The following is a 41,735-nucleotide window of genomic DNA, read 5'->3' on the forward strand; positions in this document are numbered from 1 at the left end:
CCTTACATGTCTGTTTTTAAGCTCTCGTCGCATCTCTCGAAGCGACTTTATTAATTTACCTTATTTTCTCCGCTTTGGCAAGTCTTGCTCTTCGTTCGCAATCTTTTAGAAACGCTTGGACGCGTTGTAATTATTCCTTTGTTTCTATTTCAATCTACCTTTTTCTTTTTGCTTACTTTATTTTTATCCTTACGCTTATTATTCGAGTTTTACTGTTTTTTCTCTTAATTTTAGTACAAAATTTTTCGAATTTTTTTCAAAATAATTCAAAAAAAACAGTGTTTTGCCTAATTTTTCACTCAAAAATGCAAAAAAAGACGTTTATCAAATATAATCATTCGATAAACGTCTCATTTTATATCTTTAGTGTCTATTCGTCTTTTTTCTTACGTTTTTCAACGCCAAGTAAACTAATCCAACCTAAACCAGCGAGTAATGTACCAATCAAACCTAGTGTGTGTTTGTGTTCACTACCAGTTTGAGGCAATAAGTCTTGCACGGACTTCGGTTTTGCATTTAATTTGTTAGCTAATTGCTTTCTTTCTGCTTTCCCTATTGTCCTCTTGCCAGATTCAGCGTCTGCTGCCTTAACTGGGCCGTTAGCGCGTTTATTTCGACCTGTAGGCATACCTTCATACTTAGGATTGTTATTAGAGTCATAGCCCTTCTTATTTGCTTTAGAATGATTATGCTTCTTTTCACTTTCCTTATTAGACTTTGCCGGTTTATCTGGCTTAGCAAGCTTGTTTGGCTTATCCGGTTTATTTGGTTTGTCAGGTTTATCTGGCTTCGGCTCTGGAGTTGGTACTTCATCTTGCTTGTAAGTAATTTCAATATTACTGTCAGCCGTATCTACTGAAACCTTTTCCGCTGCCACCTTACTTTGTGAAGCAGTGTAGCCACTAAATGTTGGAGCAGTATATGCATCCCACTGAGTATTACCATCTACCTTCCACTCACTGTATGTAACTTTGCCAGTAACTTTATCAAACGTTGCAGTTCTAGTAAACGTTACTTTTTGAGTGATAATCAGCTTAGCACCTGAAGGCGTAATGACTGTAATTATTCTAGTTGGAATCTTAGTCAAAGTACCCAAGTGATCATAGTTCTTACTTGGATCACCTGGCACTGGGCCTGTTGGAACATCCCTTGGTGGAGTTTCTGGAGTAACAATAATGGTGTCGTGTTCACCCCTTACAGTTACAGTTGGAATGCCATCAGCAGTTGCAACTACTGTCTTAGGAATATCCTGTCCTGAAACAATCTTCCATCCTGCTGGAACTTGTGGATTTACATCTACTGTTTCACCGGTCTTGCCACTAAGCGGAGTTTGCCCTACTTCTTTGCCATCACTATCAACGTAAGAAATCTTCCCCGTTTGAGTGTTGACAGTATAAGTAACAGTGACTTCACTATCCTTATCATTGCCAGTTACTTTCACTTGTTCAACCTTGTTAGGATTTGTGGTATAGCCAGCAAATTCCTTCGGCGTAAATCCAGCAAATGTATCCTTACCATCTACCGCAGCCCATTGGCCTTCACTATTGGCAACCAGCTTTCCAGTAACCAAGTCATATACGGCAGTCCGCATAAATTCAACGGTCTATTTCTTTTGATCTTCTGAAATCTGAGCTAGTTGTTCTTCACTCAAACCTTCGTAATTAATGGTTCGGGTGACATCCTTAACTAGGTCATTTTTCTTGAACCAGCTTTCATCCTTAGTAGGATTGGTTGCTGAATCAGTTGGATCAACGATTGCTGTTTTGTGAACTAATTTAATGTACAAGTTCTGACTTAATGCCTTGCCAAAAGTATAGCTAGTTGGCAATTCTTGATCTGGTGCTAACTCGTAGTTCTCTGGAAGCTTCAAATCAAGGTTATCAACAGTTGAACCAGCAACGCCAGACTTAGTAATTGTCTGACCAACTTGCTTGTTACCTTCTTGAGTATCTTCAAATTCAATCGTTAAGGTTGCATCCAAAGTAAACTTAGCCTTTGAAGAAATATTCAGCTTGTAGTTTGGATTTGCTTTTTGCAATGCAACGAGCGTGTTGGCATTCAAGTGGGCTTGGTAAGTTCCTGCATCCGTTGGAACTCCGTCAAGTTTCTTACCAGCCGCATCGTACCACGTAAAGTCACTAGCAGTGATTCCTGGGTTTACTAATGGTGTGTTCGTAACCGTACCATTTGCCGTGATCTTCAAGCCATTAACATCGAGATCAGCTGATTTGCCATTATAAGTCTTGCTTTGATCACTACCAGAAATAGTGATATCAGTAATTGCCTTTGGCGTAATTGTGAAGCTTGCCTGGCCTCCTAAATCGTCAGCGGAAATAGTTACATTAGCGTTAACTTGCTTCTTCAAGGCATCTTGCAAGTGAGCCAATATTGACTGCTTGTTCAACGTAATGGTGTAAGTACCAGCATTAACTGGTGCGCTGCCAGCATTCCAAATATAATCACCGTCTTGCAGAGCATACGTACTTTCGGTAGTTGAACCTGGAAAAGTAAAGTGAACTAAAATTTGACCATTGCTGTTAACTTGTGCAGTTGTTACAGCTGTACCATCAAATGTCTTTTGGTTAGAGCCATTAAGTTTTGCGTCAGCAGTGGCTGCAGTAACTATGTAGTTAGCTGTTGTCTTAAATGTCCACTTGTAGTTAGCACCATTATTACCAGTTAGTTGCTTAAGCTTTTCTTGACCAGCCTGTGATAATTTAACTTGGTAAGTACCGACATTCGTTGCATTACCAACAATTTGCAAATCGTCAGCAGTTAACTTAAGTGTCTGAGCTTCACCATCAGCGGAGTAAACCGTCGCATCGTAGGTTACGTTGTACTTATTCAAGTTAAGTCCACTTGGTAAGGTTTGCTTAGCATCATAAGTCTTGCTGTCACCACTATTCAGGGTAACAGTAGCTTCGCCCTGGTTAATGGTTAATGTACCCTTAGTAGTTACATCATCTGCTACTTGTGGGTATGCGTAGTTAGTACCCAAAGCTTTTTCAATGTTAGCCAACCCTTGCGTAGATAATTCCACGTGGTATTCACCGACATTGCCTGGAGTTTGATCAAAGATCAAGTCACCATCTTTAGCAGTGTAGCTTAAATTAGTACTATTAGTACTATTTTTACCATACGTATATTTACAACAACATAATCCTTGCCTGGATCAGGAACATTAACTTGCCAAGTTTGTCCAGCTTCTTTAGGTAGGCTCCATGAACCATAAATCACTTTAAATCCTGGCGTTGTTGAATCACCTGCTGTTTGATCCCATTGCCAATTACCATAAGTAATCGTGTTATTAGCAACATTTAAACTACCAGTCTGGGCATAGAATACCTGTATTTGTGAATCAGGTGCAAATTGTTGACCATTTTTGTCACCACCAGCAATTACATATTTAGCCGTTACTGTTCTCGCTTGCTGTTTTACTGGAATATACAAAACAGTGTGAACTGGACGGGCTTCATAAACTGATGCGTTAGGAAGATTTGCGTAAAAGCAGGCAAAGTGCATTGTTCTGGAATTGACGCACCGTTTGCTAATTCGTAACCATAACCTTCTGGATCAGTTGGAATGGTCATATTAAAGTTGAGGTTAGTTTGAACACCAGGGATAAATTCTTGTGAATAAGTTTGACCGACAACCGCATTATTGTTGTACTGGTCTACAAATTCAAACGTCACCTTTTGCGCAACATTAACATTAGCATTCAATTCGTAGTAGTAATACTTACCATCTGCATCATATTGAGCACCAAGCGTACCATTTGGAACAGTAACGCGAATAGTAGCATTTTGCTTGCCACTCACTAAGCCATCAGCATTTGTTTGCAAGCGGGAAATAATATAGTTTGGCTGATAACTGTCGGTGCCTTGAGTGAAAGTAGTTTGCTGACCTGGATCGCCGCTCTTATTGTAAGCACTATAAGAAACTTCCTTATTATTTTGAGTAGAAACATCTTTAGTATCTTCTGGACTAGTAGCTTTTTTATCTTCTGCCTGTTTAGTTGAATTCTGCTCGGTTGAATTTTTGCTAGTCAAAGGATCGGTACCGCTAACTTCTTTTTGAGCAGTAGTATCGTTATCATTCTTACCAGCTGTCGTAGTCTGATCATTTCCAGTATCTGTGGTAGTCTTCTTAGCCGACTCAACCTCTTCTGTTTCTACTGGATCCGTAGTATCCGCATGAACCGTTTGACTTGTATTCATCGTCCAAAGCAAAGTTGAAAGCAAAACGGAACAAACTCCAATGTTCAATTTTCTAATACTAAAGCGCTGCTTGCCTTCAAAGTCATTTTTATTTAGTCTTTCTATTACGCGGTTTTATTCTATTCATCTATTTTAATAACACCTAACATAAATCACAACAAAAAGCAGGCTTAAATTATATGCAAAAAAATCGTTATTTTAAGTTGTCAGTCACAACAACTAAAATAACGATTTTATTGTGCTCATTTTTTAATTAAATTTAGGAATTAAATTAAACCTGATTCTTTAGTAATCTTCTTCATACCATTCATGTAAGGAACAAGTACATCAGGAACAGTTACTGAACCATCTTCGTTTTGGTAATTTTCCAAAATAGCAGCTACACAACGACCAACAGCCAAACCTGAGCCATTTAAAGTGTGTGCCAAGTGAAGCTTGCCGTCTTCATCACGGTAACGAATTTGTGCACGACGAGCTTGGAAGTCAGTACAGTTTGAACAACTTGAGATTTCACGGTACTTGTCTTGTGCAGGCATCCAAACTTCAAGGTCGTAAGTCTTAGCACTAGTAAAACTTGCATCCCCAGTTGAAAGAGCAACTACGTGATATGGCAGGCCCAACTTTTGCAATAAGTGTTCCGCATTATGAGTTAACTTCTCGAGTTCATCCCATGATTCGTCAGGCTTACATACCTTAACCATCTCAACCTTACGGAATTCGTGCATTCTAATCAAACCACGAGTGTCCCGTCCTGCTGACCCTGCTTCACTTCTGAATGCTGGTGACAATGCAGTAACATTGATTGGCAACTTGTTTTCATGAATAATTTCATTTCTGAAGTAGTTTACCAATGGAACTTCAGCAGTTGGAATCAAAGTTAAGTCACGTGGCTTATCTGGATCGTCATTATCAACGATGGTATAAACATCTTCGTGGAACTTAGGGAATTGACCAGTTCCTTGCATTGATGCATCGTTTACCAAGTATGGTGGGATAATTTCGGTATAACCTTCCTTAGTGTTTTCATCAAGGAAGAAGTTGAAGACAGCACGTTCCAAAAGCGCACCAGCACCGATGTAGTAAACAAAACGTGCACCTGAAACCTTTGAAGCACGGTCCCAGTCTAAGATGCCAAGGTCAGTACCAATATCCCAGTGAGCCTTTGGCTTAAAGTTAAATTCAGTAGTTGGGTGCCACTTACGAACTTCTTCGTTGTAGCTATCGTCCGGACCAATTGGGTCTGAATCAGCTGGGAAGTTAGGCAATCTAAGCAAGATGTAGTTTTGCTTTTCAGTTAATTCCGCAACTTCCTTATCTAAGTCTTTGATTTCCTTACCTACTTCACGCATAGCAGCAATTGCATCGCTAGCATCTTCTTTGTTACGCTTTTTTTCTGCAATTTGCTTAGAAACGTCGTTACGCTTAGCCTTTAATTGTTCACTCTTAGTCAAATCCTTACGACGCTTAGCGTCAATTTCAACTAATTCATCTAATTCTTCTGGCTTAATGCCACGTGTAGCCAATTTCTTCTTTGACCAGTCAAGATTCTCACGAATCACTTTAATATCAAGCATATAAAACCTCCATGATATGCATAAAAAAAGAGCCGACTTATCCCTACACTTGGGACGAATCGGCTCTTACACGGTTTCGCGGTACCACCCAGCTTCAGTCTATCTAGACTGCACCTCTTTACCAGACGAGTAACGACGTCAAACCGTGCAACTATTAATTGCCCACATTATTGAAATCTGGAAGCGACTATGCATTCACTCGCACCAACCGTGAACTCTCTGAAGCAGTCTTAGGATTTCGTGTTTGCATTTATTTTAAGCCATTCTTCTTTTTTGAGCAAATAATATTTTTCTTTAAACGAAAAAAGTGCACTAACTTGTGTGTAATCGACAGTATAAACATACTGAAATCCTAGTGTTTTAAGCAATTTCTGTGATTTTTCATTATCGGCAAAAGTTCCAGCCCAGACTTCTACTTGCTTTTTCTTTTTAAAAGCATAGGTCAAAATCAATCGTAAAGCTTCAGTCATATAGCCGTGACCTTCAAACGACTGATCTAGCAAAAAGCCAACTTCTTTAGTCTTTAATAGGCCACTCTTTTCATCTAAGCCGCGTTCATACAATTCAACCAGACCGATCACTTCATTGTTCTTGCGCAAGCAAACGACATAACTTTCAGGACGCGACATATATTGCTTCACGCCATTAACCGCCTCAGTCAGATTGCGGTATTCCTCAAAGCCAGCCATCTTGTGGTAGCGGGAATTGCCACCCCACTTCAGTAATTGCTGCGCGTCCCTTTCTTCAAAAGGTCTCAAATATATTCTCTTAGATTCAAGCATTAGTTACCCATCAGCTTCAAGAGCCACTTCGCACCAAACTGTAGGCCTATACTATAGGCGGCAATTGTCCATGGCTTACACAAAATAATAATCCAAAAATAAGTCCAAAACTTCATTTTAGTCAATCCTGCTAGCAGGCAAAGCACGTCATCGGGAGCTGCTGGGGCGAGAATACATAATGCAAAGAACCAATTAAATTTATTCTGATTCTCTGTCCACTTCATATATTTATCAAGCGTTTCTTCCGAAACAATATGCAAAATAAAGGGCCGGCCGTAGTGTCTAGCTAAAAAGAAGTTGATAATTGAGCCAATACAAATCCCCACGTAGTTATAAATAAACCCAGCAACTGGGCCAAAGAAGACCACGCCTCCTAATAAAGACACGCCCCCAGGAATAATTGGAATAACTACCTGAACAATTTGAATCAACACGAAAATAATCGGACCAACAATTTGTTTATTAGCCAGATAAGCCCGCATTTTAGCTTGATCGGTAAAGATCCCCAAGCGGTACCAATAAATCACCAGCAACACGATTGCGACTCCACAAACTATAGTTGCAATATTGATTAATTTACGACTAGCCTTAGTCGATAGATGCATTTTCTCGCCTTCCTTCATCGCCTAGTAGTTCAATTTTAACAAAAATCCAGCCCAGATACCGTAAACATGCAAATCTAAAAAAAGTTTTATTATTTTAGCTACTTTGGGCAGATACTATATAATAAAGTTAATAAGTTATTAGAAAGGTAGGCATCTTATGGTTGTAATTAAGAATGATATTGTTTATGACAAGACTAAAGAATTAAAAACGGATATTTACTATCCTAATGATACATCTTCTAATACCAAGATTTTAATCTTCTGGCATGGCGGTGGCTGGTTTAGAGGTAATAAAGAAAGCGTAAAAAATCTAGGTATTCGCTTTGCTAATGCGGGCTTTATGACCTTCATCCCCGACTACTCCTTAGCACCTAAATACCACTTTCCTGCTGCTCATGAAGATGCATTGCACTTTGTCGACTGGCTGTTGAATTCTGAATACACTGATCAAGACGATGTCAAAAACATTGTTCAAATTGGAGCCAGCGTTGGCGGTGAAATGGCAATTGAGGTTGCTGGGAAATATGGTTTCCCTACTGTCACCTGGTCTGCTCCAGTTGAATATTCAAACTGGATTAAAGATCATCAAGATACTAAAGCATCCCCAGATGCCGCTAACGATTTTGGCATTACCGATCCTGAAAAGATCAGACAATCTTTCTACAAGTACTTCACATTAACCTACACAGGTACTGAAGATGAGGCTGTATTACAAAAATTAGACGCTAAGTCATTTGACTATAGCCATCTCAAGCAATTAATGATGATTAATTCCGCAGATGAGTTGACACCACTAGCTACAGTATTGGATTTTGTTAAGTTCTTAGCTGACAAAAACTTAGGCGTACAGCTCCTCGTAATTCCTGGTCACGGTCACGCCATGGCTTATGGTCCCGATTATGTAGACGAATCGCTCGATTTTTTATATCAAACTATTAAGAGACAAGATTAAGTATGATCAACATAGAAAAATTTGTTCAAGCCAGAAAAAAATTAAGGCTATCGCAAACTGAACTTTGCCGCGGCATTTGCACGCAGTCAACCTTAAGTAAGTTTGAAAACAACGGACAGGTACCTTCATTTAAAATTCTTAAGCAGCTTTGTGAACGGATGGATATTGATGTTAGCGATATTATGGACAGCAGTGAGCACAAATATATCGCGCATATCCTGTTTGAAGCGGATTTTGCTTTTATCAATTTTGATTACAGTAAAATTTTTACTTTACTTTCACAAATCAACCCCGAAGTAGATCTAAAACGCCAAACAAATCGGATTCATTATCACTATTTGCGCGGACAATATGCTCTAAGAAGTGATCGCAATCAAATGAGTGCGCTCTTTTATTTCAACAATATCTTGACCACCCAGGAATTGCCTGAAAATGATATTTACCGCTTGTTGGCATTAAATGGTTGTAGTCAAATCTATGCTAAACAAGGTGAAACAGAGAAAGCCGAGCACTATTATAGTCAAGTATTAAAGAACATTATGGACGTCAAGATCGATAATATTTTGACTACAATGCATGCCTTAAGTATTTTATGTGATGCCGGTGAATTCTATGGCGAACGAAAAATGTATCGTGAGTCTAATGCATTGTTGCGCTATGCCTATAAGATTGGCGCTGAGAAGCACGTGATTTTTTACATGGCACGCATCCTACTGCGGCAAGGCATGAATGATATTGATCAGTCAAAAAAGAAAGCAATTGCTATCCAACATTTGCATGATGCCTGTGCTTTTGCCCGAATCAACCGCAACACGATTACGCTAAATCAGGCTAAAAAATTACTAAAAAAATTAAATGACTAACAAAAAATCCCCAAAATGGGGATTTTTTTAGATAATCTTGTAACCAGTAACTGGCTTAGCAGGTACTGTATTGAAATCAAAGTTAGCAAGTTTGTCCAGTTCAGTATTACCATCAATAATTGTAGTAACACCTTGAGCAATCATCAGGTTCATCACTTTATCCTTGTCTGGATCCTTAGTGAAGGTTACCAAGACTACAGGCTTATGCAAAGCACGCATGAAACCAATTTCAAAAGCACTACCATCATCTACATTGTCCATGTCATACAAGAAGACGCCACATGTAGAGTTAACTAGACCTTCCAGGTCATTGTTATAAGTGGCAAGGCGCCAAGTCATGCTGCGAATGCCACCAATTTCAGGATTCTTTTCATCCGGATCAACAAAATTTTGATCAAATGGAAAATGCACTCTGACCACTGTCGGATTTTCTTCTAACAAGGCACGAGCCTTATCAACTCTAGCACGTTGATCATCATTGTAAAATGGAGTGCCTAAATAAATCTTAGCAGTTGAAACTTGTTTGTTCATGCTTTTGTCCCTTCAATGTTTAAAACTTACAAAATAAAATTATTTTTCATTTTAGCATGACTTTTTTACAACTAAAAGCACAAATAGCTGTGTTTTCATTGTAAACGCTTTATAATAGAAACATAACTTATTAAAGCTAAACATAAAACTTATTGGAGGAATTATTTTGTCTAGATATCAATCAATTAATCCATATACTAACGAAGAATTTGCAAGCTATGACAATTCTACTGCCGCACAAATTGACGATGCCATTAACTTAGCACACGCTTTATATAAAAAATGGCGTCATGAAAATCCTGAGACCCGCAGTCGTCAATTACACAAGATAGCAGATGCTTTGCGCGAGCATGAAGATGACTTAGCCAAAATGATGACCCTGGAAATGGGAAAGCTTTTGCGCGAATCAAGAGAAGAAGTTGAATTATGTGCTTCAATTTGTGATTACTATGCCAAAAACGGGGTCAAAATGTTGGCTCCTACTCCAATCGAATCAGACTTAGGCAATGCATATTATTTGAAGCAATCAACTGGCGTTATTATGGCTTGTGAACCATGGAATTTCCCACTTTATCAAGTTATTCGGGTCTTCGCTCCTAACTTTATCGTGGGCAACCCAATCTTACTGAAACACGCCCACAATGTTCCAGGTTCTGCTGCTTTAACCGCTAAAATCATTAGACGTGCTGGTGCTCCTGAAGGCAGCTTAATTAACCTTTATCCAACCTATGATCAATTAAGCGATATTATTGCCGATCCTAGAGTTCAAGGCGTTGCATTAACTGGTTCAGAACGTGGCGGTTCAGCTGTTGCCGAAGCTGCTGGTAAAAATTTAAAGAAATCAACCATGGAGCTTGGCGGCAATGACGCATTTATCGTTTTAGATGATGCAGATCCGCAAGTATTGCGTAACGTTTTAGGCGATGCTAGAACTTATAACGATGGCCAGGTATGTACTTCATCCAAGAGAATTATTGTTGAAAAATCTCATTATGAGGAAGTGCTACATACGCTTAAAAACGTCTTTTCTAATCTTAAAGCGGGTGACCCACTTGAAGCCGATACTACCTTGCCACCAATGAATTCCGAACGTGCTAAGGAAAAATTAGAAGCCCAGGTTAAAAAGGCCGTTGACGCAGGAGCCGAGATTTTTTACCAATATCCAGAGATTGATTCTAAAGGTGCCTTCTTCAGACCTGTAATTTTGACTAACATCGACAAAGAAAATCCTATTTATGATGAAGAATTATTTGGCCCTGTAGCAGAAGTCTTTGTAGTTGACGATGATGACGATGCCATTCAGCTTGCAAATGATTCTAGCTATGGCTTAGGTTCATCTGTTATCTCTAACGATATCAAACGTGCTCAAAACGTGGCCGCTCAAATTGAAACTGGTATGACTGTCATCAATGGCCGCTGGATTACCTCTGGTGAATTGCCATTTGGTGGCGTGAAGAAGTCTGGCTACGGTCGTGAATTAAGTGACTTAGGCATGATGGCCTTTGTTAACGAACACTTAGTAATTGATGTTACTAAGAATAATCAATAGTAATTTTTCGATAAAAGAAATACGCTGGCAACTTAACCAGCGTATTTCTTTTTCTTTTACTTATTATTAATTCTATTTCTTTTTAAAAAGATTATATCCAGCCAAAATCGTGGTCAACACGCTAGCCAAAATCATAAAGTAAGCTGAAGCCCCAAGAGAAACTGCATATGACATAAGCTGACTCGTCAATTGAGCCAGCACCCCAGTTGAAGCATGTGCTGCGCTTGATATTTGAAAAATCATATAAATCAAAAAGATTGATTCAATCAAAGAAAGGAAGAAGGCCAAAGTCTGACTAGCCTTAGTATTTTTCAAAATATTATAAATAATGAAAATTGGGAACAAGAATAGTAGCAACCAGACAATGTAAAGAATAAGTGCATACCATGATGTCACGTCGGATGAAAGCAAGCGCCCTGCTAAACCGAACAGTACATTGGAAATAGACATTCTCTGCGTGTAAGCCGAAGCACCCGAGTCGGTAAAGAGAACGATTAGACTAACTAAAGCCGTAAAAATAACTGAAATCTGCACATAATTAAAGTGATGTTTGCGAACATTTTTTATTTCACGTACATGATTTTCAACCCGAGGATATTTTTGCACAAATTCTCGGTTTTTCGCTTTGACTTTACTTTCACGTGCATCCAACCGATTAAAGACATCGGAACCAATTCGGTCAATCTTTTGCGTTAATCGCTTATCAACCGTATACTGCTCGATCTTATCTTTACGATCACACACAATATAAAGCCAAACCATTAGGGCTAAAAAGCCAGTCCACCCTGCCGCTCTAGAGAAACTCATTAGGATTAAAAGTAAGACTCCCAATAAGAAGACTAAGGTCGCATTTTTCCTAACCCACGCAATCATTCTTTGGACAGTGGTGTTTTGCTTTTCAGGAATAAATTCTTCCCGATAGGCTGCACGGCTGATAATCTTTTCGCCTTCATCTGGTTCTTCAAACTTTGCTTTTTGGTGCTGATCTGTGAAAAAGTCGTCTCGATATTTTTTTAGATTGAAGCCACAGTTTGGACAAATATCATCTGTTTCACTAATTTTATGGCCACAATTTGGACAAGTAGTCATATAAGAATTCCCTTCTTTTTCAATCTGTTAGTCATTATTATAACATGTATCAGAATTTGAAGATCAAAACAAAAAAAGACCGAATCATTGCGATTCGGTCGAAAAAATTATTTACTAACTATTTTTCAACATCAATTGGTAAAACATTATCAATATAAGGTGAATGTCCATCAGCAATCAAATCTGATATCTTTCTCAACATTGGAAATTGTATGTTCCTAGTATCATTTCCAAACTTTTGATATGCTTCTGGAGTTGCATCTTTATGTAATAATTCATATCCTAATCTTTTGTAGAAATTAACACTTTCGTCCACAGATTCAAGATAAATCAGCTGAACACCTGTATACAATGCAATCACCATGCACATGGAAAAGAATTCCATCATTAGTGCTCTACCAATTCCTGTTCCTTGGTATTCCTTGTCAATTGCAAAATAAGCAAGGTTTATATATGGTGTATCAACTTTATAAGTACCATCATCCTTCTTAACATTCTGTGTTAATAACCCTACTGTTGACGAGAAAAAACCAACTATCTGATTTTTGATAGGATCCATTAATACAAAAGTCTTTAATTTCTGTGTACTTTCGAACTTCGGACATTCCTTACGAAAAAAATTATCTATACCACGATTAGTGGAATCAAAATGTAGGGCTAACTCTTCAAAATGTGGACACGTACTTAACGGGCATAATTTAAATGCTCTACTTTGATTCATGCTTTTCCTTCCCACGTTGAATTACTATCCCATCAGCTTCAACTTCTTTTTGCAACTTTTTTATAGACACACGTGGTACTGGATTGGCTATTTTGTTTTTGAATTCTTTAAATGCTTTTTCATTTTTAAATGTTATCTCAGCATTTCTAACAATACCTACCATAATTACCAACTCCTTTTAGTGTACCTATTAATATTATACAATCATAATCTGTTTTACTATTAGTTTCAAGATTTATTTTAACAAAAAAAGACCGAATCATTGCGATTCGGTCGAAAAACTATTTATTAATTATTTTTCTTATTTCTTCTTTTGGCGAACTTATTAAGGTCAATTCCCTCATATGTCAACTTAGTAGCTGCTGACATAGTAATTGGCAAAATGAAGACCAAGATGAGCAAACCAATATCCACGGCTAAGGCAACTTCAATCAAAGTTGGAATACCTGATGGAATCAAGGCTGCAAAAGTACCACCCAAGATAATTGCGGCTGATATAACAACCGTACCAATGATAGCACATGCCTTCAAGATTCTTGAACTTGGAGTAGTGTAGCCTTCAGACTCAAGTTCACGATAACGAGTCATCAGGAAGATACTGTAGTCAACACCCAAAGCGATCAACATAATGAAGCTGAAGAATGGTGTGTTCCAAGTAAGCATTGACTTACCAAGAACTGCTTTAACAATCCATTGATTGATTGAAAGTGAGCAGAGGTAAGCAATAAGCAAAGTCCCAAGAATGTAGATTGGTTGCAAAAGTGAACGAGTTACAAACATCAAGGCAATGCCGATACCGATTAACATGATGGCAGCAGTTCTAAGGAAGTCGCCACTGGCAACTGTCTTAGTATCTTCAATCTTGGAACTTTGACCACCCATAGCTACCTTAGCATTCTTCAAAGCAGTACCTTGGAATGACTTCTTAGCCATAGCACTTAATTCTTGTGACTTCTTAGTAGCTTCGGTTGCACTTGGGTTTGAATCAAAGACAACAATAATTTGAGCTGACTTCTTGTCTGGGCTGAGGTAAACATCCATTGACTTCTTGAACATATCGTTCTTCAAGAATTCCTTAGGGATGTAGAAAGTATCAGCGGCAGCTGATGAACCTAAACCTCTGAGGTAGGTTTCACCTTGACCTAAACCACTATTAACAGTGTCAATACCTGAAGTCAATTGTGGAACTTTGCTTGCCAACTTACCAGCGCCAGCACTGAGTTGTCCAGCACCTGTGTTAAGTTGACTGATACCTGAAATAAGTTGTGGAGCTTGACCAGCTAATTGGCCGATACCACTATTAAGCTGACCGGCACCAGTGGCAAGAGTACCTAAGCCATTATTCAAAGTTCCAGCACCATTTGCAAGAGTGCCAAGACCATTGTTCAACGTACCTGCACCGCTTGCAAGAGTACCAAGACCATTATTTAATCGGCCGGCACCATTATTAACTTGGTTTACACCTGCACCAAGGCGACTAGCACCTGATGAAAGTGAACCAAGGCCGTTACTCAATTGACCAGCACCGTTATTAAGCTTTTGTGCACCAGCTACACCTTGTGAAGCAGCAGATTGAACTTGAGTTAAGCCTGAACTTAATTGGTTCAAAGCTGTTGCTGCACCTGGAAGAGCCTTGTTTGAAGCTTGAGCTAAAGCATTAACCTGAGCCTTTAAAGTTTGAAGCTGAGTCATCAAGTTACTTTGTTGCATTGCAGCCATTGAGCTTTGCAAGCCCTGAGCTGCTGAAGTAGCATTTGCCATTGCTGACTTCATCTTATCAGTATTAGCACCTGATTGAGCCTTTTGAACAACAGATTCAACCGCTTGAGTGGCAGCCTTAGTTGCTGCTGCTTGAGCCGCTTGTCTTTGATCAGCTGGTACTGATTGCACAGCTGATGAAACAGCCGATGAAATTGCTGATTGAATTTCAGATTGATTTACTGAACTTGAGCCAGCATTACCTGCTGCACTTTGCAATTCTTTCAAGCTATTTTCAAGATCTGCAGCTTGTTTTTGAACTGTAGCTAAACTATTAGTTAACGATGAAGTATCAACCCCACCACCAATAGCTTGATTCAACTGTTGAATACCGCTATTGATTTGTGGCAAAGCAGTTTGAAGTTGAGCAAGTTGTTGCTTGTTAGAGCCACTCAATTGAGTTGAAAGTTGTGAACTCAATTGTTGCAATTGGTTAACCATTTGTTGGGTACCACTTTGCAAACTGTTAGCACCATTCTTCAAACGATTTGCACCGCTAACTAAGCTGGTTGCACCACTTTGCAATGCATGAGTACCACTTTCTAAACGACCTGCACCAGTTTGTAAACGAACAGCGCCGCTTTGTAATTGACCAGCACCACTACGTAAACGATCAGCACCACTAACTAGTTGGCCTGAACCACTTTGCAGGCGAGTTGCACCACTTTGTAATTGACTAGCACCGTTTTGTAAACGACTAGTACCACTAACTAATTGGCTAGCGCCACTTTGAAGACGACTAGTACCATTTTGAAGTTGATCAGCGCCATCCTTTAAGCTGTTAGCACCGTTAGCAACCTTGTTTGAGCCTTTGCTCAATTTACCCAAACCTGAACGAGCTTGATCAACACCGTCGTTAACCGTGTTTAATTGATTGTTGACATAAAGCATATCAATTGGTTCGCCGTAAGGTTCTGTAACAGATGTCGCAAATGAAACGTCTTTTGAAGCTTGAAGTTGCTTAGTCACTTGATCAATTAACTTCAAATTTTCTTCATTGTCTAATCTATGCTTGCTTTGAATGTACAAGTATGATGGTTCAGCCATCCCTTTAGAGAAGTGCTTTTGTACTATCAACAAACCTTGCTTAGATGGAACTGAATCTGCAATTTCATCAGTGTCATCGTAGTTCAAGTGACCTGAGTACATTAACATGAATGGCACAACAACAACTGCTAACACAACCAAGTAAATAATTGGATGCTTCAATGTGGCAGATGAAATACCATGCCATAACTTGTCATCACTTTCACCAGTAAATTTCTTAACTGGCCAGAACATTTTCTTACCAAGCGTAGCCATAAAGAATGGGTTGAGTGTCAAAAGCACTATCAATAAAACAGCAACGCCGACCGCAACACCAACAGCTGATTGGTAAACGGAGAATTTAGCTAAACTTAAAGCAGTAAAACCAATTAAGATGGATGAACCTGAGTAAAGAATTGTTTTACCAGCATTGCGCAAAGCGTCATGCATGGCTTTATACTTGTCCATCCCTTTTCCTAGATTTTCTTTAAACTTGTCATACAGCAAAATGTTGTAGTCGGTACCGATACCAAAGAGCACGATAACCATAAACACTTGCGTAAAGTTTGAAAATGGGAAATTGGCGCTTTTAACTAAATTAGTAACAATTGAGAAGGAAGTAAGGAATGAAACACCAACTGTCAACAATGAAATAAGTGGAACAATTGGTGACTTAAATACGATAACCAAAACAATAAAGATAAAGACAACTGTAATGGCTTCAGTCTTCTTAATTCCCTCTTGAATTGAAGCGGAGAAGGCGTGCTGCAAGACATCCGCACCCGTTACATAAGTACGAAGCCCTTGCGTTTTCGCGGCCTTGTTCATTTCGTTATAAACTTTTTCAATCGTGCCATGACTCTTAGCCACATTAAATTGTGCTACCCAAGTCGTGCCATCTTTTGATTGAAGTTTCTTTCTTGTAGCAATATTGGAATCTGGAAGTAATGAATCCTTGATTCCGTACTTGCCTTTATCATTAGTGAACTTATCAAGCGTATTATTAATAGCCTGTTTATCGGCATCAGTTAGCTTGCCACTCTTTTTGTTAAAAACAAGTGCTACTGCATAAGTGTTTTTCTTTTTCGAGCCCCAATTGTTCTCTATTGACTGTGCCACATTGCTTTGCACATTACTTGGCAACGTAATGTTAGAGTGATCATTAGTCAGCTGCGTAATGTTAGGCAAAGCAACAACGGAAATAATCAATATTAAAATCCACGCAATCAGTTCGAAAACATGGTTCTTCAGAAATTTCTGCACTTTCCTATTTCCTCCCTATTTGTTGTAAATCAGGTACTGGTTCTACAAGTCGTAAAATCATTTCATGATAATTACGATTAGATTCATCTTCTGTTTCATCTCCAAAAGACTTCGATTTATCCAGAAAAACGTACCCTAATACGGCGCCAATTAAAGCATGAAATGAAATGACACTTTCTTTTTTAAAATTAAGTCTTTCACCCATTTTAATTAAATCCAAGATTTCTTGATTGATGGCCGCATCCTTTGGATATTCGTTCAAATGATACAGAATACTTGATAAAGCCGGATCGCTTAATAAAAAGTCGCGCACAACATCCGCAAACTTAAGCAATGCATCCCTACCTGACATACCAATTAGATCATTCATCAACTCATGACGTAAGATCTTAATCCGTCTTGCACCAACTAGTGATAGCAATTGTTTGCGTCCGGAAACGTAATGATAAAGCGACTGTGAGCGGACATCGAGCGCCTTAGCCAATGCTGGCAAAGTTGTAGCTGTCAGTCCTTTTTTAGAAATTAATTCAGTAGCTTGATCAATTATTTTATCCAGATCAAGATTTCTTTTCTGTGCCATTTTCATCCCTCCTTTGTCTTAGCATAGTAAATAATATACACCTACAGTGTGAAGATTACAATCTACATAGTGTAAATAATTTATTTTTTCTATAAAAAAATAATGAAGCCTTCTCGGACTTCATCATTTCCGTTACTTATGCTTTTTTATAAACCAAGCATTAACCGTTTTGCCCAATTTATTAAAATTCTTGTGTTGCGTGCTCCAAACAGACATACAGTAAGCACGTCCGTTAGTCTGAACAATTGCGACAGCAAAATCATCATCACCAATTGCATAAATGCCGCCACTTAAGCCAGAAACTAAACTTGGTCGCTCTTTAGCTAGGGTTGCTAAAACTCGACTAGCATATTGCCGATTTAATACCCGACCTTGATACAAGCCAATCATTGTCTTAGCTAAATCATTAGCTGTTGTCTGACCAGTCATATTTGAATTGACCTTAGTTTGAGTGGCACCCATTTTTTTAGCAACTTGGTCAATATTATTAACTCCAATTTTTCTAGTTAAGGCACTAGCTGCAGTTTTGTTACCTTTAAGCATTGCGCTGCGCAAATAACTTACACCATAGGTAATACCAACTTGAAACATCTTATCACCCTTGGCTTTGTCTTTTTTTGCTAATCTTAATCGCAGTTCGCGACCCCATCTTGCCTTTTTGTTCTTGCTCATACAAGGCGATCAGTAAAAATAACCGCATTGTTTTTCCTGCGTCATGAGCCTTATTAGTATTAGAAACTACGGCAAAGTGACTAGAGTTAGTTAAATCCTGTGCTACTACCTGGAAGCTATCATCAATGCCCATAACTTTTTTGATTTGCTTGACTAGCTTCTGATTACTGCCTTTTTGAGCTTTAACATGGTTAGAATATTCAATCGAATTAACCTTGGGCTCCTTAGGCTTTCCTAATTTTTTAACCTTTGGCTCCTTGGTCTTCTTTTTATTCTTAGCGACCTTGCTGTTATTTGGTTCAACAATCTTTAACTGCGCGTTTTCCACCCGCTTTATGTTTGATGTATACAAAATGAATGCAAATAAAGTCACAATTAAAGAACCAATTAATATTTTATGTTTCATTAAAACGCCTCAATTTTAGAAGAAATGATGCCTTTTCATCAAAATGACTAACCAAACCATTAAAACAACCATCAAAATAATGATTAAAACCCAGTCAAATGAATTTTTTAAAATTGGTAGACTAACATTCATACCATAAAAACCGGTTAAAATAGTTGGAATAGTTAATACCAATGACCACACAGTTAAGAATTGCATGGTGTCATTCAAATTATTGTTCATCATATTATTACTGGTAGCTGATAAAGTCTTAGTTACCTGCTGGGAAATCTGCACCATTTCTGCAGACTGGCTTGATTCAATCAAGACGTCATCCAAGCGTTCACTGGCTTCTTTAGTGAAGTCTAATTTGCTGTGATTCAGGCCATGCAACATGATTAAATCCGTCTGAATTGAACTTGATAAATAAACTAAACTTTTTTCAATATTCGAAAGTTCCACCAAATCTTTATTGTTAATGTCATCAGACAACTTCTGATCTAGGCTGTTACGTTCAACGTCAAGTTGCGTTACGGCACGCTGGAAATATTGTGATGAATATAGGAAAAAGAGCATCAACAACTCAGTAACATCTTTAGCTTCAGACAAACGCTCCCGCATATGTTCATCGTTGAATTCATCAAACACATAGCTGGTTGATTCTGTATGGAAAGTAAAGATATTTTCACCCACTACTAAAAAAGTGATTGGGTGTGAGGTAAAGTGCTTAATCGTGTTGGTCGGCCAAATTGGCACATCGTAAACAAGCAAGTGGCTCTTAGTATGGACGTCATAGTCATAGTGAGGACGTTCGTGACGGTCAGAAATATAAGAGATAATGTCAGGCGTAAAATTAAAATCCTGCTGCAATCTCTCACTGTCTTCTTCACTTAAATTATTGATGTCATACCACTTATACTTTGTTCTTACCGGGAAATTTTGTTGTCTAATCAACCAGCTCACCTCAACTTTTATTTTATTACCTAGTAAATGGTACCATTTTTCTCAATTCTTTTTCCACAAAAAAACAGACCTTACGGTCTGCTCTTTGAAATCTAATTGCTATTTAATTTTATTGCTTCCAAGCAGCATCAAATTTTTGCTTACCAGTATTAATTTGGCTGTTAGTATTTTGACCCTTTTGGGCTGCAGCAAAGATATTTTGCAAAATGCTGTTCAATTGGTTGTATGCAGCATTTGAATTCTTAGCAACAGGAACACTGTACAAGTTCTTCATAGCATCTTCAAGTTTAGCAGGAAGCTTGATGCTCTTGTTATTCTTGTATTCACTAGATTCGATTGCACTATTGTTTACAGGAATGTAACCAGTAGCATTAGCCCACTTAATTTGGCTTGACTTAGATACTAAGAACTTAATGTACTTAAATGCAGCAGCTTTTTGTTCAGCGCTAGCGTGGTTAAACATGTAAATATCAGTACCTTGTTGCATGGTGTATTTGCCAGGACGTGGAGCAACATCATAAGTAAACTTGTTACCTACACCTTGCTTAACAAAGCCTTCACCTGCAGAAGTACCAACAAACATTGCAACCTTTTCGTTAGCAAATGGACCTGAAAGGTAGTGTTCTGAACCAGCTACTCTGAAGTAACCCTTCTTAATACCATCTGCATAGAAGTTGAGAACTTTCTTTGAAGTTGAACCACTGAAGTTAATCTTATCAGTAAAGTTCACGCCTTCGTCCTTCATACCAAGAGTGTAGTAGTTGGATAGTGAATCAAAACCAGCACCTACAACTTTGTGGTTACTCTTCTTGTAGATAGTTTCTGAAACATCCTTAAGTTCTTCCATAGTAGTTGGAACTTTCTTGATGCCATATTTCTTAAACATGGTCTTGTTGTAAGTCAAAGTTTCAATTGACTTGTTAAATGGGATACCGTATTGAGTTCCCTTAATTTTTGCACCATCAAGAAGTTCAGTTCTAATGTCAGATGCCTTTGCACTGCCCCAACCAACATTCTTGTTGTTGATATATGGGGTCATGTTTACAAGCATCTTGTTTTGAGCTGCGTTCCAAAGCCAACCTGGATAAGCTTGAGTAATAGTAGGTAAGTTATTTGGTGATTGCAAAGTTGAGTTGATCTTAGCTTGCAAATCATTGTATGCACCTTGGTTTTCAAGCTTAACAGTAATTTTAGGGTTCTTCTTTTCAAATTCATTAGTTAATTGCTTTAAAGTAGAACCTTGTACTCCCGGCATAGCGTTCCAGAAGACAACTGTAGTCTTCTTAGTAATCTTTGATGGAATCTTCTCTGAGCTTGATGAAGAAGAATTGCCGCTCTTTGAACAAGCAGCAGTGCCAACTAGGGCCAAAGTAGCAACGGCAGCCATAGTAAGTTTCTTACTAAACTTCATTTGGATAAATCCTCCCAAAAAATAAAACTAAACAACAATATATTTTTGATTCACTAAAGCGTGATTGTTTGACCACGTTTAGGTAAAATCCGTTCTCCATATGGGTTCTCTTCCAGCTCCGGATGCAATGTGTGCACCGGTACTAAAACAGCTGGTTGAACCCCAGCAATGATTTCCTTGAGTTCTTTTTCATCGGCATGGCCTGAACAGCGCAACGCCTTATACTCAATATCATTGTTAGCTAAAGCCTCTACAAATGGTTTGTAGGCAGGATCAAAATCCCCTAATGGCTCAGCATTTGAGTGGATATACAAACCACCCTTTTGCAGCTTATCATAATCGGTGACAACTTGCCACATGTATTTATGATTATCTGCTAAAAGCTCATCATAGCTAACTTCTAGCTCTGGCTTAAGGTCAGCATAGTGCTCCTCATTAGGCATGTAATAGTAAGGATAGTCTTCATCCAAACTTTCCTTAATCAAATGGGCACGCTGAGCATGTAAAACGACCTTTCTTGGTGAATCGGCAATGATTCGCAATAATCGTTCAACATTAGTAGGATAAGTATTAAAAGTGATTTGGCGTTCAGGGTTAGCCTTTTGCAGGCGCACGATTTCTTCAGTTAGTTCTACTTCATTCTTAGGGCCAGTAAACTCTTCACTGTTTTCATCATGCTTTTCTTCTGGCCAAGAAACGCCAGTGCCTTCAATGATTAGCATATCGCTATTTTTAGCTGCCTGCATAAAGTCCCGCACCCAATCTGGATGATAACCATGCAAGCGAATGTCGCCAGTATAGGCGATTTGCTTATCCGGTGTCTTAACTAATAGACCAGTAGCACCGTAAGCGTCATGATCACTAGGATATATTTCCAGGATAATATCGCCCACCTTAATTGGTTTCTTGTATTCTGCCGCGATGATTGGACGAGTATAAGTCCGATCATGACCTGCAGCAGGAAGCAAGAAGTCGCCCTTTTCATTCAAGGCTGGCAATAAATGAGCTGTAATTGGACCTGCATAAAGTGGAATTTCTGGGGCCAAAAAGTTCATTGCCTTACTGTGATCCAAATGTAGGTGTGAAATATAGGCCGCCGCATGCTCCCAGCGGTCAGTATCAATTGGCTTACCCGTCAATTTAGGATCGTAAAAATTAGGCACATCCCCGATTAATTTATTTTTAATCAGAGTTTGATAACTTTCATCTGGCAATTTTAACTCTGGCCGATAAACTTCCCCCAAGTCAAACAATACATGCGACTTGTTATAGGCCACTTCAATCATCGGTCCACCAATTGTGGTTAAACCATTATAAAAAGTTACTGTCGTTTTATCCTTTAAGGTCATTGCGCACTACTCCTCGAATAATTTGCTTTCTAAAGATGAAGTACAAAATCAAGATTGGCAAAACAGTCAATGTGGCAGCAGCAAGTTGAAGTTGAGTTTCACTACCTGCATCAGATGCAAATGAAGTTAAACCATTGTTCAACAATCTCATGCTGTCTTCGTTAGTTACCAATAATGGCCAGAGGAATGAATTCCAACCAGAAATGAAACTTAATAAAGCAACGGTGAACAAGCCACCTTTAGACATTGGCACCAAAATTTTCCAAATATATTCCCAATCACTCGCTCCGTCAATCATCGCAGCTTTATAAATTGTCTGTGAGATTGAACCGAAGTAGCTTTGCAAGTAGTACATGTAGAAAATTGAAGTTAAAAATGGCAATACCAAACCAATATAAGTGTTCAACAAGCCCATTCTGGCAATGGTATTGTAGTTAGTAAAGATAATTGCTTCACCAGGCACCATCAATAATGATAAAAGTACCATTTGAACAACACCTTTACCCTTGAACTTCAAGTTAACCATGGCAAAAGCACCAAGCAAGGCGTTAAACAAACTCACAATTGTCGTTACACTAGCTGTGATAAAAGTGTTTAGGAAGTAACGAGCAAATGGAGCTTGGGCGAATACTTTGGCATAATTTGACCATTCAAAATGCTTAGGAATGATTGTTGGTGGAATAGTGGTTGTTTCTCTAAAACTCATTAATCCACCCAAAATCATGTAGATGAATGGAAAGACAGTAATGATTGCGAAAATCGCTAAAATAATATAAGCAATCAAAGTGCCCCAACGAATCTTCTTCATCCTTTACCGTCCTCCAATCTTCTTCATCATCTTGCGTTGCAAGAATGTGACAAACATAATGATGATAAATAAGACAACCGTTGCGGCCATCGCTACACCTGGAGTACCAACAATTTGGAACTTGTTATAGATGTAGAACACTGCAGTTGTAGCTGAGTTACCAACACCTGCTTGTCCATTGAATAAGGCATAAACAGATGTATAAATCTTAAATGCAGCAATGATATTCATTGTTAATAAGAAGGCGATCGTTGGCACAAGCTGCGGCATTGTAATACGCCAGAACTTTTCAGTACCAGTTGCGCCATACATATCCGCAATTGTGTAGTAATTAGGGTCGATGTTTCTCAAAGCCCCCATCAAGATAACGATGTTAAAAGCTAAAGAAGTCCACACACCAAAGATGATAATTGTCGTCAATGACATCGCTGGATCATCAATCCAGTTCGGTGTTGGTAAGTGAACCGCCTTGAGCAAGAAGTTAAGCAAACCATAGTCACCGTTAAAAATATAACGGAATACGATACCAATAGCGATAGTTGACGTAACATATGGCATAAAGAAAGTCGTTTCAAAGAATGACTTATGCTTTATCCTGCTGAAAATAAACCAGGCCAACATGATTGAAATAGCCAAAGCAACTGGCACAGAAATTAGGGCATACAAAATAGTATTCTTGATTGCCCGCCAAAATTCTGGATCACTAAAGATATATTGATAATTGCTGAAGCCGCTCCAATTCAGATTAATTAACGAGCCGCTTTGAAAACTCATTACAAAGGCCCGCAAAATTGGATAAATACTAAAGAAAGTAACAAAGATAATTGTTGGCGCTAAAAAGAGCCACGCCTTTTTCTGATTGCTCTTCATTAGTAGACACGCTCTCCTTCCTTAGTAAACAGGAATACTCGATCAAGACGCATCTTCAAATTGATATTATCACCAGGCTTAATTGGTGTCTCAAGGTTGACTAATGAACGAGCTTGTACCCCATCATGGGTAAATTTCAAAATTCGTTCACGACCGATTAATTCGACATCATCAACTTTAGCTGAAACTGCACCATCTTCTTCAACTGGCAAAATATTTTCTGGACGAACGGATAAAACGTACTCGCCGTCAGTTAAGTCACGTTTAAAACGATCCTTGTCTAAATCGTCCACGTTAATTTCAAAATCTGAGCCAGTAATCTTGCCGCCATTAACCTTTACATTAAAGTTATCAATCACAGGATTACCAACAAAATTAGCAACAAAGTAGTTATTTGGTTCAAGATAGAAGTTTTGTCCTAAGTCATCTTGTTGGATCACGCCATTATTAAAGAGAATAATCTTATCACCGATTGACAAGGCTTCTTCTTGATCGTGAGTAACAAACAAGGTGGTAATACCCACACTTTTAACTAAAGCACGAATTTCTTCACGAATCTTCAACCGTAAACGTGCATCCAAGTTACTCAATGGTTCATCCATCAGCAGAATCTTAGGTTGTTGCACTAAAGCACGGGCAATAGCTACACGCTGCTGTTGACCACCAGATAAATTGCCCGGCTTTTGATCAGCAAGTTCGGTAATCTGGGTCGTTGCCATATACTTTTCAGCAATCTTCCTCGCCTCATCCTTAGGCATCTTTTGCTTGCCCACAGTCAGAGGAAACATTACATTCTGAAGTACAGTCATATGTGGATATAAGGCATAGTTCTGGAAAACATAGCCGATCTGACGATCCTTAGGTGCTACGTTAACAACTGACTTGCCATCAAAAAGGATGTCACCGCTAGTTGGATTAAGCAAACCAGCTAGCATATTTAAGATGGTTGTTTTACCACAACCAGATGGGCCAAGCAAACATACAAGGTCACCTTTTTTTACGGAAAAGCTAACATCCTTGATTGCTTCATGACCGTTATCATAAACCTTTTTGAGGTTCTTTACTTCCACGAATTTCTCATCATTCATAAGTTTCACGCACCACTATATATTGATTTAAATTTTTAAATTTCTCTATTAATTCTAAGCTAAATATACGAAAATAACAAATAATTTTCATTTGAAATTCGGGGTTTCAACGACTTTGTGAAATGCTTCTCAGCAAGTATTCGGCTTTTGTTCGCATTTGCTTTTATTTTTCACTTATTTCTTTTTAAAAATTCGGGTTTACTAAATATTGTGGTAGGTACCAAAAAAAGCCATGAATTAGTCATGGCTTTTTGTATCATAAGTTATCTCCACGTTCAAATTGATATTTTGAACTATTCAAGGCTTGACGAACCAACTTGCTCATCAAGTTCTTAGTCTTTTTGGTAATCACACCAGCAGTTTCATCATTAGCGCTAGTTAAATATTTAATAAGCTCTCTGCCTTCCATATTTTTAGCTTTTTCATCAATAAGATCAATTCGGCCAATACCGTAGCTTTGACAATCATCACGATAGGCGTTTACCTCATAAATATATTGGTGATAGCGTGGTTCAACAAGCACTTGTAAAGTTTTATACAACCAGTAAGCACTACTATCTGGATCAACGATATGATCTGCCACCTTATAGTTAAGTGGTGTATCCTCAATATTGGTGTAGAAAGGAACATATGGTGAATATGCATAAAAGCCCATATTAATCCATTGAATTGCAGCCATCTTGGCAGGAACATCATTTCTAATTTGCAAGATGCTTGATTCTTGGTTTCTGTCTAAAGCAATAGAACGGAACATCTTTTGTTCTTTTTCTGAACCAGATGAAAAAGTGTCCATTGGATCGTATGGTGTACCGTTATAGTGACTAGTTAAAAATCTTTGCACATCTTCAACACCAATCTTCTTTTCGGGAACGCGCGTAAATGGCATTTCTTGACTAGTTGGGTCTTGTTCAATGCTTGGATTAAACAACTTCTGTCCATACCAAGTTCTTGGAGTATTGTAAAAAGCATCAGCTTCATCCTTAGTACCAAAAATATCTCTGAAAGAAAAGCTACCGTCAGTACTATTGTTTAAATGATTCTTTTCTACGAATTCTCGAATACCAGCTGAATACATAAAGTTATCTGGATCATCAAAGTCAACATTTTGAATCACCATGATGTTAGGACAAATTGCGTAAGAATCATCAGGAACACGAGCCGCAACCCATTGGTGACCCGCGCCAGTTTCCAGATACCAAACTTCCTTGTTGTCTGAAAAGGCAATACCGTTGCTTTCACCGGTACCATATTTTTCGATTAATTGCCCTAAGCGCTTAACACCTTCACGAGCAGTCTTCACGAATGGCAAAGTAATATAAACCATTGAGTCTTCGTTGATTCCATTTGCTACTAAAGGATCATGTCCTAAGCAGCGAGCATTAGTAGCTTCAGTTTCAGTGGCTGACATGGCAACGTTATATTCGTTAATGCCTTGCTCGTCCCAGCGACCTTCTGAATCATCAGCAGTAGGGACAGCAGTCCATTTGCAGCCATCGCCCTCAAGGTGCATCTTAAAGCCGTTATATTTTGATACATAATCTTCATCATAATGACGGGCTGGGTTTACCACAAAAACTTTTTCGTTAATGCCACCATAACCGTCTTCGTCACGCGCAATCATGGTTGATCCATCGATTGAAGCGTCCTTACCAACTAGCATTGCAGTACAGTTATCTTTTTTCATTATTGTTTATACTTCCTTTTTTATTTCAGTAATAATTTTTCATATTATTAATTCTACTACTCATTAACCTGCATTTGCCGATCAACTTTTGCTCGACCGTTATTATAGTTAAAAACATAACCGGGCTGCACGTTATAGAGATAGACATTGAAGTTTAAACTGCCATCAGTTGAAACGGCCTGCAAATTCACGCCGCGGGCCATTAACTCATTACCACGAAAAACAGCAGTTGCTTGATAAATTACACGCTTATTCTGCCGCAGTGCTCTCCTAACCTTAGCCTCAAAAATAGTCTGAATCTTTTGGTTAGAATAAGCGGATTGCGTAAACAAATTCTTAGGATTATTTTGGTCCCCTGATTGATTGCGTGGATCATAATTGCCGCTTTGATCAATTCCAGCTGAGACTGAATAGGCAATCAAGTGGCCCCGATTATAGATTTGGGTACCGTTACGGTGATTATAGTGCCAGCCAGTCGGTTCAACATATTGCCTTACTCGCAAGCTATCATTAGCCACATTGCGCTTTTCCAAAAAGGCTGTATTAGAGCGCGATGTTCGATTCAATGAATCAAGGTTAGAGTAAATCACCCGATTTATCTTCCATGCGCCTTTGACCAAAGTCGACTTATCATGGTTGACTTCGGTATAAGCGCGACTGCCACTCTTAAAATTCAAATTAGCTAATTTTTGATAATCAGTTGGCGATAGACCTCCATAATTGGTCTTGGCTTTTGATGCATCGCTAATTGTATTAGTTACATGTTCATCATTATTGCCAGTAAAGTCACGCAAAAACTGGCTACCATTTGGATCGCTGCCAGCTTTAGTAAAAACTCCCCATAAAATCGCGATTAAGACAATTAATGATGAAACAACCGTTCCTTGTTTTTTTCGTCTTCTTCGTGTCATCTTTTTCCTCTAACTACGAGCCCAATCATCAAGCATGCTTAAGAAAAAGGTCTCCGAAAAACGCTTAATCTTAGCACCATTTTTGATCAAATCACGTGCTGCATTCAAATCCTGATTATCTTTTCTAAAGAAATCTTGATCACCCATGATTAAGTAATTAGTCGTTGCTAACACTGAATTGTCAACTTGGCCGCCCATATTGTTGATCATCTTGCCCGCTTCAGCTTCGTTCATATGAATATTGCCAGACAAAACGATATTCTTATTTTGAACCGGATTGTGCCAACCTAAGTCAACATAATCCAATTCGCCAGTAGTTAGGTCGATATTCTTAATCTTGCTTTGTGCCTTTTCCAATAAATCATCAGTAAAGTGCTGGGCAAAGTCATCATAAACCTTGATCGTATCAAGAGAATCCTGCAAACCGTGGTGAGCCTCAACTTGAGCAATTCCAGCCCGCTGCATGCAATCAAGCAGACGGTTATGGCGCTCGCGTGGATAATATGTCCGCGCCAAACGCAATACGTCAACGTAATCATTATCAAGCACTGGTAAGCCATATTTTCGACTTAAATCATACAAAAAGTTCAAGTCAAAATTGACGTTATACCCAATGATAACGTCATCACCAATAAACTCACGAAATTCACGAATAGCCTGCTCAGCCGGAATCCCTTCCTTCACAATTTGCTCTTCAGTAATTCCATTTAGCTTAGTAATAAAAGCAGGAACAGAATTATTCTTGGAAAACTTCACCAAATTAGTATATTGATCAACAATTTGACCGTTACGTACCTTAACCCCACCTAATTCAGTAATTCGATCGCGGTAAGGATATAAGCCCGTTGTTTCAATATCAAGCATTGTATAATTGGTCAAAAAGTCAGGCTTTTCCTGTCCTTTTTTACGCAACTTGTCTTGCGCACCGGTTACATGTAAAATTCCATTTTTTATGTAAATACTCATTCTTCACCTATTTAATTATTTAATCAAATTCATCAGCATCTCGTGCGAATTGCTATCAAAACCCATTGCTCGTTTCTTAAGATCAGCTGGCAAATCTGCATCAGCTAAATCAGCGGCAATATAATGCCAATTAGGAAATTGCTGCACTAGCTTTACCATTGGATCAAGTAATTGAGGACTGGTCTCATCTACGCCTAATTCCAAAATTACGACATTCTTGTCCTCGGCTCCCGTTAGAAACCAACGAAAACGCGTATTAGCATCGGTATCAGGGAAGAAGTTAGCATTCAGCGGCATATGCAATTCCATTGGACTATTGCAGTCCTCGCACTTTGGTACTAAATCTGCCGTTACGTTGCCGTTCTTAATTGCCGTCATAAAGCGTTCTACTACTTCACGGTTATCCTTTTGACCATGATTAATCCCGCTAGAACACTGCATTTTAGTCCAATCACCAAAGGCATTGAAAATTCGATTTTCATTAAAGCCTGCATTTTCAAAAAAGTGCCCGAATGTACTGGTCGCAATAAAATATTTTTTATCACGAATTAGCTTTTTTAGAGCAAGCATCGTCTCACTAGGCTCATATTGTAAGGAATATTCGTTGATTAGCTCACTCCAAAAAGCCCATTGCTCGCTCCAAGTATCAAACCTCTTATCTAATGCATCCCCAATTGTATGCACATCATACTTATCTGCAATTTTGCCAAATTGATCATCAAAGCCTTCTTCACTTAGGATATCTAGTCCCTCTTCTTTGGCCATGCCATTACCAGCCGTTACGATCACCGTGTTAGCATTTTTCAGCCATTTTTTTGCTGTCACTAAATCTGCCATTTTATCTCTTTCCCTTTGAATAACCTGTCAAGCGTAATTGTCCATTAATGTATTCTCCTAAGAAAACATCACTGATACTATTATAACCTGCCTCTTCAACTTGTTGCTGTAACCAAGCTTCGCTTTTGTGAATCAACTCTAAGACATCAATATTAGCCTGACCATCACTAATTATTGGGAAACGAATGTTAGCTTCATCATTTTCAATAATAGTTAATTGCCCGTTTTGCTCAAAGATACAATTCTTAATCTTTTCAACAGAGTAGATACCTCGACTGCGCAATTTAAACATTAATTCATTAGCGGAGATTCCTGCCTTCATGCAGTTGCCAACTAGCACCTTACCATTTTTGATTACCTGAACGGGTTTACCATCGATAATCCCTCTAATCCAATTATTGTGATCACGGCTGAATTTCAAAATAAAAACAACCAACGTCCAAACGATTAGAACTAGGAAAAACTGAAGAATTGTAATACTAGGATTGTAAATCAAGCCACCAATAATTCCACCTAAAACATAATTCTGCAATTGATCTAATGCAGTCGTAGGAGCCAGATTAGACTTACCAAAGACATTGATTTGAATGATTAAAGTTAAGATACCGAGAGCAAACTTAATGAATAATTGTGTGTAATCTAGCTGCATTATTTTATTACCTCTACTTTATGATCAATTACATGGGCTTGCGTTAATGTGTAAGTATTGCGATCATCATTAAGGTTTAACTGATAATCAATATTTTTAGAATCAATCCTTACGATCATGCCATTAGTTAAAACCGTTGAACTAACTAAAACATTAGAAGTCGAAACATTTTCATCTTTAGCAATCGATTTGATGAATGGCACGATTTGAATCGCCTGTGATTTTTGCGTATTAAGTTGCACATATTTTTCATATTGCGTACCGGCAAACAAAAGCAAAAATAATAAGGCAATAATACCCAAATCGCGATACTTGGTTGCAAAACGGTTATGTAAATATAGCAAAGCAAAAATTATCATTGCTAACGCCGCCACCAACATCAAAGCATATAATACTGCCTGATTAGTATTCTGGTTATTTTGAATATATTTCATTGTATAAAAGGTCATGCTCTACCTCACCCTTCATATTTTTCTTTCATTCTAACACAGAAAAAAAGTAGCACTTTCGTACTACTTTTACTAGAAATTATTCACTTTTCACTATTATTAATTATTTTTGAATTTCTTTTAATCCAGCTTTGCGACGGCCCATGTTAAACCATGGTGAAACAGTGAAGGCTAACACATCATTAATTACATAGATCAATGAATTAATTGCCATGGCTAAGTTTGCATCACCTTGAGCATAAGTTACGCCCCAAAGAATCAACTGGAAGACGCCACTAGCAGTCCACCAAAAGTATTGATTGTTGTAACGCATAAAGCACATGATTCCAGCAGTAAGTGAAATGGCAAAACTAATAGCATCAATCCAAGGACGAGGATCATTGGTAAATTTACCAATCAAAAAGCCGGATACAACATAAACAAGTAAAGTTCCAACAATAGCAATAAGCCATTCCTTTGAACCAAATTTTCTCAAATGATTCTTAGTATCGTCATTCCATGATCTAACGGCAATGATAACTGGTAAATCTAAAGTTGCAATATAGGCAATCTGTTCAAAAATGGAAAGATAATTCTTAGCTGACCAACCTGCATAGATAAAACAAGCAGCTGAAATCAACCCCAACCAACCATTAATTGCCTTAGTAGCGTTAATTGCCAATACACAAAGTGTACCCAAAAGCGTACCAATAAAAGTAATCAAAGTTACGCTTGTAATTTTGCCTTGAATCAGCAAAGCTAATTGAAATCCAAACGCAAAAAACCATAAACAGTAATTTTGAACTGGCCAGCCTTTCAATTGATTAAATAGCCAAACAAAATAATTTTCGTGTTTTCTTTCCATCCTATTCAACATTCCCCTTTTTTATTTTAGGTCGCAAAATACAAGATCTTGTGCCTTATCCGTGCTATGCAAAAAAGCACATCGATATCTATCCTAATAGAAAGATAAATTTTATACAAGATTGAATTCAACCAAATATTGTGCTATTAGCATAAACTATATCTATATGTTGTAGTCAAAATTAAAAAGTAGCTTAAAACTATGTTTTTTAGTAAAATGACACTATGTCACAAAAATGATAGAGGTGTATATATATGCTAAAAAACAAACTAATTTATGTTCCTCAAAAAATATTCCAACAAATTCTTCCTACTAAGGCAACTAACACTCCAAACTACCAATTGCCTATCAACTATTACTATCCTGAAGGCAACATGGTTGGCACTTATTCTGGAATTAACCTGGCGGCAAATGAAACTATCACTCACCACCAGCTCAAAAGATTTATCAACACTCATCTTCCTGAAAATTACGAAGTTTTTCCTTACTTTGCTTATCCTAAGGAGAATATCACCTGTGAAAATCTGCCTGATGAAATAATGATCGCAGTCAGATTATCTAATTAAAAAAGGCGACTCGATTGAGTCGCTTTTTTCATTGCAATTGATATTAATGTTGCGAAGCACCAGTTGTAGTATCTGGTTCTTCGTGCTTTTCTTCTTTAACTTCTGCAGCTTTAGTTGATGCACCAGTTGCGGCGTCTGGATCAGAATTTCTACGATAAGTTGCACCAGTTGTTGCGTCATCGTCTACTACCAACTTTTGACCAGTAGTCTCACAGAAATACTTAACCAACGGATATAAGTCTTGTACCCATTCATAAATACCAGCATAATTGCCTTCGTCATCTTCAACACGCTTGTAGTAGTGCAAAACCAATTCCTTCAAATTACCAGTAGGAACAGGCATGTAAACATCATCGTGTCCACTTTCCTTAGTGCGTAACGCATGTACAACCTTCTTAGCGTTAGGAATAACGTCACGAACGTCTGGGTGAATTGCCTTCATAGTGTCACCAACTTGTTCTGGTGTACGCTTAGCCTTCATCTTAGCATTTGGATCCTTAGGACGGTTGTACCACAAGAATTGGTTGTTGCTGTCAACAAAAGTCATTTCACCAATAGTATTTTGCAGCATCCAGTTAATTTGATTAACAGTTAACAAACCACTATCAAGCTTAACGTAGTCGTCGCCTTCTGCAGCGTGGACTTTCTTAGCAGCCTTGTCGAGCCAGTCAGGGTCATTCTTATCAATACCTTCAACGGTGTATTTAGTCTTGCCAGTTGCATCGAAATCTTCTTTTAAGTACTCGTCACGATTCATATCTTTAAGCCATTTTGGTTCAGCCATAATTTTTTTCTCCCTTAAAAAGAACTATCTTGCCTTGATTATATAATGTAAGTGGTTTCAGTTCGATAGTTTTGATATATTTTACAAAATATTTTTGTCAAAACTAATATATATTATTTTATATAAAAGGAGTTGATTAACAATCAACTCTTTACATCTTAGTCTCAATTGTGTGCGTGTCTAAGTGAATGATCACATCAAACATGGCCTTTTCTTCTGGCGAAATCTTGTGTGCTACTTCAATTACCGCTACCCGTGGATTCTTTAATAAAGTCTTGTGAATCTCCAACGATAGATTAGGATCAAGCGCACTAGTTGCTTCGTCAGCCAATAAAATTGGGCGATCTGATAACAAAGCACGAGCAATTTCTACCCGCTGAATTTGTCCGCCAGACAAGCCACTACCATTTTCTCCAACCGGCTTATCCAAACCTTGTTCCTTAACTAGTTCATCCAGTCCTGCTTCATGAATAACTTGCTTCAGATGCTCATCACTCACCTTACGTCCTAATGTAATGTTAAAACGCAACGTATCATCAAACATGAATGGCTTTTGATTAACATAGGAAAAATAATTGTGGGCAGCATCCCAATTTCCCGTTACATCCGTACCATTGATCAAAATTTTACCATCTTTGGGCTTTCTCAAGCCTAATAGTAAACGAAGCAAGGTAGTCTTGCCCCAACCACTTGGCGCCATCAATAGGACTTTTTCACCTGGCTTAACTTCCAAGTTCACATTCTCAAAGATGCGTTTGTGATCACTACCTGTAACATAAGATAGTTGTTCAACCTCCATACCATCAAAATGATCGATCTTCTGCTTATCATCTTTCAGCACGTGATGCAAAGCGCGCTGAGTCTTTTCCCACATTGGCACAGTCGACTTGACTTGGTTAAATTCGTTAAAAAGAGTCACGATTGGCGTGATAAAGTTCAAGGCCAAATCGACCATCATTACTAATGTACCCACCTTTAAATTTCCCTGCATCATCATAATACCGCCAATAGTACATGGTACGATGAAGCAAAACAATTCAGCAGCTGAATAAATTAATTCTAGTGCCCAAGCTTGAGTCAATGTCATATTACGCAGAGCGTTCTCCATTGCCTGGGCCGCACCAGCTGCTCGTGTAACGATGTTGGTGCGCACGTTATAAAGCTTGGTAGCCTGTGCCCCATTTAATGAATCGGACACATTTTGCGTATAGTTAGCATTAGTCGTTGCCCAAATCTTGGACTTACGTGTAATGATAGGACTAGTAATCATTTGAACTAATGCTGGCGCAAGCGTAGCAATCAAAAATACTAGGGTCATCTGCCATGAACTATAAAAAGAAAAAGTAATTGCCCCGAAAAACGACAAACCTTGGAAAATCATATCCAATTGTGCCGTTATCCGATTAGTTTCAATCTGTTTTAAATCGTTGGTCATCAGTGATAAACCGCTCTTGATATCAGGCTCACCTTGATCAACCAAATAACGCAAGTTAGCGCGCTTAAAGGTCATATTCACGTCACGAATAATGCCCATCTTTACCGTTTCATAGACAAAGTTACTGGCCATAAAACACATCTGACCTAAGGAAGTCAAAGCAGCCAGGCGAATCAAATGCAGATAATCATGCGATCCTGACGAAGCAACATTCAACATAATTTGTACCATATAAGCTACAAAGACGATGTTGCAGGCCTTGATTGCGGCCAAAATGGTATAGCTAATAATTTGGCTTTTTTTAGCGTACTTCAGGCTCATTAATTTCTCCTTTTCTATCCCGTTAGAAACATTATACCCGCTAGCTTGTCTTTTTCTCAATTAGATACGATAATTAGAGTAATCATTTTAATTTTTAATGAAAAACAGAAAGGAACTTTTAATGAAGACTGGTACTAAAATTATTACTTTAGACAACGGTTATCACTTATGGACCAACACCCAAGGTGAAGGCGACATTCATCTTCTAGCTTTGCATGGTGGTCCTGGCGGCAATCACGAATATTGGGAAGACACTGCAGAACAATTGAAAAAGCAAGGCTTGAACGTGCAAGTTACTATGTACGATCAACTCGGTTCACTTTATTCAGATCAGCCTGACTACTCTGATCCTGAAATTGCCAAGAAATATTTAACCTACGAATATTTCTTAGATGAGGTTGACGAAGTCCGTGAAAAGTTAGGACTTGATAACATTTATTTAATCGGCCAAAGCTGGGGTGGCCTATTAGTTCAAGAATACGCCGTTAAATATGGTCAACACTTGAAAGGTGCAATTATCTCCTCAATGGTTGATGAAATCGATGAGTACGTTGCTTCAGTTAACAGAAGACGCCAAGAGGTTTTACCACAAACCGAAATCGACTTTATGCACGAATGCGAAAAGAACAATGACTATGATAATCAACGCTATCAAGATGACGTACAAATTTTAAATATTAATTTCGTTGACCGAAAGCAACCATCTAAGCTTTACCACTTAAAAGACATTGGTGGAACCGCCGTTTACAACGCTTTCCAAGGCGACAATGAATTCGTAATTACTGGTAAATTAAAAGACTGGCATTTCAGAGATCAATTACACAAGATCAAGGTGCCAACCCTATTAACCTTTGGTGAAAACGAAACTATGCCAATTTCAACTGCTAAGATTATGCAAAAGAAGATTCCTAACTCACGCTTAGTAACTACACCTGACGGTGGTCACCACCACATGGTTGACAACCCTGACGTATATTATAAGCACTTAGCTGACTTTATTCGTGAAGTAGAAAATGGTACATTTAAGGGCGAAAATTAATTAACAGATATTCAGGCTGGAATCGATTTCCGGCCTTTTATTTTTAAGGAAAATGATATGGATGAAAAAGATGTCAAAATTCTGCTAGTTGAGGATGAAGAAAGCGTCGCTAGCTTCGTCAAAACTGAATTAGAATTTGAGGATTACCAAGTTGTTTGGGCTGAAGACGGCAAAAAAGCATTAGACTTTTTTACTCAAGAAAAGCCAACTTTAATTTTGCTTGATTGGATGTTGCCAGTATATGATGGCATGACCGTGTTACGGCGAATCCGCAAGCAAAGTGATGTCCCTATTATTATGCTTACCGCCAAAAATTCTGCCTCTGATATAAGCTCTGCTCTTGATCAGGGACTAGACGACTACCTCACCAAACCATTTGAAATCGAGGAATTGCTGGCACGAATTCGGGTAGTCTTGCGAAGACTGGAAAAAATGCGGCAGCAAAATGACGTCCCTGATACTTCCCTAGAATTTGGCCCATTAAAAATTGATCTGCTTAAGCATGAATTCTATTGTGATAATGAAAAAATTTATCTTACTCCTAAGGAATTTGCTTTAATCACTGAACTAATGCGGGACCCCGAAAAAGTCAAAAGTCGTGACGAGTTGCTTGATACAGTCTGGGGATATGACTTTGTTGGTCAAACCAATACTGTTGATGTTTATATTCGAACTATTCGCAACAAGATAGGCAATCCCTACAAAAAGATCATTAAAACCATGCGCGGCTTGGGCTATTGTTTGAGAAAATTAGATGATAATCATGAAAAAAGCTGATCCTAAATCAACTACCCAACAATTAACATACTTATTCGTAAAGCTATTTGTAGCTATTTTAATATTAGTCAATGTAGCTTTCTTAATTATTTCTTCTGCTTACATCTATTATCAAGCTGAACGACAAAGTGAGCAGGTTGTTAGAGCTGTTAAAGATAATCTAGATTCACAATATGATTGGTCGGCAATGCTAGACGCATATTTAGCCAAGCAAGACAGCGATGCGATTACTCTGACTACGCCACATGGCAAAACTTACTACTCTGAAGATGCGCATGAAACTTTTAAGTATATTAACGAGCAGAGACACTATCAAAATTTAGTTTATTCAAACAAGCACATTTACTTTTTAAAAGATGAGCAAAAGCATAATTTTAAAATCAATGTTGCTCTAAACATTGATAGGTTATTTCATTTAATTATTTGGCTATTTTGCACAATGTTAATTATTAACTTAGCCGCTATTTTGATTAGTATCCCACTTATTCGACGTTTATCACATAAATGGAGCCGTCCAATTCAAACAATGAATAGTGAAATTCAAGATATTCAAAAAGATGGGGCTACAACTAAAATTACAGTTCCTAATCAACCACTTGAAATTAAACAGCTTGCTAAATCATTTAATAATTTGCTTACTTTTCAAAATAAGGCTTTACAGCGGGAACAACAATTTGTTAGTGATGCCTCGCATGAACTAAAAACTCCGATCGCTGCAATTCGCGGTCATGTTAACCTAATCAGACGACATGGAAAAGATAAACCTGAAATCATCCCCAAATCATTAGATTATATTGACGTTGAATCCAAAAAGATGGAAGGCTTAATTAATGACCTACTCGCTTTAGGCAGAATAGAGAGAAATACAAATTTAACGCAAACTAATTTGGTGAAAATTATTAATGAAATAACCGCTGAAATTCAAGCAGTTTATCCACATAAAATACACACTGACATGCCGCAAGAACTATTTTTCCTCATCAATCCAACAGATTTTAGAAACATTGTGCATAATTTAGTGGAAAACGCTGCTAAATATTCGCCTGAACATAGCGATATTAACATCTCATTAACTCAAAAAGAAAATCAAATACTCTTTCAAGTAGCAGATCACGGCATCGGTATTGCCGCGAAAAATCGCGAAAAAATATTTCAACGTTTTTATCGTGAAGACACTTCTCATTCGAGTAAAATTAAAGGATCTGGCCTAGGCTTGGCAATTGTCAAAGCTGAAGTTGATAAGTATCATGGAAAAATTAAAGTTACAGATAACGCTCCTCAAGGAACAGTCTTCACAGTTTCTCTTCCATTAGAAAAATGAAGAAATCTTCATTTAAACTCTATTGAATCTTAGTTTTTTTAAGCCGCTTACCTAGTAAGATAAATATATCAAGTAAAGCAAAACAAAAATTATTAACGATTTTAGAGGAGAATTTTTTATGAAAACTATTAACTTAAAGAAAATTACTATTACCGGTGCAGCATTACTCGGCTTAGGAACTGCCGCAATTGCTACAATAAATTTAGCTAACGAAACTAATGTTGTGCAAGCTGTTTCAAGCAAAATTAAGGTTTCACAAAATACAGCTGTTAAAAAGTTTAAGGCAAAGTTCAAGACTGCCAAGATTGAATCAATCAGTTTAGATAAAGAAAACGGTCGCTACGTTTACGACATTGAAGGTTTCACTTCAAGCAAGGAATATGAAATGAAAATCAATGCTTCAACTGGCAAAACTATCTCATCGCATTCCGAAAAATTAGATCGCGATGAACGTGGCAAAAAGGCTTTAAGCTTAAGCAAGACAATTTCTCGCTCTACTGCTACTAAAATTGCTCAAAAAAGAGTAGCTGGAAAGGCAGTTGAATGGTCATTAGACCGGGAAGGTTCAAAGCATGTCTGGGAAGTAACCATCAGTAAGAATGGTCAAAAAAGTGAAGTTAAGGTTAACGCAATTACTAAAAAAGTAATTAGTGTTGACCGTGATTAATTACGAGAGGACATAGAATGAAATTTACTAAACTTACAAGTGTCGCACTACTAAGCGCAACTTTATTAACAACAGTAGTAGCTTGTTCTAAGCAAAACGACACTGCGACGACTACTCAAAAAAGTGTTACTTCCTCAAAAGTTACACACAATTCTGAGTCAGCAATGAGCAAACAAACTCAAAAAGATAATATTCAAATCAAATTAAGCCAGCAAGAAGCCATTGATAAATTCCATCAACAATTTAGTGGTAAGCAGCTTAAAAGTATTGAATTAAGTCGTGAAGGTAATCATTACCTTTACGAAATTGAGGGATTCGATTCAACCAATGAATACTCTGTTAATATCAATGCAGAAACTGGTCAAATTAGCCACGTTCATTCAGAAAAATTAGATCATGATGATCGCAATCAAAAGGCCTTGGCCCTCAGAGGTGCCATTAGCCGTGACGACGCTAGCCGCATTGCAGAAGAACACGTTAAAGGTACTAGTGAGGAATGGAAACTAGAACAAGATGAAGATACCGGTAAAACATACTGGGAAGTTACAGTTAAAAATGGTCATCAAGAAACAGACGTTAAAATCAACGCCCATACTAGGGAGATTATTTCAACTGAACACGATGATTAACGAATAAGAACACATAGAAAAAGGCACAACATTATTCTTCAAGTTGTGCCTTTTCGTATGTTTAATTTCTGGTCAATTTCTTCACTAACAGCCAATCAGTTTGTGGGTCACTCCCCACTTGGAAAGTGTGTTGACTCACTTTACTAAAACCATGCCGCTTATAAAAATGCTGTGCTGGTACATTTTTTTCATAAACGCCCAACCACATGTAGTCTTTACCTTCTTCACGCGCCGTTTTTTCCGCAAAATCAAGCAACACATTTCCTAAGCCACGATGTTGAAAACTAGAACGCAAATAAATTCGTTCCACCTCTAAGGCATTCTCACGCAAATGTTCTGTCTGTGCATCCCCAACATTGATTTTTAAATAGCCTGCTATTTCATTCTGCACCATTAAAAAGTAAAAACGACTATTCGGATTTTCAATTTCTTTGACTAACTTTACTGTTTCATAATCTTCTTCCAAAAAGCGTGCCATATCATTTGGTGCAGTGTAAGGATCAAAAGTCGCTTTAAAAGTTTCACGTGAAACTTTCTGTAATTTTTCAACATCACTTGTAGTAATAGGCTTAATTGTATAATCCATCAATATTCCCTCTTTCCACCATTTTTAACAAAGCGCCAGTTTTCGCTGGCATTGTCTTCTACAACCTTTAGTAAAGCAGTTAATTCCGCTCTTTGCTTTAAACTTAATCCTGATAAAACTAGTTCATTTGAGTAAGTATTTTCTTTTTCAATTTTTATTGCTAGTCGCTTACCTAAATCAGTCACAAACAGATGCTTAATCTTTTTATTCTCTGCATCGTTTTCTTTCTTAATTAGTTGATTTTGCTCTAGCTTTTTAATGCTGCGGGCTGTCGTTGTCCGATCAACATTAAGCATCCCTGCTAGATGGTCAGAAATAATTCCCGGATTTTCTTTAATGCGGGCTAAATACAGGTACTGACCTCGATTCAATTGCATCTCTTTAAATTCAATATTAGCAATCGAATCAAGTGCTCGCGCAATAGTGCCAATTTGACGCAAAATATCTTCTTTCATGTTTTTCACCTAAAAATTATTATATTTAATTTTGTTGTAATTGCAACAATAAAATATAAAAACTAAAAAAGGGATCGCTCCCTTTAGTTAATTCATCAATTTTTCTTTAGTTCATTTAGATCTACTACCTGATCAGCTAACTGCTTAACTTCATCTCTTAAGTGGTGAGTTACCATAATTACGGTTTTATCTTTTTGCGTCAAAATCAATCTTTCTAATTGTACGCTAGAAGCTTTGTCTAAGGCAGAAGTAGCTTCATCTAACAGATAAATTGGTGTATCACGCAGCAATGCACGTGCAAAAGCAACACGCTGTTTTTGCCCACCGGACAACTGTTTACCTTGGTCAGCTAAAACAGTATCCATGCCATCAGGCAACTTAACAATTAGATCCTCTAATCCACATTCTTTGATCACTTCAGAAATTTTTGCTTTTGAAACTTGGCGTCCCAAAGTTAAATTCCACCCTAGAGAAGCAGTAAAAATATATGGATCTTGCTGCAAATATGTAATCTGATCATGCAAATCCTTATCTGAAATCTGGTTATATTCCACATCAGAAATTTCAATTTTCCCCTGATAATCTCTAAGTAAGCCAGAAATCAAATTCAGCAGAGTTGATTTTTCTGCAGCAGAGTCCCCCATCAGAATATATTTATTTTTCAGTTTAAAATTTAAATTCAAATTCTCAAAGATAGGCTTATCTTGTCCAGAATACTGATAAGAAACTTTATCCAATTCTAGATTGCTTAGTTTAAAATCAGCAGGCAAAGCTCCATCAACAGTTTTAAGCGGTATAGTCTTAAATTTTTCTATAATTGGTTTAACTGATTTGAATTCTTGCCAATTAAAACTAATCCCACTTAATTCAGCGAAAATTGTACTGGCAAAAAATTGTGCCCCACTGATGGTCCCGACTGGCGTTAATTGATGCAAAATCAACCAGCCTGTTTGCCCTAAAATGATAACTTGACTGATAAAGGCTAGACCATTGGTAATCGCCTGAGTTATCCCGGCTGTTTTACTATAATTTAGCGCATGTTTTTTAACATCATCAGAAGCGCCATTGATCTTTTTGACGATTGTTTGCGGTAAATTGGCAAGAAATAAGGTATTGAAGCCATTCAACACATCATTAATTGAATTAACCAAACGTTCATTGGCATGGGTATATTCTAATGACCTTTTGGCCAAAATTTTAGAAAACAAATTGGGAACCACTCCCATAATAATTGTCAAAATAATCACAGTGACCACAAGACTGACATTGAAGTACGCCAAAGTGAGCATACCGAAAACAATTTCACTGATTTGTCTAATGATCATCATGAAATCCTCGACACCAAAGTTATTAATGGTTGTAATGTCATTGGTCAGCCAAGAATTGTAAGTAGCTACCGTTTGTTGATGAAAGCCTGAATAACTCGTCTGTGATAGATCTTGCGCAATGTCATTTCTAATTAATTTATCCACATTTTGTGCCAAACGGGTTTGCTCAACATTGACTAGACAGTTAACAATCGCGTAAAAAATATAGGCACCGCCCATTAAGGCAACCCACATGAAAAAACGCTCAGCTTTTAATTTTGCAACTGCACTTAAAGCATTAGCGCTAGATATTCCGGCTAGTGTCAAAAAGCCTGCATTAATGACTATTAAAAATGTAACAAATAAAAATTCCCACTTTAATCTTTTAAAATATTGCGAAACTGTCAAATCTTTTGTGTAAATAGATCTTTCTCGTAAATTGATTTTTTAAT

Annotated in this window: 40 protein-coding genes and 2 pseudogenes; 9 read left to right on the top strand and 33 right to left on the bottom strand. The window is 37.9% G+C overall.

Annotated features, from left to right (window positions below; translation table 11 throughout):
* Positions 1 to 370: 370 nt before the first annotated feature.
* The 8 genes and pseudogenes from CP366_RS05050 to CP366_RS05080 all read right to left on the bottom strand — a co-directional run bounded on the left by CP366_RS05050 (position 371) and on the right by CP366_RS05080 (position 7,178).
* On the bottom strand, positions 371 to 1,591 hold the full coding sequence (locus tag CP366_RS05050) for an LPXTG cell wall anchor domain-containing protein (RefSeq protein WP_158227329.1): 1,221 nt from the start codon (positions 1,589 to 1,591) through the stop codon (positions 371 to 373).
* Positions 1,592 to 1,603: 12 nt separating this feature from the next.
* Positions 1,604 to 3,082, bottom strand: coding sequence for an MBG domain-containing protein (locus CP366_RS05055; protein WP_089147269.1), 1,479 nt, complete (start codon positions 3,080 to 3,082; stop codon positions 1,604 to 1,606).
* A gap of 23 nt (positions 3,083 to 3,105) precedes the next feature.
* On the bottom strand, positions 3,106 to 3,450 hold the full coding sequence (locus tag CP366_RS05060; RefSeq protein ID WP_005720675.1) for a hypothetical protein: 345 nt from the start codon (positions 3,448 to 3,450) through the stop codon (positions 3,106 to 3,108).
* Positions 3,435 to 4,217 carry a hypothetical protein gene (locus CP366_RS10915; protein ID WP_233197974.1) on the bottom strand — a complete coding sequence of 261 codons (783 nt, stop codon included), beginning with the start codon at positions 4,215 to 4,217 and terminating at the stop codon, positions 3,435 to 3,437. Before CP366_RS10915 ends, CP366_RS05060 begins: the two co-directional genes overlap by 16 nt.
* A gap of 36 nt (positions 4,218 to 4,253) precedes the next feature.
* Positions 4,254 to 4,322 (bottom strand): annotated as a pseudogene (locus CP366_RS11145) (YSIRK-type signal peptide-containing protein); the annotation flags it as partial.
* Between the two features lie 161 nt (positions 4,323 to 4,483).
* Positions 4,484 to 5,791, bottom strand: a complete 1,308-nt coding sequence (gene serS, locus CP366_RS05070; RefSeq protein WP_013086796.1) for a serine--tRNA ligase — start codon at positions 5,789 to 5,791, stop codon at positions 4,484 to 4,486.
* Between the two features lie 230 nt (positions 5,792 to 6,021).
* Positions 6,022 to 6,573, bottom strand: coding sequence for a GNAT family N-acetyltransferase (locus CP366_RS05075; protein ID WP_065990819.1), 552 nt, complete (start codon positions 6,571 to 6,573; stop codon positions 6,022 to 6,024).
* On the bottom strand, positions 6,573 to 7,178 hold the full coding sequence (locus CP366_RS05080; RefSeq protein ID WP_005722611.1) for a TVP38/TMEM64 family protein: 606 nt from the start codon (positions 7,176 to 7,178) through the stop codon (positions 6,573 to 6,575). The genes CP366_RS05075 and CP366_RS05080 overlap by 1 nt, the downstream gene beginning before the upstream one ends.
* Before the next feature lie 157 nt (positions 7,179 to 7,335).
* Between CP366_RS05080 and CP366_RS05085 the strand changes: the two genes are divergently transcribed.
* Both CP366_RS05085 and CP366_RS05090 read left to right on the top strand, forming a co-directional pair.
* Positions 7,336 to 8,130, top strand: a complete 795-nt coding sequence (locus tag CP366_RS05085; RefSeq protein WP_061205190.1) for an alpha/beta hydrolase — start codon at positions 7,336 to 7,338, stop codon at positions 8,128 to 8,130.
* A gap of 2 nt (positions 8,131 to 8,132) precedes the next feature.
* The gene (locus CP366_RS05090; protein WP_057726973.1) at positions 8,133 to 8,993 is read left to right on the top strand and encodes a helix-turn-helix domain-containing protein; all 861 of its coding nucleotides are present in this window, start codon (positions 8,133 to 8,135) and stop codon (positions 8,991 to 8,993) included.
* A 27-nt stretch (positions 8,994 to 9,020) separates the two neighbouring features.
* On the opposite strand, the gene CP366_RS05095 is transcribed toward CP366_RS05090, so the two are convergent.
* Entirely contained in the window at positions 9,021 to 9,524 is a 504-nt protein-coding gene (locus tag CP366_RS05095) for a nucleoside 2-deoxyribosyltransferase (protein WP_005720668.1), read from the bottom strand.
* A gap of 166 nt (positions 9,525 to 9,690) precedes the next feature.
* Here CP366_RS05095 and CP366_RS05100 point away from each other — a divergent pair, with 166 nt between their 5' ends.
* Entirely contained in the window at positions 9,691 to 11,073 is a 1,383-nt protein-coding gene (locus CP366_RS05100) for an NAD-dependent succinate-semialdehyde dehydrogenase (RefSeq protein WP_061205187.1), read from the top strand.
* A gap of 72 nt (positions 11,074 to 11,145) precedes the next feature.
* Here the strand turns inward: CP366_RS05100 and CP366_RS05105 are convergent, their stop codons facing one another.
* The 19 genes and pseudogenes from CP366_RS05105 to pnuC all read right to left on the bottom strand — a co-directional run bounded on the left by CP366_RS05105 (position 11,146) and on the right by pnuC (position 31,396).
* The gene (locus CP366_RS05105) at positions 11,146 to 12,162 is read right to left on the bottom strand and encodes a zinc ribbon domain-containing protein (protein WP_023488311.1); all 1,017 of its coding nucleotides are present in this window, start codon (positions 12,160 to 12,162) and stop codon (positions 11,146 to 11,148) included.
* 118 nt (positions 12,163 to 12,280) lie between these two features.
* A complete protein-coding gene (locus CP366_RS05110) occupies positions 12,281 to 12,883 on the bottom strand; it encodes a GNAT family N-acetyltransferase (protein ID WP_089143355.1) in 603 nt (200 codons plus the stop codon).
* On the bottom strand, positions 12,870 to 13,046 hold the full coding sequence (locus CP366_RS10765; protein WP_005727328.1) for a hypothetical protein: 177 nt from the start codon (positions 13,044 to 13,046) through the stop codon (positions 12,870 to 12,872). The genes CP366_RS05110 and CP366_RS10765 overlap by 14 nt, the downstream gene beginning before the upstream one ends.
* 125 nt (positions 13,047 to 13,171) lie before the next feature.
* Positions 13,172 to 16,930 (bottom strand): MMPL family transporter, encoded by a 3,759-nt coding sequence (locus tag CP366_RS05115; RefSeq protein ID WP_089148103.1) that lies wholly within the window; start codon positions 16,928 to 16,930, stop codon positions 13,172 to 13,174.
* A gap of 4 nt (positions 16,931 to 16,934) precedes the next feature.
* A complete protein-coding gene (locus CP366_RS05120; RefSeq protein WP_005723949.1) occupies positions 16,935 to 17,510 on the bottom strand; it encodes a TetR/AcrR family transcriptional regulator in 576 nt (191 codons plus the stop codon).
* Between the two features lie 132 nt (positions 17,511 to 17,642).
* A pseudogene (locus CP366_RS05125) lies at positions 17,643 to 18,588 on the bottom strand (serine hydrolase).
* A 15-nt stretch (positions 18,589 to 18,603) separates the two neighbouring features.
* Positions 18,604 to 19,521 carry a magnesium transporter CorA family protein gene (locus CP366_RS05130; RefSeq protein WP_005726582.1) on the bottom strand — a complete coding sequence of 306 codons (918 nt, stop codon included), beginning with the start codon at positions 19,519 to 19,521 and terminating at the stop codon, positions 18,604 to 18,606.
* 118 nt (positions 19,522 to 19,639) lie between these two features.
* Complete coding sequence (locus CP366_RS05135; protein WP_005720700.1) at positions 19,640 to 20,941, bottom strand: extracellular solute-binding protein; 1,302 nt, start codon at positions 20,939 to 20,941, stop codon at positions 19,640 to 19,642.
* Positions 20,942 to 20,994: 53 nt separating this feature from the next.
* Positions 20,995 to 22,290, bottom strand: coding sequence for an MBL fold metallo-hydrolase (locus CP366_RS05140; protein WP_005720698.1), 1,296 nt, complete (start codon positions 22,288 to 22,290; stop codon positions 20,995 to 20,997).
* A complete protein-coding gene (locus tag CP366_RS05145) occupies positions 22,274 to 23,098 on the bottom strand; it encodes a carbohydrate ABC transporter permease (RefSeq protein ID WP_005720697.1) in 825 nt (274 codons plus the stop codon). Before CP366_RS05145 ends, CP366_RS05140 begins: the two co-directional genes overlap by 17 nt.
* Before the next feature lie 3 nt (positions 23,099 to 23,101).
* Positions 23,102 to 23,968 carry a carbohydrate ABC transporter permease gene (locus CP366_RS05150; protein ID WP_013086808.1) on the bottom strand — a complete coding sequence of 289 codons (867 nt, stop codon included), beginning with the start codon at positions 23,966 to 23,968 and terminating at the stop codon, positions 23,102 to 23,104.
* The gene (locus tag CP366_RS05155; protein WP_005726585.1) at positions 23,968 to 25,056 is read right to left on the bottom strand and encodes an ABC transporter ATP-binding protein; all 1,089 of its coding nucleotides are present in this window, start codon (positions 25,054 to 25,056) and stop codon (positions 23,968 to 23,970) included. The genes CP366_RS05150 and CP366_RS05155 overlap by 1 nt, the downstream gene beginning before the upstream one ends.
* A 256-nt stretch (positions 25,057 to 25,312) precedes the next feature.
* Positions 25,313 to 26,740, bottom strand: a complete 1,428-nt coding sequence (locus CP366_RS05160) for a C69 family dipeptidase (RefSeq protein ID WP_068813749.1) — start codon at positions 26,738 to 26,740, stop codon at positions 25,313 to 25,315.
* A 56-nt stretch (positions 26,741 to 26,796) separates the two neighbouring features.
* Entirely contained in the window at positions 26,797 to 27,651 is an 855-nt protein-coding gene (locus tag CP366_RS05165) for a DNA/RNA non-specific endonuclease (protein WP_005720689.1), read from the bottom strand.
* 9 nt (positions 27,652 to 27,660) lie between these two features.
* Positions 27,661 to 28,617 (bottom strand): exonuclease domain-containing protein, encoded by a 957-nt coding sequence (locus CP366_RS05170; RefSeq protein ID WP_089148102.1) that lies wholly within the window; start codon positions 28,615 to 28,617, stop codon positions 27,661 to 27,663.
* Between the two features lie 15 nt (positions 28,618 to 28,632).
* Positions 28,633 to 29,454, bottom strand: coding sequence for a hypothetical protein (locus tag CP366_RS05175; protein ID WP_005726588.1), 822 nt, complete (start codon positions 29,452 to 29,454; stop codon positions 28,633 to 28,635).
* Position 29,455: 1 nt separating this feature from the next.
* Positions 29,456 to 30,103: a DUF421 domain-containing protein gene (locus tag CP366_RS05180; RefSeq protein ID WP_005720683.1), complete on the bottom strand. Its 648-nt coding sequence runs from the start codon at positions 30,101 to 30,103 to the stop codon at positions 29,456 to 29,458.
* The gene (locus tag CP366_RS05185; protein WP_089148101.1) at positions 30,103 to 30,552 is read right to left on the bottom strand and encodes a DUF3290 domain-containing protein; all 450 of its coding nucleotides are present in this window, start codon (positions 30,550 to 30,552) and stop codon (positions 30,103 to 30,105) included. Before CP366_RS05185 ends, CP366_RS05180 begins: the two co-directional genes overlap by 1 nt.
* A 103-nt stretch (positions 30,553 to 30,655) precedes the next feature.
* Complete coding sequence (gene pnuC / locus CP366_RS05190; RefSeq protein ID WP_013086814.1) at positions 30,656 to 31,396, bottom strand: nicotinamide riboside transporter PnuC; 741 nt, start codon at positions 31,394 to 31,396, stop codon at positions 30,656 to 30,658.
* Positions 31,397 to 31,650: 254 nt separating this feature from the next.
* Here pnuC and CP366_RS05195 point away from each other — a divergent pair, with 254 nt between their 5' ends.
* Positions 31,651 to 31,962, top strand: a complete 312-nt coding sequence (locus tag CP366_RS05195) for a hypothetical protein (protein WP_089148100.1) — start codon at positions 31,651 to 31,653, stop codon at positions 31,960 to 31,962.
* A 43-nt stretch (positions 31,963 to 32,005) separates the two neighbouring features.
* Here the strand turns inward: CP366_RS05195 and CP366_RS05200 are convergent, their stop codons facing one another.
* Both CP366_RS05200 and CP366_RS05205 read right to left on the bottom strand, forming a co-directional pair.
* Positions 32,006 to 32,746, bottom strand: a complete 741-nt coding sequence (locus tag CP366_RS05200; RefSeq protein ID WP_013086819.1) for a PAS domain-containing protein — start codon at positions 32,744 to 32,746, stop codon at positions 32,006 to 32,008.
* A 151-nt stretch (positions 32,747 to 32,897) separates the two neighbouring features.
* On the bottom strand, positions 32,898 to 34,502 hold the full coding sequence (locus CP366_RS05205) for an ABC transporter ATP-binding protein (protein ID WP_089148099.1): 1,605 nt from the start codon (positions 34,500 to 34,502) through the stop codon (positions 32,898 to 32,900).
* A 121-nt stretch (positions 34,503 to 34,623) separates the two neighbouring features.
* Here CP366_RS05205 and CP366_RS05210 point away from each other — a divergent pair, with 121 nt between their 5' ends.
* The 5 genes from CP366_RS05210 (at position 34,624) to CP366_RS05230 (ending at position 38,935) form a co-directional block, all read left to right on the top strand.
* Positions 34,624 to 35,541: a prolyl aminopeptidase gene (locus CP366_RS05210; RefSeq protein ID WP_005722412.1), complete on the top strand. Its 918-nt coding sequence runs from the start codon at positions 34,624 to 34,626 to the stop codon at positions 35,539 to 35,541.
* A 57-nt stretch (positions 35,542 to 35,598) separates the two neighbouring features.
* On the top strand, positions 35,599 to 36,318 hold the full coding sequence (locus CP366_RS05215; protein WP_089148098.1) for a response regulator transcription factor: 720 nt from the start codon (positions 35,599 to 35,601) through the stop codon (positions 36,316 to 36,318).
* Positions 36,305 to 37,639, top strand: coding sequence for a cell wall metabolism sensor histidine kinase WalK (locus CP366_RS05220; protein WP_176714039.1), 1,335 nt, complete (start codon positions 36,305 to 36,307; stop codon positions 37,637 to 37,639). The genes CP366_RS05215 and CP366_RS05220 overlap by 14 nt, the downstream gene beginning before the upstream one ends.
* Before the next feature lie 118 nt (positions 37,640 to 37,757).
* Complete coding sequence (locus CP366_RS05225) at positions 37,758 to 38,306, top strand: PepSY domain-containing protein (RefSeq protein WP_013086824.1); 549 nt, start codon at positions 37,758 to 37,760, stop codon at positions 38,304 to 38,306.
* 17 nt (positions 38,307 to 38,323) lie between these two features.
* Positions 38,324 to 38,935 (top strand): PepSY domain-containing protein, encoded by a 612-nt coding sequence (locus CP366_RS05230; RefSeq protein WP_089148097.1) that lies wholly within the window; start codon positions 38,324 to 38,326, stop codon positions 38,933 to 38,935.
* A 61-nt stretch (positions 38,936 to 38,996) separates the two neighbouring features.
* On the opposite strand, the gene CP366_RS05235 is transcribed toward CP366_RS05230, so the two are convergent.
* The 3 genes from CP366_RS05235 to CP366_RS05245 all read right to left on the bottom strand — a co-directional run bounded on the left by CP366_RS05235 (position 38,997) and on the right by CP366_RS05245 (position 41,691).
* Complete coding sequence (locus CP366_RS05235; RefSeq protein WP_057726739.1) at positions 38,997 to 39,521, bottom strand: GNAT family N-acetyltransferase; 525 nt, start codon at positions 39,519 to 39,521, stop codon at positions 38,997 to 38,999.
* Positions 39,521 to 39,976, bottom strand: a complete 456-nt coding sequence (locus CP366_RS05240; RefSeq protein ID WP_089148096.1) for a MarR family winged helix-turn-helix transcriptional regulator — start codon at positions 39,974 to 39,976, stop codon at positions 39,521 to 39,523. Before CP366_RS05240 ends, CP366_RS05235 begins: the two co-directional genes overlap by 1 nt.
* A 95-nt stretch (positions 39,977 to 40,071) precedes the next feature.
* The gene (locus tag CP366_RS05245) at positions 40,072 to 41,691 is read right to left on the bottom strand and encodes an ABC transporter ATP-binding protein (protein WP_089148095.1); all 1,620 of its coding nucleotides are present in this window, start codon (positions 41,689 to 41,691) and stop codon (positions 40,072 to 40,074) included.
* Positions 41,692 to 41,735: the final 44 nt, after the last annotated feature.

It is taken from the genome of Lactobacillus sp. UMNPBX15, from assembly GCF_002553785.1.
GTDB lineage: Bacteria > Bacillota > Bacilli > Lactobacillales > Lactobacillaceae > Lactobacillus > Lactobacillus crispatus.

Excerpts from the sequence above, each read along its gene's own strand:
- CP366_RS05050 (WP_158227329.1), bottom strand. The coding sequence starts at position 1,591 with ATGCGGACTGCCGTATATGACTTGGTTACTGGAAAGCTGGTTGCCAAT.
- CP366_RS10915 (WP_233197974.1), bottom strand. The coding sequence starts at position 4,217 with ATGAATACAAGTCAAACGGTTCATGCGGATACTACGGATCCAGTAGAA.
- serS (WP_013086796.1), bottom strand. The coding sequence starts at position 5,791 with ATGCTTGATATTAAAGTGATTCGTGAGAATCTTGACTGGTCAAAGAAG.
- CP366_RS05075 (WP_065990819.1), bottom strand. The coding sequence starts at position 6,573 with ATGCTTGAATCTAAGAGAATATATTTGAGACCTTTTGAAGAAAGGGAC.
- CP366_RS05080 (WP_005722611.1), bottom strand. The coding sequence starts at position 7,178 with ATGCATCTATCGACTAAGGCTAGTCGTAAATTAATCAATATTGCAACT.
- CP366_RS05085 (WP_061205190.1), top strand. The coding sequence starts at position 7,336 with ATGGTTGTAATTAAGAATGATATTGTTTATGACAAGACTAAAGAATTA.
- CP366_RS05090 (WP_057726973.1), top strand. The coding sequence starts at position 8,133 with ATGATCAACATAGAAAAATTTGTTCAAGCCAGAAAAAAATTAAGGCTA.
- CP366_RS05095 (WP_005720668.1), bottom strand. The coding sequence starts at position 9,524 with ATGAACAAACAAGTTTCAACTGCTAAGATTTATTTAGGCACTCCATTT.
- CP366_RS05105 (WP_023488311.1), bottom strand. The coding sequence starts at position 12,162 with ATGACTACTTGTCCAAATTGTGGCCATAAAATTAGTGAAACAGATGAT.
- CP366_RS05110 (WP_089143355.1), bottom strand. The coding sequence starts at position 12,883 with ATGAATCAAAGTAGAGCATTTAAATTATGCCCGTTAAGTACGTGTCCA.
- CP366_RS10765 (WP_005727328.1), bottom strand. The coding sequence starts at position 13,046 with ATGGTAGGTATTGTTAGAAATGCTGAGATAACATTTAAAAATGAAAAA.
- CP366_RS05120 (WP_005723949.1), bottom strand. The coding sequence starts at position 17,510 with ATGGCACAGAAAAGAAATCTTGATCTGGATAAAATAATTGATCAAGCT.
- CP366_RS05135 (WP_005720700.1), bottom strand. The coding sequence starts at position 20,941 with ATGAAGTTTAGTAAGAAACTTACTATGGCTGCCGTTGCTACTTTGGCC.
- CP366_RS05140 (WP_005720698.1), bottom strand. The coding sequence starts at position 22,290 with ATGACCTTAAAGGATAAAACGACAGTAACTTTTTATAATGGTTTAACC.
- CP366_RS05145 (WP_005720697.1), bottom strand. The coding sequence starts at position 23,098 with ATGAAGAAGATTCGTTGGGGCACTTTGATTGCTTATATTATTTTAGCG.
- CP366_RS05150 (WP_013086808.1), bottom strand. The coding sequence starts at position 23,968 with ATGAAGAGCAATCAGAAAAAGGCGTGGCTCTTTTTAGCGCCAACAATT.
- CP366_RS05155 (WP_005726585.1), bottom strand. The coding sequence starts at position 25,056 with ATGAATGATGAGAAATTCGTGGAAGTAAAGAACCTCAAAAAGGTTTAT.
- CP366_RS05160 (WP_068813749.1), bottom strand. The coding sequence starts at position 26,740 with ATGAAAAAAGATAACTGTACTGCAATGCTAGTTGGTAAGGACGCTTCA.
- CP366_RS05165 (WP_005720689.1), bottom strand. The coding sequence starts at position 27,651 with ATGACACGAAGAAGACGAAAAAAACAAGGAACGGTTGTTTCATCATTA.
- CP366_RS05170 (WP_089148102.1), bottom strand. The coding sequence starts at position 28,617 with ATGAGTATTTACATAAAAAATGGAATTTTACATGTAACCGGTGCGCAA.
- CP366_RS05175 (WP_005726588.1), bottom strand. The coding sequence starts at position 29,454 with ATGGCAGATTTAGTGACAGCAAAAAAATGGCTGAAAAATGCTAACACG.
- CP366_RS05180 (WP_005720683.1), bottom strand. The coding sequence starts at position 30,103 with ATGCAGCTAGATTACACACAATTATTCATTAAGTTTGCTCTCGGTATC.
- CP366_RS05185 (WP_089148101.1), bottom strand. The coding sequence starts at position 30,552 with ATGACCTTTTATACAATGAAATATATTCAAAATAACCAGAATACTAAT.
- pnuC (WP_013086814.1), bottom strand. The coding sequence starts at position 31,396 with ATGGAAAGAAAACACGAAAATTATTTTGTTTGGCTATTTAATCAATTG.
- CP366_RS05195 (WP_089148100.1), top strand. The coding sequence starts at position 31,651 with ATGCTAAAAAACAAACTAATTTATGTTCCTCAAAAAATATTCCAACAA.
- CP366_RS05200 (WP_013086819.1), bottom strand. The coding sequence starts at position 32,746 with ATGGCTGAACCAAAATGGCTTAAAGATATGAATCGTGACGAGTACTTA.
- CP366_RS05205 (WP_089148099.1), bottom strand. The coding sequence starts at position 34,502 with ATGAGCCTGAAGTACGCTAAAAAAAGCCAAATTATTAGCTATACCATT.
- CP366_RS05210 (WP_005722412.1), top strand. The coding sequence starts at position 34,624 with ATGAAGACTGGTACTAAAATTATTACTTTAGACAACGGTTATCACTTA.
- CP366_RS05215 (WP_089148098.1), top strand. The coding sequence starts at position 35,599 with ATGGATGAAAAAGATGTCAAAATTCTGCTAGTTGAGGATGAAGAAAGC.
- CP366_RS05220 (WP_176714039.1), top strand. The coding sequence starts at position 36,305 with ATGAAAAAAGCTGATCCTAAATCAACTACCCAACAATTAACATACTTA.
- CP366_RS05225 (WP_013086824.1), top strand. The coding sequence starts at position 37,758 with ATGAAAACTATTAACTTAAAGAAAATTACTATTACCGGTGCAGCATTA.
- CP366_RS05230 (WP_089148097.1), top strand. The coding sequence starts at position 38,324 with ATGAAATTTACTAAACTTACAAGTGTCGCACTACTAAGCGCAACTTTA.
- CP366_RS05235 (WP_057726739.1), bottom strand. The coding sequence starts at position 39,521 with ATGGATTATACAATTAAGCCTATTACTACAAGTGATGTTGAAAAATTA.
- CP366_RS05240 (WP_089148096.1), bottom strand. The coding sequence starts at position 39,976 with ATGAAAGAAGATATTTTGCGTCAAATTGGCACTATTGCGCGAGCACTT.